This window comes from Pseudoduganella sp. GW821-FHT11H04 (assembly GCF_058807935.1).
On the sequence record NZ_JBXARE010000002.1, the window covers coordinates 613,213 to 669,283 of the forward strand.

General features: G+C 57.6%; 55 protein-coding genes (2 of these 55 running past the window's edge). 32 read left to right on the forward strand and 23 right to left on the reverse strand.

Annotated features, from left to right (window positions below):
• From guaA to AC1RTP_RS06595, 4 genes are all read left to right on the forward strand, one after another.
• Positions 1–130, forward strand: partial view of a glutamine-hydrolyzing GMP synthase gene (gene guaA / locus AC1RTP_RS06580; protein ID WP_498605758.1) — the 3' end only. It extends 1,472 nt beyond the left edge of the window; 130 of the gene's 1,602 nt are visible here — the last part of the coding sequence; the start codon falls outside the window, past its left edge; its stop codon occupies positions 128–130.
• Positions 131–213: 83 nt separating this feature from the next.
• A complete protein-coding gene (locus AC1RTP_RS06585) occupies positions 214–543 on the forward strand; it encodes a hypothetical protein (RefSeq protein ID WP_498605759.1) in 330 nt (109 codons plus the stop codon).
• The gene (locus AC1RTP_RS06590) at positions 540–1,157 is read left to right on the forward strand and encodes an IncC plasmid conjugative DNA transfer DtrJ family protein (protein WP_498605760.1); all 618 of its coding nucleotides are present in this window, start codon (positions 540–542) and stop codon (positions 1,155–1,157) included. The genes AC1RTP_RS06585 and AC1RTP_RS06590 overlap by 4 nt, the downstream gene beginning before the upstream one ends.
• A 49-nt stretch (positions 1,158–1,206) precedes the next feature.
• Entirely contained in the window at positions 1,207–1,449 is a 243-nt protein-coding gene (locus tag AC1RTP_RS06595; protein ID WP_498605761.1) for a hypothetical protein, read from the forward strand.
• Between the two features lie 378 nt (positions 1,450–1,827).
• Here the strand turns inward: AC1RTP_RS06595 and AC1RTP_RS06600 are convergent, their stop codons facing one another.
• The 3 genes from AC1RTP_RS06600 to AC1RTP_RS06610 all read right to left on the reverse strand — a co-directional run bounded on the left by AC1RTP_RS06600 (position 1,828) and on the right by AC1RTP_RS06610 (position 6,545).
• Positions 1,828–2,370: a hypothetical protein gene (locus AC1RTP_RS06600; RefSeq protein WP_498605762.1), complete on the reverse strand. Its 543-nt coding sequence runs from the start codon at positions 2,368–2,370 to the stop codon at positions 1,828–1,830.
• A gap of 479 nt (positions 2,371–2,849) precedes the next feature.
• Positions 2,850–4,754 carry a hybrid sensor histidine kinase/response regulator gene (locus tag AC1RTP_RS06605; RefSeq protein WP_498605763.1) on the reverse strand — a complete coding sequence of 635 codons (1,905 nt, stop codon included), beginning with the start codon at positions 4,752–4,754 and terminating at the stop codon, positions 2,850–2,852.
• Positions 4,755–5,396: 642 nt separating this feature from the next.
• Complete coding sequence (locus AC1RTP_RS06610) at positions 5,397–6,545, reverse strand: extracellular catalytic domain type 1 short-chain-length polyhydroxyalkanoate depolymerase (RefSeq protein WP_498605764.1); 1,149 nt, start codon at positions 6,543–6,545, stop codon at positions 5,397–5,399.
• A gap of 501 nt (positions 6,546–7,046) precedes the next feature.
• Here AC1RTP_RS06610 and AC1RTP_RS06615 point away from each other — a divergent pair.
• From AC1RTP_RS06615 to AC1RTP_RS06635, 5 genes are all read left to right on the forward strand, one after another.
• Complete coding sequence (locus AC1RTP_RS06615) at positions 7,047–7,367, forward strand: hypothetical protein (protein ID WP_498605765.1); 321 nt, start codon at positions 7,047–7,049, stop codon at positions 7,365–7,367.
• Between the two features lie 186 nt (positions 7,368–7,553).
• Positions 7,554–7,832, forward strand: a complete 279-nt coding sequence (locus AC1RTP_RS06620; protein ID WP_498605766.1) for a hypothetical protein — start codon at positions 7,554–7,556, stop codon at positions 7,830–7,832.
• Entirely contained in the window at positions 7,820–8,668 is an 849-nt protein-coding gene (locus AC1RTP_RS06625) for a sensor histidine kinase (protein WP_498605767.1), read from the forward strand. Before AC1RTP_RS06620 ends, AC1RTP_RS06625 begins: the two co-directional genes overlap by 13 nt.
• Positions 8,669–9,632: 964 nt before the next feature.
• Complete coding sequence (locus AC1RTP_RS06630; protein WP_498605768.1) at positions 9,633–9,920, forward strand: hypothetical protein; 288 nt, start codon at positions 9,633–9,635, stop codon at positions 9,918–9,920.
• A gap of 412 nt (positions 9,921–10,332) precedes the next feature.
• A complete protein-coding gene (locus tag AC1RTP_RS06635; protein ID WP_498605769.1) occupies positions 10,333–12,477 on the forward strand; it encodes an acyl-CoA dehydrogenase in 2,145 nt (714 codons plus the stop codon).
• 873 nt (positions 12,478–13,350) lie between these two features.
• Here the strand turns inward: AC1RTP_RS06635 and AC1RTP_RS06640 are convergent.
• From AC1RTP_RS06640 to AC1RTP_RS06650, 3 genes are all read right to left on the reverse strand, one after another.
• The gene (locus AC1RTP_RS06640; protein WP_498605770.1) at positions 13,351–13,662 is read right to left on the reverse strand and encodes a hypothetical protein; all 312 of its coding nucleotides are present in this window, start codon (positions 13,660–13,662) and stop codon (positions 13,351–13,353) included.
• Between the two features lie 270 nt (positions 13,663–13,932).
• Positions 13,933–14,139 carry a hypothetical protein gene (locus AC1RTP_RS06645; protein WP_155453065.1) on the reverse strand — a complete coding sequence of 69 codons (207 nt, stop codon included), beginning with the start codon at positions 14,137–14,139 and terminating at the stop codon, positions 13,933–13,935.
• 688 nt (positions 14,140–14,827) lie between these two features.
• The gene (locus AC1RTP_RS06650; protein ID WP_498605771.1) at positions 14,828–15,334 is read right to left on the reverse strand and encodes a hypothetical protein; all 507 of its coding nucleotides are present in this window, start codon (positions 15,332–15,334) and stop codon (positions 14,828–14,830) included.
• A gap of 213 nt (positions 15,335–15,547) precedes the next feature.
• Between AC1RTP_RS06650 and AC1RTP_RS06655 the strand changes: the two genes are divergently transcribed.
• The 4 genes from AC1RTP_RS06655 (at position 15,548) to AC1RTP_RS06670 (ending at position 19,638) form a co-directional block, all read left to right on the forward strand.
• The gene (locus AC1RTP_RS06655; RefSeq protein WP_498605772.1) at positions 15,548–15,859 is read left to right on the forward strand and encodes a hypothetical protein; all 312 of its coding nucleotides are present in this window, start codon (positions 15,548–15,550) and stop codon (positions 15,857–15,859) included.
• A gap of 280 nt (positions 15,860–16,139) precedes the next feature.
• Positions 16,140–17,417, forward strand: a complete 1,278-nt coding sequence (locus tag AC1RTP_RS06660) for an acetamidase/formamidase family protein (protein ID WP_498605773.1) — start codon at positions 16,140–16,142, stop codon at positions 17,415–17,417.
• A gap of 326 nt (positions 17,418–17,743) precedes the next feature.
• On the forward strand, positions 17,744–18,880 hold the full coding sequence (locus AC1RTP_RS06665; RefSeq protein ID WP_498605774.1) for a sensor histidine kinase: 1,137 nt from the start codon (positions 17,744–17,746) through the stop codon (positions 18,878–18,880).
• A 332-nt stretch (positions 18,881–19,212) separates the two neighbouring features.
• Positions 19,213–19,638 carry an SET domain-containing protein-lysine N-methyltransferase gene (locus AC1RTP_RS06670; RefSeq protein WP_498605775.1) on the forward strand — a complete coding sequence of 142 codons (426 nt, stop codon included), beginning with the start codon at positions 19,213–19,215 and terminating at the stop codon, positions 19,636–19,638.
• A 163-nt stretch (positions 19,639–19,801) separates the two neighbouring features.
• Here the strand turns inward: AC1RTP_RS06670 and AC1RTP_RS06675 are convergent, their stop codons facing one another.
• The 3 genes from AC1RTP_RS06675 to AC1RTP_RS06685 form a co-directional block, all read right to left on the reverse strand.
• Positions 19,802–19,966, reverse strand: coding sequence for a hypothetical protein (locus tag AC1RTP_RS06675; RefSeq protein WP_498605776.1), 165 nt, complete (start codon positions 19,964–19,966; stop codon positions 19,802–19,804).
• Between the two features lie 201 nt (positions 19,967–20,167).
• Positions 20,168–20,323, reverse strand: coding sequence for a hypothetical protein (locus tag AC1RTP_RS06680; protein WP_498605777.1), 156 nt, complete (start codon positions 20,321–20,323; stop codon positions 20,168–20,170).
• Between the two features lie 705 nt (positions 20,324–21,028).
• On the reverse strand, positions 21,029–21,865 hold the full coding sequence (locus AC1RTP_RS06685) for a universal stress protein (RefSeq protein ID WP_498605778.1): 837 nt from the start codon (positions 21,863–21,865) through the stop codon (positions 21,029–21,031).
• Positions 21,866–22,038: 173 nt separating this feature from the next.
• Here AC1RTP_RS06685 and AC1RTP_RS06690 point away from each other — a divergent pair, with 173 nt between their 5' ends.
• A complete protein-coding gene (locus AC1RTP_RS06690; RefSeq protein WP_498605779.1) occupies positions 22,039–23,517 on the forward strand; it encodes an RNB domain-containing ribonuclease in 1,479 nt (492 codons plus the stop codon).
• A 348-nt stretch (positions 23,518–23,865) separates the two neighbouring features.
• Here the strand turns inward: AC1RTP_RS06690 and AC1RTP_RS06695 are convergent, their stop codons facing one another.
• The 4 genes from AC1RTP_RS06695 to AC1RTP_RS06710 all read right to left on the reverse strand — a co-directional run bounded on the left by AC1RTP_RS06695 (position 23,866) and on the right by AC1RTP_RS06710 (position 29,669).
• The gene (locus AC1RTP_RS06695) at positions 23,866–24,744 is read right to left on the reverse strand and encodes a slipin family protein (RefSeq protein WP_498605780.1); all 879 of its coding nucleotides are present in this window, start codon (positions 24,742–24,744) and stop codon (positions 23,866–23,868) included.
• A gap of 1,755 nt (positions 24,745–26,499) precedes the next feature.
• Positions 26,500–28,428, reverse strand: coding sequence for a TonB-dependent receptor plug domain-containing protein (locus AC1RTP_RS06700; RefSeq protein ID WP_498605781.1), 1,929 nt, complete (start codon positions 28,426–28,428; stop codon positions 26,500–26,502).
• Between the two features lie 616 nt (positions 28,429–29,044).
• Positions 29,045–29,242, reverse strand: a complete 198-nt coding sequence (locus AC1RTP_RS06705; protein ID WP_498605782.1) for a hypothetical protein — start codon at positions 29,240–29,242, stop codon at positions 29,045–29,047.
• A gap of 223 nt (positions 29,243–29,465) precedes the next feature.
• Positions 29,466–29,669 (reverse strand): cold-shock protein, encoded by a 204-nt coding sequence (locus tag AC1RTP_RS06710; protein ID WP_498605843.1) that lies wholly within the window; start codon positions 29,667–29,669, stop codon positions 29,466–29,468.
• Between the two features lie 485 nt (positions 29,670–30,154).
• Between AC1RTP_RS06710 and AC1RTP_RS06715 the strand changes: the two genes are divergently transcribed.
• A complete protein-coding gene (locus AC1RTP_RS06715) occupies positions 30,155–31,294 on the forward strand; it encodes a GGDEF domain-containing protein (protein WP_498605783.1) in 1,140 nt (379 codons plus the stop codon).
• Positions 31,295–31,360: 66 nt separating this feature from the next.
• On the opposite strand, the gene AC1RTP_RS06720 is transcribed toward AC1RTP_RS06715, so the two are convergent.
• The 3 genes from AC1RTP_RS06720 to AC1RTP_RS06730 form a co-directional block, all read right to left on the reverse strand.
• On the reverse strand, positions 31,361–31,573 hold the full coding sequence (locus tag AC1RTP_RS06720) for a hypothetical protein (protein WP_498605784.1): 213 nt from the start codon (positions 31,571–31,573) through the stop codon (positions 31,361–31,363).
• A gap of 156 nt (positions 31,574–31,729) precedes the next feature.
• Positions 31,730–32,038, reverse strand: a complete 309-nt coding sequence (locus AC1RTP_RS06725) for a transcriptional regulator (RefSeq protein WP_498605785.1) — start codon at positions 32,036–32,038, stop codon at positions 31,730–31,732.
• Between the two features lie 507 nt (positions 32,039–32,545).
• A complete protein-coding gene (locus AC1RTP_RS06730) occupies positions 32,546–32,815 on the reverse strand; it encodes a hypothetical protein (RefSeq protein ID WP_498605786.1) in 270 nt (89 codons plus the stop codon).
• A gap of 540 nt (positions 32,816–33,355) precedes the next feature.
• On the opposite strand from AC1RTP_RS06730, the gene AC1RTP_RS06735 reads away from it, so the two are divergent.
• The 6 genes from AC1RTP_RS06735 to AC1RTP_RS06760 all read left to right on the forward strand — a co-directional run bounded on the left by AC1RTP_RS06735 (position 33,356) and on the right by AC1RTP_RS06760 (position 39,077).
• Positions 33,356–34,657 carry a cation:proton antiporter gene (locus AC1RTP_RS06735; RefSeq protein ID WP_498605787.1) on the forward strand — a complete coding sequence of 434 codons (1,302 nt, stop codon included), beginning with the start codon at positions 33,356–33,358 and terminating at the stop codon, positions 34,655–34,657.
• 1,325 nt (positions 34,658–35,982) lie between these two features.
• Positions 35,983–36,249, forward strand: a complete 267-nt coding sequence (locus AC1RTP_RS06740) for a hypothetical protein (protein ID WP_498605788.1) — start codon at positions 35,983–35,985, stop codon at positions 36,247–36,249.
• A gap of 22 nt (positions 36,250–36,271) precedes the next feature.
• Positions 36,272–36,589, forward strand: coding sequence for a hypothetical protein (locus tag AC1RTP_RS06745; RefSeq protein ID WP_498605789.1), 318 nt, complete (start codon positions 36,272–36,274; stop codon positions 36,587–36,589).
• 340 nt (positions 36,590–36,929) lie between these two features.
• Positions 36,930–37,568 (forward strand): hypothetical protein, encoded by a 639-nt coding sequence (locus tag AC1RTP_RS06750; protein ID WP_498605790.1) that lies wholly within the window; start codon positions 36,930–36,932, stop codon positions 37,566–37,568.
• A 26-nt stretch (positions 37,569–37,594) separates the two neighbouring features.
• On the forward strand, positions 37,595–38,779 hold the full coding sequence (locus AC1RTP_RS06755; protein WP_498605791.1) for a DesA family fatty acid desaturase: 1,185 nt from the start codon (positions 37,595–37,597) through the stop codon (positions 38,777–38,779).
• Positions 38,780–38,783: 4 nt separating this feature from the next.
• Complete coding sequence (locus AC1RTP_RS06760; protein ID WP_498605792.1) at positions 38,784–39,077, forward strand: hypothetical protein; 294 nt, start codon at positions 38,784–38,786, stop codon at positions 39,075–39,077.
• 639 nt (positions 39,078–39,716) lie between these two features.
• Here AC1RTP_RS06760 and AC1RTP_RS06765 read toward each other — a convergent pair.
• On the reverse strand, positions 39,717–40,106 hold the full coding sequence (locus AC1RTP_RS06765) for a response regulator (RefSeq protein ID WP_498605793.1): 390 nt from the start codon (positions 40,104–40,106) through the stop codon (positions 39,717–39,719).
• Between the two features lie 209 nt (positions 40,107–40,315).
• Positions 40,316–40,846 carry a hypothetical protein gene (locus tag AC1RTP_RS06770; protein WP_498605794.1) on the reverse strand — a complete coding sequence of 177 codons (531 nt, stop codon included), beginning with the start codon at positions 40,844–40,846 and terminating at the stop codon, positions 40,316–40,318.
• Positions 40,847–41,590: 744 nt separating this feature from the next.
• Here AC1RTP_RS06770 and AC1RTP_RS06775 point away from each other — a divergent pair.
• Both AC1RTP_RS06775 and AC1RTP_RS06780 read left to right on the forward strand, forming a co-directional pair.
• Positions 41,591–41,818: a hypothetical protein gene (locus AC1RTP_RS06775; RefSeq protein WP_498605795.1), complete on the forward strand. Its 228-nt coding sequence runs from the start codon at positions 41,591–41,593 to the stop codon at positions 41,816–41,818.
• 186 nt (positions 41,819–42,004) lie between these two features.
• Positions 42,005–42,355: a hypothetical protein gene (locus AC1RTP_RS06780; RefSeq protein ID WP_498605796.1), complete on the forward strand. Its 351-nt coding sequence runs from the start codon at positions 42,005–42,007 to the stop codon at positions 42,353–42,355.
• 438 nt (positions 42,356–42,793) lie between these two features.
• On the opposite strand, the gene AC1RTP_RS06785 is transcribed toward AC1RTP_RS06780, so the two are convergent.
• Positions 42,794–43,996 carry a TonB C-terminal domain-containing protein gene (locus AC1RTP_RS06785; protein ID WP_498605797.1) on the reverse strand — a complete coding sequence of 401 codons (1,203 nt, stop codon included), beginning with the start codon at positions 43,994–43,996 and terminating at the stop codon, positions 42,794–42,796.
• 1,035 nt (positions 43,997–45,031) lie between these two features.
• On the opposite strand from AC1RTP_RS06785, the gene AC1RTP_RS06790 reads away from it, so the two are divergent.
• Both AC1RTP_RS06790 and AC1RTP_RS06795 read left to right on the forward strand, forming a co-directional pair.
• Positions 45,032–45,388 carry a hypothetical protein gene (locus AC1RTP_RS06790; RefSeq protein ID WP_498605798.1) on the forward strand — a complete coding sequence of 119 codons (357 nt, stop codon included), beginning with the start codon at positions 45,032–45,034 and terminating at the stop codon, positions 45,386–45,388.
• A 50-nt stretch (positions 45,389–45,438) separates the two neighbouring features.
• Positions 45,439–45,630 carry a hypothetical protein gene (locus AC1RTP_RS06795; protein ID WP_498605799.1) on the forward strand — a complete coding sequence of 64 codons (192 nt, stop codon included), beginning with the start codon at positions 45,439–45,441 and terminating at the stop codon, positions 45,628–45,630.
• Positions 45,631–45,823: 193 nt separating this feature from the next.
• Here the strand turns inward: AC1RTP_RS06795 and infA are convergent, their stop codons facing one another.
• The gene (gene infA / locus AC1RTP_RS06800; protein WP_498605800.1) at positions 45,824–46,084 is read right to left on the reverse strand and encodes a translation initiation factor IF-1; all 261 of its coding nucleotides are present in this window, start codon (positions 46,082–46,084) and stop codon (positions 45,824–45,826) included.
• Between the two features lie 798 nt (positions 46,085–46,882).
• Between infA and AC1RTP_RS06805 the strand changes: the two genes are divergently transcribed.
• The 6 genes from AC1RTP_RS06805 to AC1RTP_RS06830 all read left to right on the forward strand — a co-directional run bounded on the left by AC1RTP_RS06805 (position 46,883) and on the right by AC1RTP_RS06830 (position 52,267).
• On the forward strand, positions 46,883–48,214 hold the full coding sequence (locus AC1RTP_RS06805) for a S41 family peptidase (RefSeq protein ID WP_498605801.1): 1,332 nt from the start codon (positions 46,883–46,885) through the stop codon (positions 48,212–48,214).
• On the forward strand, positions 48,207–48,779 hold the full coding sequence (locus AC1RTP_RS06810; RefSeq protein ID WP_498605802.1) for a MarR family winged helix-turn-helix transcriptional regulator: 573 nt from the start codon (positions 48,207–48,209) through the stop codon (positions 48,777–48,779). Before AC1RTP_RS06805 ends, AC1RTP_RS06810 begins: the two co-directional genes overlap by 8 nt.
• A 289-nt stretch (positions 48,780–49,068) precedes the next feature.
• Complete coding sequence (locus tag AC1RTP_RS06815) at positions 49,069–49,911, forward strand: IS110 family RNA-guided transposase (protein WP_498605844.1); 843 nt, start codon at positions 49,069–49,071, stop codon at positions 49,909–49,911.
• A 377-nt stretch (positions 49,912–50,288) separates the two neighbouring features.
• Complete coding sequence (locus tag AC1RTP_RS06820) at positions 50,289–50,606, forward strand: hypothetical protein (protein ID WP_498605803.1); 318 nt, start codon at positions 50,289–50,291, stop codon at positions 50,604–50,606.
• A gap of 102 nt (positions 50,607–50,708) precedes the next feature.
• Positions 50,709–51,056, forward strand: coding sequence for a hypothetical protein (locus tag AC1RTP_RS06825; RefSeq protein ID WP_498605804.1), 348 nt, complete (start codon positions 50,709–50,711; stop codon positions 51,054–51,056).
• Between the two features lie 26 nt (positions 51,057–51,082).
• Positions 51,083–52,267, forward strand: a complete 1,185-nt coding sequence (locus tag AC1RTP_RS06830; protein WP_498605805.1) for a DesA family fatty acid desaturase — start codon at positions 51,083–51,085, stop codon at positions 52,265–52,267.
• A gap of 368 nt (positions 52,268–52,635) precedes the next feature.
• On the opposite strand, the gene AC1RTP_RS06835 is transcribed toward AC1RTP_RS06830, so the two are convergent.
• The 3 genes from AC1RTP_RS06835 to AC1RTP_RS06845 form a co-directional block, all read right to left on the reverse strand.
• On the reverse strand, positions 52,636–53,532 hold the full coding sequence (locus tag AC1RTP_RS06835) for a hypothetical protein (protein WP_498605806.1): 897 nt from the start codon (positions 53,530–53,532) through the stop codon (positions 52,636–52,638).
• Between the two features lie 126 nt (positions 53,533–53,658).
• Positions 53,659–54,009 carry a hypothetical protein gene (locus AC1RTP_RS06840; protein ID WP_498605807.1) on the reverse strand — a complete coding sequence of 117 codons (351 nt, stop codon included), beginning with the start codon at positions 54,007–54,009 and terminating at the stop codon, positions 53,659–53,661.
• A 66-nt stretch (positions 54,010–54,075) separates the two neighbouring features.
• The gene (locus AC1RTP_RS06845; RefSeq protein ID WP_498605808.1) at positions 54,076–55,491 is read right to left on the reverse strand and encodes a hypothetical protein; all 1,416 of its coding nucleotides are present in this window, start codon (positions 55,489–55,491) and stop codon (positions 54,076–54,078) included.
• 227 nt (positions 55,492–55,718) lie between these two features.
• Here AC1RTP_RS06845 and AC1RTP_RS06850 point away from each other — a divergent pair, with 227 nt between their 5' ends.
• On the forward strand, positions 55,719–56,071 hold the 5' end (the start) of the coding sequence (locus AC1RTP_RS06850; RefSeq protein WP_498605809.1) for a 3-methyl-2-oxobutanoate dehydrogenase (2-methylpropanoyl-transferring) subunit alpha. It continues 880 nt past the right edge of the window; 353 of the gene's 1,233 nt are visible here — the first part of the coding sequence; its start codon is at positions 55,719–55,721; the stop codon falls past the right edge of the window.

A 56,071-nucleotide genomic window follows, 5' to 3' on the forward strand; every position in this document is an offset into this window, starting at 1 on the left:
GCACTGGGCGCACCTGCCGCACTCGCTGCTGGGCAAGGTCTCCAACCGCATCATCAACGAGGTGCGTGGCTTGAACCGCGTCGTCTACGACATCAGCGGCAAACCGCCTGCAACGATCGAGTGGGAGTGATTCCCGGTCTGGCTGCACCCCGCAGCACTCGGCACTAAACCAAGACTAAGCCCCTGATTTTTCAGGGGCTTTTTCTTTTTCTGGTGGCGAAATCTGGCAACGATTGGCATGGGCAAGCGCGCCGGATTGCTGGCATTGGCGATGGTATTGCGCGAGCGGTGATCCACAACATGAAGGTTGGCCGTAACACGGCCTCGGATGGCCATCTCGGTGACTTTACGATGGTCGAATCCGCCCAGATTACGGAAGAGATGAGTGAATTGATCCCAACTTCGCTGCTGGGGAAACTGCCTAACCTGCAGTTCTTTGCCTCCGTGTCAGGTGGCCGGTTGTGCAAAGGGCGCTTCACATTGCTCGATCCCGGTCTGGACGCAGGTGGGGAGACGCAGGACGACACGGGAGAATCGGCATGATCCGGCTCGTCACCATTTGCTCCTTGGTTTCGCTGCTCATGCTTGTACTTTACTTGCCCGCAGCGAAACCAGCCGGCGTGTTCATTTCTCATGTGCGCATTGAGCATGCTTTGCTGTCCGAATTCTGGGGCCAAGAGCACGCCATGGCGATGTTGGCCAAGATGCTCGACCTGCAACCGGACTCCACGTCGAGTCCTCCTTTGATTCCGATCGAGCAAGGCCCGGCAGGAAAGGGCGCCAAGGTACTTCCGGAAGTGGCAGCCGTTGGGAACCGTCTTCTGAATAACGAGTACTTCCGGTCCTTGAATGCTTTGCTCGTTCTGGCTACCTACCGCGCCGCCGTGGTGCTGTATCTGCTTCCAGGACTGCTTCCTTTTCTAGTCGCATCTGTAGTGGACGGGGTTGTGCGGAGATCCGTTAAAGGAAAGGACTTCTCCGGCCATAACCCTGAAGTGTTCGCCGTGTGCGTGTCCGGGGCGATTGTGGCCTGCTGCTTTCTCTTGATCGGCTGTGTCCTGCCGATCCAACTGCCCGCCACGCTGATGCCAATCTTGTTGTTCTGTTGCGGTGCGCTCGCCAACATCGGCCTGGCCAACTACCAAAAACGGCTGTAAGTGCTCTGCGGACGGGGTATGGGGGGAGCAAGCTCGGAAAGGAAAGAAAATGCAGCGCGAACAGCTGGACTATTTGGATGAAGTGATCTCTGATGTCTTGGATGGAGATTATTTCCGAACGGCAGGACTGTCCACGGGCGAGCGTCTATATGTTGCTCTCGGGGCCAGTGATATCGGTTGGCTGCGTGAAATGGGATTTGCCGTTGCTCAGGCCCTCAGTCGACTGGACTATGGAGATGCTACGGAACTAGTTAAGCGCTGGCGGCATGTACACCGCTGGTCGAAGCGGTAGTAGCGTGTCTATTTCTTCTTGTCGTTGGCTTACCCCCTCGCTTCTATCGGTTGTGAGACCTTTTCGTTGGGGTGACGAATGCCTGGCACTCCTCGAAGGAGTGGAAGACAATTTCAGGGATCGAATGCGATGACGCGGCTGGCGGCAGTGGTTCGTCGCCCGGTAGCTTCACAGCGACCAGCCTGGCGCGCGGAAGCAGGGCGCGGAGGACATCGCAGCTCTGCTGCCATTTTGCCACGTGGTCTGCCAGCGGGTATGAGAGGAAAACCGTCGATACCAAATTCGCCTTGTCGCCATCGTGTTCAGTGTAGGGCAAGGGTAAAGCGATGCTGCGTGCATCGACACCTTCAGTGCGTAAGGCTCTGGCCAGCAGTTCGCCTACCAGCTCATCCCGCTCGGTGGCCAAGCCGGCACACAGTACGATCGAGCCAAGTGGTACATCAAGCGAACCCTGCCACTGGCCGAGTCGAGCTTCACGCAAGTGACGGAGGTGGGCGCCAACATTTGCGTCCAGCAGCGATACCCTGCGCCGGCGCTGCAGAGCGGTGTTGCCACTGGGAGCGAGGCTTTCCGCCACATCCGCAACGGTGCAGCGCAATAGCGCGCACCGCTAGGTACACGTGCCGCCATTCGTCTCTTTTCGAGCCAAGCGCCGGCTAATCCACCTGCCAAACCATGGCTGTCCAGTTGGCCCAGGAGCGGATGCACGGTGCAGGCGTGGCCGGCCGCGTTGTCGGCCAGCAAACTGACCAGCGCAGCTTCGTCTTCCCAATTGGCAAAGTTCAACGTCGCGGCGAAATGGCGTGGCAGTGCGCGCAGCGGGGTCGTACGTCGGTCCAGCACGACCTCGGCGCCTGCCAGACGGCAAAGATGGCGACGAGCGCCAGCGATGGCGGTGACGTGCGCCCCCATTGAGTTCAATATCGAACGCCTTCATGCCTGACTTGATTCACCCAAACGAGCTCGGTTACAAGATTTGGGCAAACGCGATGGCGCCTACACTGAACCGTCTGCTGCTGGCCCCGGCGTTGGCAAAATAGCCAGTTGTCCGGTGCTCGCCCGGAAACGTCTCTGTAAATGACGACGCCTTCGCCGTTTGAATATGCCAGCGCGGTGCACAAGATTTCTTGGCTAAACGGATCGGTTGGATTAGGAACTCGAAATTGTGCCGTCACTCTTATTTTGCAGAAGTTGAGAATGACGGTTCTTGGTCACGTTTCAAGTCACGTTTGAAGGTCTGCTTGCAGCGGTTTTCGTCTTGCAAATCTGCTGGATAATCAAGTTGCGATTTTGGACCGTGTGAATGGCTGTCGCTGAACCGAAGGCAGAGAACAAAATGTCAGAAGTCGACGGAAAAGCGCTGTGCCAGCAACGTCGGTGTGCTAAATCTTGCCAGCATCTCAGGAGTTGCAATGCACGCCTTTGTCCAGGAGCCGGGCGATGTCCTCCAACGTATAGGGTTTAGCGAGCAAGCGGAACTGTTCTAATCCAGGATATTCTTGGCGCATCATGGAGGTAGGATGGCCAGTGGCAAGGATAATCTCTGTATCAGGGTGCGCCTGGCGGGTGGCATACGCCAGTTCGAGTCCGGTCATGTTGGGCATGACGAGGTCACTGAAAAGGACATCGATGTCCGGGTGTCTACGCAAAGCGTCGAGGGCATCGGCACCACTATTGGCTGAAAGGACGTCATAGCCGAGCAGCTTGAACAGTTGCGCGGTGATGTCAAGCACATCCGACTGATCATCGACCACCAATACTTTACCGATCGCATGCGTGCTGCCTACAGCAGTACGCGGTTGATCGATCGCCGGGAAACTGAGTGTAATGGAAGTTCCGTGGCCGAGGCTGGACGCAATATCCAGCTTACCGCCCGCATCACTGGTCATGCCGAAGACCTGGCTCAATCCAAGTCCTGAGCCTTTGCCGACTGGCTTGGTGGTGAAGAACGGTTCGATGGCACGGGATTTTGTTTCTTCGGACATTCCCGTGCCGGTGTCGTGAACGCGCACTTGGACCTGCGTTTTCGGTTTCATGAAGTCTGATGATAATGTGGCTTCGGCTAATTCGGTGGAGATGGTGATGGTCCCAGTCTCTGCAATCGCATGGGTGGCGTTGACAACAAGATTCAACACTGCCGCTTCCAGTTGCGGGAGATCGGCCATGGTGTCGGGTAGGGCTGGAGCGAGTTGAATCTTGAGTTTGATCGAAGCTGGAACGGCGCGACGCAGAACGGCCTCAAACGCACTCAGCACCTTGTTGATGTTGACGGGCGCGAGTTTGATCGGTTGCTGTCTCGCAAAAGCTAGAAGTTGCTGCGTGAGTGCCGTCCCGCGCTTCGTTGCCCGTTCCATCGCTTCTATGGTTTTGAACCGCGCATTTCGGTCACTTTCCATTCTCAAGACATGCAGGCCGTTGCTGATGATGTTGAGCAGGTTATTGAAGTCATGTGAAATGCCGCCGGTCAGCTTGCCGATGGCGTCCATTTTCTGTGACTGGAACAATGCTTCTTTGGCTTGTCCCAACGCTTCTTCGGCTGCCTTGCGTTCGGTGACGTCGCGGGTTACTTTCGCGTATCCCACTAGATCGCCCATCTGGTTGCGCACGGGGTCGATGATGACGTGGGCCCAGAACCGCGTGCCGTCTTTTCGCACACGCCAACCCTCACGTTCGAACCTGCCGTTGGTCGCTGCGGTCCGCAGCGCAAAGTCAGGCAATCCGGCGGAGCGATCCTCGGGTGTGTAGAAGCGGGAGAAATGCGTCCCGACGACTTCATCACTTCGGTACCCCTTGATGCGCTCAGCGCCCGCATTCCAGTTGGTGACAATACCTTCTGGTGACAGAAAGTAGATGGCATAGTCCGTTACGCCCTGGACCAGTAAGCGAAATTGCTCCTCCGTGGCGTGCACGGCTTCCTGGCTTCGTCGTTGTTCAGTGATGTCGCGCATGATGCCGGCATAGCCTTGGAGCATGCCGTCGGTGCCCAAGATGGGATTGAGTACCACGCTGGCCCAAAATCGGGAGCCATCTTTCCTGGTAAGCCAGCCATCTTCCTCGAAACGGCCCTGGGCCGCGATCTGCAAAATCTGGTCAGGATGACCGGTGGCGCGTTCTTTTTCTGGGTAGAGCAGCGCGAAGTGCTTTCCCAGAAGTTCATCTTCAACGTAGCCCTGACATCGCTCGGCGCCTGCATTCCAATGCATGAAGCGTCCTTCGGGCGACAATGTGTAGACTGCGTAGTCCGTGACGTTGTAAACAAAATGCATGAAGCGTTCTGCTTCACGGTGGCTCGCCAAGTCATTCATGCAAGGTTCGCCTCTCATTGACGGAGTTCCGGTTGGTGATTACGCTAGAGTTAGGGCGCAGAAAGATTCAAATCAACAGAATAGATCGGGCGTAGATGCAGCGCAACAGATAGTCAATCGTGCGGGCTACCATCTCGTCCCCGTACGTGCTGGGCCAGTGACGTATCTGCGAGCATGTAGCCCATCGACAGTGAGCGCCTGTTGGTGGGGGAGGGCAGTGGACGACCAGTGTATGCCTGTGCAGCGAAGGGGGCGCGGGAAGTGTTGATGCGGACACGACCGGTGCGCAACGAATCAGGTGCGACGAGGAAATGCGCGCGGAACACCAAGATATAACCGCGATCAAAAGCGTCGCTCAGGCGATGTCTTGGATTTCCCGCCCGACGGCGGCGAGGGCTCCAAGCACCATCAGGCGCGATGGGTGGTCGGTTGCGGTGGAGCGCATGAGCGCGAGCAAGAGTGTGGCAATGCGGGATCTTTCATCTTCGCTCATGGTCCTGTTGAAGATGACTGAGATCTCCCTTCCCGTGCGTTGCATGCCTGTTAGCGTTGATATGTCAGACATCATCGTCCTTCGTGATCTGTGTTCTTGCGCGCCATGGCGTCGCCCTTGTGCGCACGAGCTGGTTTCTGATGCGCGTTTCAGCGGCGGTGCCTTCCGAAGAAATCCAGCACCATCCTGCTCGCATCGGGGCCTCGTTGTGCGTTGAACCGCAATGCTGGATCACCGCCGCTCCAGGCGTGGCCCAGGTCCGCGATACGAGCGGCGCGCAGGAGGACCTTGCGTCCGACCAAATAGTCGTGGATTTCAAGCGCGTTGCGTAGTCCCTTCCTATCGGCAGGTTTGGTCGTCACGCGGGCCTCGACATCCGGTGCCAAGCCGTTGACCAGCAACCACTGGCGTACCAATTGTCGCTGATTCACAGGGTGCACTACTCTGTCATCTTCGCCCTGAATCATGAGCGCTGGCATGAAATGCCTCTTTGCTGTCGCCGAATGCAAAGGCTGGTGTGAGCGGCGCTGCAACAAGTCGTGGATCGCTCCATCAGCCTGGCCGGCGGCGCCATGGCGCATCACGCGTAGCGCCGCTACGGCACTATGCCCAACCCCGAACACAGGTGCCGAGTGAAGGGCGACAGCGGCAATTAGTTCCGGATGGTTTAATGCGAGCACCGCCGCCATGCCGGCGCCGGCGGAGATGCCACACGCATAGACTCGGTGGAGATCGATCGCATACTGTCTACATATAGTCCCGATCAATGCCGCCAGCATCGCAGTTTCGCCACCGCCCTGTTGAACGGATTGTTCATACCAACGCCAGCAACGCTGCGCCTGTACCCTGACCAACTGTTGTGGATACAGCAGCACGTAACCTTGGTCTTCCGCGAGTCGATTCATGCGCGTGCCCTGGGCAAGCTGAGTGGCGCTCTGATGGCAACCATGCAGCATGACGATCAGCGGCCAGCCATCACGCGCAACCGCTTCGGGGACGCGTCCCGGTAGGTATAGCCAGTATTGCATTCGTTGGCCGGTGCCGGTGTCGAGTTGACCGGGAAGCGGAAACTGCGCGGCCAACCACCTGCCGGGCGCCGGCTGAATAACAGGGCGAGTAGGCTTGCGAATTGCAAATGGTGGAATGGGTGTGGCCACCCGCTTGGGCGCCGGCTTACGCCGAGATGTCGACGGTGAGGGCGCTGCCGCGGCCAGGAGCTTGGTAAGGATCGAGCGTTGCGACTTGCCGGCACGGACCAAGCTGCGCAGCAATTTTACGCCTGGGGCAAGTTTGGCCATGACATCCTCCGCATCTGATGGCGCCAGTGTAGCGGTGCTGGTGAAGCGGATCGGTGCGTTGGCAGACGTGCGCAGGATGGAATGGACATGAGTGGCGTAAATGCTATGTACTGAAGCTTGTCGGCCCATGAAGCCGCGGCTGCCACGCGCGTTGCGAAACGGTCGAACCCACGTTCAGCCGGGAAAGCGGCCCGCAAGTGCGGGCCAAACCCGGTAGATGGGCAACGTATTAAAGAATCCCAAAGGGATTATCAAATGCTTGAGATGCGGAGGTAAGACTCCTTCTGAACCAGACAATAGTCGGTCATCTTTGCATTGAGCTTACACTAAATGTGTGAGGCGTACCGTGCTGAATTTCACATTCTGGCCAAATAGTTTGTCAGCCGCTGTTGTCGGATCGTAGGAGGCCATTCACTTGTGGTGCCACTTGACCGGTCCGGGGATGACCCGACAGGATGAAATCGAGGCGCCTGTCTATGCGCTCGCTGCAAACGCGCTACGATGAAGATATCGGCTGTTACCTTCAATCTTGGGGTTCAGATGCAAGACCAACCATCACTTGCGGCGACAGATGAAACAAGCACGTCCGATGGCTATGTCTACCAAGTGTCGCTCAAGGAAGTACCTGACGGATTCCAAGCGCAATTGGTCTGGATCAGCACGCCCGCGGATCGGTTAGAACACCTGGACGACGCCATCACGACCACGACCTTTCCTCATGCGCGCGCAGCAATCATTGAGGCGCATGCACTGGCGCAAGAGCGCATCGTTGCATGGCGGGCGCTTTCTGGATCGTCGCCCCTGCATGACACGCTAGGGTGAGGTGACGGCTTACTGAACGTTCGCAGAAACACTGAAGCGACGTTGCTTGTTGACTTTGGAGGTGCGGCCTCCACAAGGCTGTCGCTCCTACTCTGAATGAGCCTGTGCGCCTACACGGCGTGGCTAGCTTTCCTGTAGTCTGAACGAGTTGGCGGCAAATGTGTTCGTGCGTTGCAGGGGGAAGCCATGGAACTCTATCGAAGCCATGAGATTTGTTGCGTGGTGGATCGGACAAAGCGGGGCAAGTCCAGCGCGAGGCGGCATTGCTGGTTGACGATTCAGCACATTGGCGAGCCATTGCCCAAGTTCTACCGCGTGGACGTGATTGCCTGGTCAGTGCAGGCGGCCCGACTACTCGGCATGCAGTATGCCAAGGAATACCTTGATGTAACACTCGCGCTGCCGCCGCCAGCTCGCTCGTCTGACGTGGTCTGTGCCGATCGGAGGCTTGCATGGAAACGCTAGATGGTGGGTCCGGAAGTGGGCTATCCAGCGACCGCGCATTGATCTCGAGTTTGCGCGAGGCAAACATGCACCTTTTGTGTGCCGCGTTGCATGCGCGCGATTCGCAGGCAGAGGCAGAAGTTGCCCTGACGAATCAGGATCATTTCTTTGCGGTGCTTGCCCATGAACTGCGTGCCCCGCTGGCCCCGATCAAGCTGGTCGCCACGGCGCTCGATGCGCTGGTGGTCAGCGACGACAGCTTACCAAGGCTACGCCGTACACTGACCCGGCAGCTTGACTATCTGGTACACATGGTCAATGGACTGGATGACGTCACGCGTATCAGAAACGGAAAGCTGGCGCTTGAGATGCGTGATGTACGTGTGTCCGACGCGATGGTGACTGCCTTGGAGATGGTGCGACCGCTGGCCGAGGCTCGTCAGCAAGAACTCACCGCGCAGGTATCGCAGGAACCCTTACTGATACGCGGCGACCATGAACGGCTGGTCCAAGTATTCTTTAATCTATTATCGAACGCCGTCAAATTCACACCTTCGCAGGGACTGATATCGGTGGTAGTCAGGCGTAGTGGCGCCTGCGCCAGTATTGCGATCCAGGATAGCGGACCCGGCATCGAACCGGCGTTTATTCCCTTCATGTTCGACATGTTTGCGCAGAACGGCGCACCGCAGAATCATTCACGGGCAGGGTCGGGCATTGGCCTTTCATTGGTCCGTTCGCTGGTGCAGCTGCATGGTGGCACGGTGACCATCCACAGTGCGTCACCGGGCGCCGGATGTACTGCCACCGTCTCGTTGCCGCTCACATCAGGTCAAACATCAGACGGTGAAATATGAGTCACGAGCTGCATAGCGATTTCCGCCTTAATCAACAAAGCGTCCTTCATCGGTCGGGTCACATGAACGTTGAGCGGCGGTTTGACTGTCATCTCGCCGCGGCCGTGAAAAAGGGCTTTGAAATCAATTTCAGCCAAGGCTTTCGGGTCGCTGGGGAGTTCTTGCGAAATTATGGCGTACCACCCAAGGTGGTTGGGCGGGTGATTAACTACGGGGCGCGGAGAACGTCGGATTGCGAGCCATAGCAACGCGCATGGCGTTCACCATCAATGACGTCTCAAGGCGGCAACATGTGACGTCGGGGCTGCAGGCACGCGGGAGGGCCGTCAATAGACTGCGTGTCAGCCTGATTGCATCCGGGCCCACCTCAGAAGCGGGCTGCTCGTTTCGTCAGGCGTAAGGCATGTCGTCGCAGCAGCCGGTCGCAAAGCAGGACACGTGACACGCTTGCGCTGACGACCCTTCGTGAAACTGCAGTCGAATTCGCTTAACGCGATGCGGTTGGCGGCCTCCTGTTCTCCCCAGCGCAATGACTGGACGTCCCGTCGGGTCTTGTGCACGATGCACTGATGCCGCGAGATGGCGACTGCTTGGTCAGACGACCCGAACGGGGGCCGTGAGGGTTCGCGTCAGTTGCCATGAAGGCACCGGCAAACGCAGGACTGTTGGTTCTTCGCAACCGCAGCCATACAGGCGACAGCAATGCCGATGGTGCCGTCTGGTGAACGAAAATCGGATGGTTTGCGTCACAGGTAAAACGTTATTCCGCTCATACCCGCGGGCCATTTGCTGAATTTGCGCGCTGCGATTGAGCGCCTGAATGTTGGCGGTGGAGTCTTCGTCCACCCGGGCGGAGCAGCGCTGGTGTCTTTGCATTTCTGCCTGGAAGTGGAATAATTCTTCTTAGTGATGATCGATTGATCATACAGTTGTCGAAGTGGAAATTAATGCATTGGAGGATGCGATGACGATCTCGTCGGTGCATGGTGAAAATGGCGGCCGTAGCGGTGGTACTGCGTACACCGTGGTCTGTAAGAGCGGTCAGCGCGGTACGGAGTATAGCGATCCAGACCTCGCAGCACAGGCTTTTTTTCGTGCACAGGAGCAGGACCGGCCATTCGTGTTGCGTCATCGAGGCAATGCGACCTCGGTGATCGCTTCGGCGAGAGCAGGTGCCAAGCAGATCGCAGCGAATTGGGCTGGCGACGACCAGTTCCGATCGGCTTACGAATCGTTACTGCGGCGCGAGTGAGCGCATTGGGTCCGAGCCCAATCAACGCCTGGCGGATAGCGTCATGCGCGACATCATATTGGACCAGTTGCTGATATGTCCAGCCTGCGGTTAAATGCGCCATATTGACAACCAGCAAAACCAGGCACGTGAGAATACCTGCGCATCTTTCAATGGACAGAATGAAGAAGCGATTCATTGCTGTCTTTGATGCATTCAGCCATTGTCATACGCCTGAGCCGCTGCAAAGGCACCCCAGCTATGTTCCTTCCTGCGATGTCCGCGAGTCTGACGTAGACTGAAGTTGACTGTCTGTTGGATGAGCGTTTGCTTCGGTACCGTTACTTGCCGTTAACGACTTGGCGTCACCTCGATCGGAACGAGATATGCCCGCGCCAGCGCTCGTCTAGCGACGCGCAGCGAGGGAGATAGTATGTTATCGACTCTGCTCGGACGGCTGGCGTTGCCGTCACTCAGAAAGGTCTTGCCCAAAATCGGCGACACCGAGCGCGCCGCGCTGGAGTCCGGTACGGTTGGGTTTGAGGGCAGCTTCTTCGAGGGCAAAGTCGATTTCTCACGACTTGCCGCCATTCCAGTGCGGCGCCCGAATGCCCAGGAGCTGGAGTTTCTCGATCGGCGCGTGCCGGAACTGTGCCGCATGTTGGACGACTATGCGATCGACGAAGCGCACGATCTGCCGCCGGAAGTCTGGCAATACCTGCGTGAACATGGTTTCTTCGGCATGATCATCCCGCGCGCCTACAGTGGCCTCGAATTCGCTCACGCGATTCACGCCGAAGTGGTGACGCGGATCGCTAGTGTCAACATCGCCGCTGCAGTGACGGTGATGGTCCCAAATTCACTCGGTCCGGCCGAACTGCTCCTGCGCTATGGCACCGATGCGCAGAAAAATCATTATCTGCCGCGTCTGGCGCGTGGCGTGGATTTACCGTGCTTTGCGTTGACCTCGCCCTATGCCGGTTCGGATGCTGCCGCCATGCCCGATGTCGGCGTGCTGACGGCGCGTCTATGGAACGGCGTCATGACCAAGGGATTCGCCCTGACATTTTCTAAGCGCTATATTACGTTGGCGCCGGTGGCGTCTGTCGTCGGCATTTCCTTCAACGCGATCGACCCGACCCGTCCCGACGGGAAACAAGAACTGGGCATCACCTGTGCACTGATTCCGGTACCGCATCCTGGCTTGCGGATTGGTGCGCGCCACAAGCCGATGTGCAGCGCCTTCATGAATGGTCCGGTGCAGGCGGAAGATATGTTCATTCCGCTTGACTGGGTCATCGGCGGCGAGGCGAACGTCGGCGTCGGCTGGCGCATGCTGATGGAATGCCTCGCAGCGGGACGCTCGATTTCCTTGCCCGCGCTGGGCGTCGCGCTTCAACAAACGAGTCTCTATGTCGCCAACGGTTATGCAGGGCTACGCAACCAGTTTGGCCTGCCAATTCGGCGCTTCCACAATGTGGCGGAGCCGCTCGCACAAATGGCTGCCGATTTATATGCCACGGACGCCGCGCGGCAACTGACCGCCTGCATTCTCGATCAAGGGGAGCGTCCCAGTGTCGCCGGCGCGATTCTTAAGTACCACGTGACGGAAGCTGGGCGCACCGCCATCAACTGCGGCATGGATATCCTGGGTGGAAAAGCGATCTGCGCGGGACCTTCCAACTTGCTGTCGAACGCCTACCGGCATACGCCGATTGCCATCACGGTTGAGGGGGCGAACATCCTGACCCGCGCGCTGATCATTTTCGGTCAGGGCGCGGTACGTTGCCATCCGTTCGTGCTGAAGGAGATCGATGCAGTCGCGCAAGGCGAACCGGCCGCACTAGGTCAGGCCTTGTTCGGTCACGGTCGGCATCTCGTACGCAACTTCTGGCGCAGCCTGGTCCATGCGCCGTTGGTGGGGGAGGTGCCAGTAGGCTTCGAGCGCGAAGCGCGGAAGATTGCTCGGCTCGCCGCCAAGTTTGCCTTCACCAGCGACATGTGCATGGGCGTTCTCGGCGGACGCCTGAAACGGCTGGAGCTGCTGTCGTCACGACTGGGCGACGTGCTGTCGCATCTGTACATGGCCTGCGCCTGTATATGGCGCTATGCCTGGCAATCCGATGTGCGTATGGAACCGGTGGCGCGTGGCGCGGTGCGAAGGCAGATTTGGCTCGCCAGCCAGGCCTTGCGCGAGCTCTTCGATAATTTGCCGAACCCGTTATTGCGCGTCGCGGGACTGATCGCACTGCGTGGGCTCAGTCCTATTCGCCGATTGCACGACATGGAAACGTTGGCGATCGCAGATACGCTGCGTGATCCGCAGGTGGTCCGTTTGCTTTGTCCGGATGTGGAAATGCCAAAGAGCGGCGGATTGTGCGATCTGCATGATGCGCTGCGGCTGGCGAGCGAACTGGGGGAGGTGGAAGTGCTGCGCCTTGGTAGCGCCATTCGCCAGCACAAACCCCTCGATGAGATCGCGGCGGCCTCGGCGTCGCCACGTGCCTTGGATTTTTTGCGTGCGCTTGACAAGGTGATTCAGGTGGACAGTTTTGGCCCCGATGGCGCGGACAGCTGAACAGCAGAACCGACGATCCGTCCATATTGCGCTTGCGGCCACATTCTTCGCTAACGCAGGGTGGAAGCGATGTGCACCAACGGCTGCCAGACGATCCTGGTGCAGCCCAGTCTAATGCTGAATTTCTCTCCTGTGCAGTCGGCGGTCCGGAAGGACATTGACGCCTCGTACGTCCTTTCGGATCTGATCCCGCCCCCGCGCAAATACTGCGGACAGCAACGCTTCGTCCAGGCCATAGAAGAGTGCGTACCGCTTTCCTGCATCGCTTCCAAATGCCGCTCGGGTCAGGAGCGCAATGGAGATCTTTTCGGCGGTGGCGTAATCAAGTCTGCGGGTCATGCCTTAGCGTACGCGCCGATTGATGCGTGCTTGGTGAAGTACCGCACGGATAGCGTGAGTTTTCTTGTGTTATTTGCGCGGGCACCTGGCAACCGTGACGTGTGAAGCAATCTGTCCGCATGCGAACTCTCGTCTATCTGCAAGGGGGGGAGTTGTGCTGTGTAGCACCGGCTCAATGGCAAGCGATCTGGCGATGCAAGGTGCTTCTCTGCAGCAAGGCCCCTACGCGGAGACTTGTCACCCCATCAGTCAAGGCTTCTCGGGCGATGAGACGAACGAGACTTGGGAGAACGAAATGTGTGATTTGTTGCGAAACCGAATGCGCGAAGAACTCTGTCAGGGTTGAACAGACCAACATCCGCCATGGGGCAGTCGCCCATCGGTCTTGCATCCGTTGCTTACGCGCGGCACGATGCTCCTGTTCGCCTATAGTGCGCTGTCTCGGCCGCGTCCGATAAGCTGGGTGCCGGAACATGCATCCATCGCCATGCTGGCATCATGATGCGGTGAGTGCAATATCAGTGTAGAAGTGCTCTAGAACGGCGTCATCAGGAGCCCAAGAGAAGTGCCGACAACCACCGTACCTATTGCCCCCTCGCCGCCCGAAACGTAGTCGCTGGCAAACGGGTCCTGGAACTCATTGCCGTGTCGTTGTCGAATTGCCGCGACGTAGACCTGAGGCTCTTCAAAGCCGCCAGCAGCAGCCTCCACCAGCACCAGGTCGTTGTCGTCAAATGTGCTCAGAATCCTTTTTAGTTCACCTATGGTCATTTCGCGCCCCTGTCCAAGAATGGAAAGGATACCTGATGTCACAAGAGAGCTATGCGGCGCATCAACATTTTTCAATCGGCAGCAGCGCTCTTTTTCTGTTCAAGCGTGGGACTGGACCAGCGTGGCGGCGTCACAGGGCTTAATCTTCAGGGTGCTTGGAATCGACGCTTTTCGTCACCAGCCGAAGGCCGGCTGGCGGGCGAACAAGCGGGTTTGGCGATGAGCCGGTTGTAAGGTGTGCGACCGGTGTTGGCATCGGTGGAACGTGGTGTCAACGACTTCGCTATCGCTCACAGTATCGAGCCGCGTCGACACAGCATCAGTGATGCGAAAAATCGGCACAACTCATTGCTTGAAGCACTCGATGGTTTTGTAGGCGGCCAGCATCTTCTCATGGGCGATGGCTACCCTTTCAAAGAGATCGCTGGCGACCAGGCCGTAGAACTCTATCTTGGCGCACTGAGCCAGCTCGTGTACTACCGCGTGTTCTTCGGCAAGCGCCGCTTCGAACTCGGTATATGCACGTAGACCTTCGGAACGATAAATCGGCATACTGTCTCCACCGAAATCCATGTAGTGTTAGGGGCGACGCGGCCCGCCCAGGTAGGAAAGTACACGGTCAACGACATGCTGCGGTGCGCACCGAGAAAGCAGGTAGCGATGGGCCTCCGCGCGACCAATAATGGTACGTAAAGTAACACCGTAATGTACGAGCTCAGTCATCCATATGTCACGACGGCGTGTCCCCACAGGTGCGTTATTCATTGAACACTTCCTCCCTACTAAGAGTATTGCACATTGAAGGGCCATTACTATATATATAAATAGCCGAATCGACGCTAGCAAAATCGTTACGTCAACGAAGCCGCCTTGCCGAACATGAATGTCTCCAATCGCCATCAGCGCGCCACGATGCCCTAATTTCCGATATTCTTTTGACGGCCTGCGACAGAATTTTGCTTGCACAAATGCGCCAGCTGGCGCGGGACAAGGCGCATGCCGAAGTCGATGCCAAGTACCGGGAAGCAAACGCCGTTGCATCGAGCATGCACTCCACACAAACGTTGGAGCCGCTCCGTCAGGACACTGAGCTGGAAGAGTTCAGAAGGACGATGGCGGAACGAATCGAAACGTTGACGGCAGAAATCCACCGTCACCCTGCGCAGGATACGACGCGAAGAAGCTGAGATGCACGAATGACGTCTTCACCACTCCACGTCCGGTTGTGTGGGGGGCTGTTTCAGACCGAATGCAACCGACGAATGCCCCGTGCCGGTGCTAGAGGGATGGTTGGAAAGCCAATGCTCCTTCGACGTGCCGCGTCGAATAGAACCCGCATGATAACCGGCGTTTTGACGGCATGGATTCGCAGAAGGGCTTCGGAGTAGTACCGATTGTGGATTCCCATCATCTCGATGGCCTGATCGATCGTTTCGGAGAGAGTGATGTTTGTCCTCGGTATGCGAAACTTGAGGACGGCTCCCAATCCTGCTGCAGCGACTTCGGTCGAATGTTCTGCAACTTGCTCGCGGTGAGCTGCGGGGCGTTCCAATAATGTGGCCTGGCCATTGGAATGCGAAGCGCGCCGTGGGCCATTTTGGGAGAGCACCCTCATCGCGACACCTTGTGGAACGGCATGCATTTGCAGGTATTGCCACGCGAGCACGCACCCGGAAAATGCCTCCATGTCGATTGCTGCATCGACGACCAAGGCCATGCCTTCGTCGGGTCGGGTGAAATCTTTCATATAGCCTCCGCTTCAGTGATTGCACTGCTGCGGACTGGGATAGAAAAAGTCAGGGCAGCCACTGACCATAGCATGCGGAGAAGCAATCTCCTAAGCATATATATGGATCGATTCGGTCAGGTGATAGTCATGGTGATAGGTGAACGAACGTGGTGCGCGTATCCGGGCACTGCAAATGCGGACATTAAGCGATTACTTCCAATGATCGTCGACATGCGCAGAATCGTCATCTGGGTTTTATTAACAAGGAATTTGATGGAATTGAAGTGCTTTCTGTGCAATACGGCCGGCGCCGTGTGCGAATCGGCCGATCATGAGAACCGGCAGCGCATTACCTGCGTAGCGCCAGGCTGCGGAAATTATGTGATCACTTCTGTCGCCATCCAGAGATTGGAAGAGGGCGGTCCCAATAAAGAGGTCCTGGTCGAATTGGTTCGCCTTGCCAACGAAAGAATGGGGGTATTGGATATTTCCGTTGCAAGCGACGGCCTTCTCCAGACGACCGAAATCTTGCCGACGGCATGAGGGTGCAGAAGGCCGCGGCAGTCACCCATTACAACTGCGACCAAGTTTATTTGCTCAGACATTCCTAAGCGGCACACCGCAATTTAAGCCAGGATAGCCGTTCGCGTGTCAAACCTTCGCTGCCGATCTATGGAAACCGAATGTACGTTGTGAGCGTGTTTCCGCCGATTGGAACCCGGCGATCAATTTCACAGGTAGATGAAGTAGAAAAAAATTTCTACTTTGCTTCAGTTGTTGCTAGAATGGCCTCCCCCCCCCAACTGCGAGGCTGATGAAATCCATGCGCAAAGCACTATTCCTGATGTTTCTGGGCGCCGCTACCTCGGCGCAGGCTGCCGAAAGCTGGCTGCTCCAACTCGATCGATGGGCGAATCCTTCCTTCATGACCCTGCATTTGCAGGATGATGGCGGAAAGCTGTCCGGTACGCTCGACGGCGATCGCCTGCACGGCACGCGTAAGAATGGCCAGATTCTACTCAGCGTGGTCGACAAGGACGGCAATCGCTACGAATACAAAGGTAGTGCCAGTGCCAACCGCTTGCAGGGCAGCGCGGATTTTCCTGATACGAATGACGCGAAAGCGCGCGCCAGCCATACCTTCAGCGCCCGCCGCTTACCGGATCGCTCATCCAACACGGCCCAGCGGCATGAGTTCAAGCCGAAGGATTATGCGAACGAGTTTTCCGCCACCCGCATGCCGGTGTTGACTGTCTGGCCTGGCGATACCGTCCATACCACCACCATCGACTCCGGCGGCGTCGATGAACGCGGCGTGACGCGCGCGCTCTATGGCAATCCTCAGACCGGTCCTTTCTTCGTCATGGGGGCCGAAGCAGGCGATACGCTGGTCGTTCACCTGCGCAAACTGAAGTTGAACCGCGCTTATGCGGACAGCCTGGATACGATCGTCGGACGCGCGCAGACGCTTGGCCTTGCGGCGCATAGCGCTGCACTGGGCAAGCCGGTACGCTGGAAGCTGGACCTCGAACGCGGCCTGGCAAGCCCTGAACGCTCGTCGGGCGATGCGTTGCGCGACTTTGCCGTTCCGGTGCGCCCCATGCTGGGCGGTCTGGCGGTAGCTCCGCCCGATGGTCCTGCCGTCTCCACTGGTGATACAGGACGCTTCGGCGGCAATATGGATTTCAACGAAGTCGTCGAAGGCAACACGGTCTACCTTCCGGTGCAACAGCCCGGCGCCTTGCTTTACTTGGGTGATGCGCATGCGCTCCAGGGCGATGGCGAGACCTCGCAGTACGCGCTTGAAACTTCAATGGAGGTGGAGTTCAGCGTGGAAATCATCAAAGGCAGGGCGGTTGGCATGCCGCGTGTGGAATCGCCAACGCATATCATGACGTTGGGCCAAGCGGGTTCACTCGATGATGCCCTGCGTGCGGCCACTGCCGGCATGACGCAATGGCTAGAGCAGGACTACGGCCTCAGCTTGTCGGACAGTGCCGTCGTGCTGGGCAGCGCGGTCGAGTACAGCGTCGCCAACCTGGCAGGCCGTAGCGTCGGTGTCGCGGCAAAACTGAGGAAAGAGCTGCTGCCGCGTCGTTGAAAACCTGGCAGGGATTCAGCGGGCTCCTTTGGTCGACCCTTATTTTAGGAATTCCTGTGTCAAGCGGGGGGATTCGACCCGGGGGCTATTACAATTTGAAAAACAACTGTCTTCGATTGTTTGTTTCTTTGCCGTTGGCAATCCGGAACTTCAGGACAGTTCGCGGACCTCGGCCAAGGCGTCACGATCCCGCCAAGTTCCCCATCTATAATGAATGTACGAAGGCAAGGTTTTCTTCCAGGCGAATGATTCGGCTCAGATAGGTGCCTACGGGTCGGACGTCGAATTTGCATGAAGGCGCTGCTGGTTCCGATCGGAGAGTTGCCGTGTTGCATGAATTTCTTACCCAAAATCACAGTGAGCTGATAGCGCGTTGTCGGGCAAAAGTTGCCACACGCGAGCACTTCGCGACTGCTGAGCAATTGCAGAATGGCGTGCCGATGTTGCTCGAGCAGCTGATTCGCATTCTGCGGTCGGAACAATTGAATTACGCCCTTGAAGGTCGATTTATTTCGATTATCCAGGATGGGGGGCGTGGCCGCGGCGAGGTAGGGGTATCCGCAACACTTCACGGTGAAGACATGCTTGCCCTGGGATTTACGGTGGATGAAGTCGTCCACAACTACGGCGATTTGTGCCAGGCGATTACCGACCTGGCGGTCGAGCGTGATGCGCCTTTTTCCGTCGATGAGTTCCGGACCTTGAACCGCTGTCTCGACAACGCCATTGCCTATGCGGTGACCGCGTTTAGTCTTAAACACGATTTCATTGAGTCAGACCGGCACGATGCTGAGGAGAACAAGCGGATGGGTTTCTTTGCCCATGAGTTACGCAACTTGCTTGGTACTGCCAAGTTGGCGTATTCAGCCTGCAAGACCGGCAACCTCAGCCTGGGAGGTGCCACAGGGGCCATATTGGAGCGAAGCTTAGATGGCTTAGGCAGCATGATTAATGGCACCGTATCGCTGGTACGTCATGAACACCAACTGGGCATAGGGAATCTCATTTCACTTGCAGAGTTTGCCGCTGAGGTCGAAGCAACGTCCGCACTGGCGGCCGTTGCGAAAGAGTGCCGACTGAACATTTTGCCAGTCGATCCACAGTTGGCCATCCAGGGGAATCGACCGATGCTCCTGGCTGCAGTGGTCAACTTACTGCAGAATGCCTTCAAATTCACGCACTTGCACACTGAGGTAACGATGGTATGTCACGCCGTCGATGACAGTGTGCTGATCGAGGTTGCGGACCACTGCGGCGGACTTGGCGCCGACTTAGCCAATCGGATGTTCCAACCATTTGTGCAAGGCGGCACGGACCGCTCGGGTCTGGGTTTGGGGCTGACCATCGCTCAACAGTTTGTCGTGGAAAATGGGGGGCGCCTCAGCGTTCGTGATGTGCCTGATGTTGGCTGTGTCTTTACCATTACCCTTCCGCGCCATGCAATGCCAGCCAGTTCGACATAGCCGCCGAGGCATTGTTTGCTCCGGACCGCTATCGAGCGGCTTCGACGCCGCCGCCGCGATTCCTGCGCGTTGTTCTACTCAGTCATAGCGCGTACGATATCAACGTCAATGCCCGGATACCCTACGGTGCTTCGGAGCCGGGTATGGCGCCTTTCATGGTTGCATGCTTCGCAGATAGTTCGCGCAGCGGTGAGCCCATAATAAGGTTGAATTTATTGATGGTTGCGTGTCTGGCGCACTGCTTCGGGATTGCCGCCCAAACCGTGCGACGATCTACCATGGAGTCTTGTCCGTGCACGCGTCGAAGGCGTAGACGGCGGGAGGCAATGCATATGATGAACATTCAAGCGTGTCTCGGATACATTAAGGATACAGATTCCTTGAAAGGTAGGGGCGTGTTCGCTTGTCGCAAGATCTATGCGAACGAGCTTGTGGAAGCTTGCCCCGTTGTGCTGCTTACCCAGCACTGTGATCGACTTCCGACAGAGGTCAAGCGTTTACTGTTCAATTGGGGCCATTTGACCACGGAGCAATCTGCCGGGTGCTTGGCGCTTGGTTGGGGAAGCATGTACAACCACGCCAATCCCGCAAATCTGAGATACGTCGCGTTTGCTGACGAGCTGCAGTTGCATTTCATTTCTGACCGAGACATCGAGATCGACGAAGAGCTCACCATCAATTACAACCATACCGGCGGCAATGTCAGCTCGACGGACGATAGTTGGTTCCGCAAGAATGGCGTTACGTTGATTTTGTAGTCAGCCACGTGTTCGCAGCAAGAGCCCAAATGGCCAGGTCTTGGGCGGGACTCATCATTCAGCACTAACTTGTCGGCATCGACAAAACTCTCATCGGCGTAACCGCGGAACAGGTTTTTGCGCCCATGGAACCTGACGGCACGTGGTCCAGAGCCAAACATACCTACAGCCCGTCGATCAGGGTGATACATCGCCATTCCTGCCCCTGGCGTTGGGTCGCTGCTTGTGATGCGGCGTAGGGATCGCTTCGGCGCTTTGGAGAGTACACAACCAGGGCAGGCTTCACCTTGCGTTCGCGCTGGAAGGCGCGGCCCCATGCTGCTGGCACCGCCTATTGCCGGACCAACATTCGCAAGTCGCTGGCGCCAGTTGCGCCAATGTTCATCGCGCGCGAGTGGCTTGCGCGGAGAACGATCTGCAGCAGTGATCGTTCTGCAGTTACCGCGTAGTGGGCGCGCAAGCGCTGTCAGGCTTCAACGGAGGGGCATTGGTATTAACCCCCCGCCGAATGTCGCGCCATCGGAGTAACTTAGCGTGCGCCCCGATGTCCTTGCTGTCCGGCATCCCGATGGCGCCCGACAACTTCATTGCGAGCGGCCTTCTGTTGCTGCTTGTTGAGGTCACCTGCTTTCCCATGGGCCGATTTATGCGGCGTGGAATCCTGGCTCTTCGTGGTGCGGTTCATGATCTTCTCCGGTGAATATAAAAACTTGATGTACGCCCCGATGGGCAGGTACTGCTAAGCCCCGGGCATTGTCATCCATGGGCCTCGGTCACCGCCATTGGCTGCCATGGTGCAGTTGCGTAATTTCGGGAGGGACCGTTGACGCACCTGCGCTAGTCCGGTGCGTTCTGGTAAGGAAGCCCTACATCAGGCTGTGCTGCCGTCGTGTCAATGTCGGACAGGACAATTTCAGTAAGACACTGCCCCACCTGATTGCAGACCCACTTGAATCCAGCAGCTTCGTTCTTCCCATGTGATATCCATTTCTGGCCCTCCGGTCTTCCCGTCTGCACTAGCAAAGCGGCAGGGGTGGGGCGAAAGGAAAGGCACTATTCCTTCCCTGCACGCTGCCAAAGAGTTGGGCCGCGCGCATTGAAGGCATGGACCAATCGCAGAGAGCGTGTGAGGCTGATCGGATCAAGCGGCGTTGACCACGCTCTTCCAAACGCGAAGTACTCTTTAAGTGTACGCGCTAATTCAATGGCTCACAGGGGCGATGTCGATGCGCATGAATTCGAAAGCGATGGAGGTGGAAACCGGTCGGATATGCTCTTGTTGTCCAGCCCCGCGATCATCAAGATCTTGGAGCAGGTGACCTTCGAAAGGTGGCTTGAGGTCAGCGCGCTCCAGTGCAGGGCGGGGGCGCAATGCCGTGCGCAGTCGGGCCTAATGCGTCAGCATGACCGGCACCTTCATTTCGCAAAGGAGGCTACGCGTTGCTCCACCAAGGATAAGTCCATGGAGGCGGCTGTGTCCATATGCGCCGGCCACGATCATGTCAGACCGGGTATCATGAGCCTTCTTATGTAGTGCCACACCGACATCGTCCTCACTCTGGATGCATTTGACGGTGACGTCAATGTCCTGCCGTGCCAGATACTGTGCGAGGTCAGCGCCGGGTTCCTGGCCATGCATGGCGGGAGACTCATCCGGATTGCACACGAGCACTTGGACCGAGTCGGCGCGCCTTAGGATCGGCATTGCCGCAGCGACGGCCTTGCTGGCCTCGGCGCTACCGTTCCAGGCGATGACGATCCGCTTTCCGATCGGGAGGGGGGCGCCGTTGCGTGGCACGACGATGACTGGTCTGGCGCAATGGAGTGCCAGGTAACCCGCCAGGTCGCCTGCCGTGAGGACATAGGTGGGTGGTGGGATGGTTTCGCTGGCAATGACCAGGTCGCAGTAGCGCGACTGCAGCACGAGCGCCGTTTCCAGGCTGCTTTCTGCCAGGCGTTGTTCGCGCGATCCAATCCCCATACGGGCGGCCTCGGCATCGAAGTCGGAAAGTGCGATGCGTGCAGCCTCTCGTACCGGCTCGTAGTTGAGTCCCGGCAGGATGGACATTGCAGCCGAGCCCAAGATCAGCATGTCCATTTCCGGTCCGCCGCAGGCGGCGGTACCGATCAAGTGCGCCCCGAACGACGTGGCAAGCTGCGCTGCCACCTGTAATCGTTCAGTCTGACCGGCCGTCGCGTCGGCATAAGTGAGTAGGCTCCTATACATGATCGTTCCTTTACTTTGGTGAAGGCGAAGTCGTGAAGCCAGGGCCTCGCTTCGCCATGGACGCTGGCCATGGTCTTCGGTGTATCCTTGCCGCTGCTGTAGGCGCCCGCACCAGGCTGAGCCTTTTACCGTATGATGCAATCAGGCTTGCGAATTGTCGCGGAGGGACGTGAATGCGCCACGCCATCAAGAACCACCGGGCCAGCCTGGCAACTATTGCAGCGCTGGCGATGTTCAGCAGAGGGTTGGAACCCGAGTTTTCCCTTGCTGTGCATCAACAACTTGGCCGGTTGAAAGCGCCCGCGCTGGACACTGATCGAGGGGGGCAAGATCTCACAAACCTCCTGTGGTGTTCGATTGACAACGACGACTCGCACGATCTGGATCAACTCACCGTGTGCGAAGCGCATGCAGTTGGTTGCCTGCGTCTACTGGTGGCGATCGCCGACGTCGACGCGCTGGTGAAGAAAGACTCGCCGATCGACGTGCACGCGCGGCAGAATACCACTTCAGTGTATACGTCAGCCCGCGTATTCTCCATGCTGCCTGAGATTCTGTGTACGAATCTTACGTCGCTGGCGCCTCATGTCGACCGCTTGGCGATTATCGTTCAGATGGATTTTTCCGCGGACGGCGAATTGTTGGCGTCGACGATCTACCGGGCGCAAGTTCGCAACCAGGCGCAATTGGCTTACGACGCGGTGTCAGAATGGCTGGACGGGCATGCTTCGCTGCCCGACGTGGTGCAGGCGGTAGCCGGCTTGGAGGCCCAATTGCGCAGGCAGGACCAGTTGGCGCAGTTACTCAGGTCGCGACGCCAGTCGCAAGGCGCGCTCGAATTTGACAGTTTTCAACCACGCGCTATTTTCGACGGGAACCGCATTGCGGACATTCGTCTGCAGGAACACAATCGCGCGCGCCAGCTCATCGAAGAATTCATGATCGCCGCCAATGGCTGCACAGCGCGCTTTCTGATGGCGCATGGCGGCATCTCCCTTCTGCGGGTGGTGCGTTCACCGGAACGCTGGGCGCGCATTGTCCAAGTGGCAGATGGTTATAGCGTCAAGCTGCCGGCCCAACCCGACAGCGCGGCGCTGGAACGTTTCCTTGCTCGCCAACGTCGATTGGCACCAGCGAGCTTTCCAGACCTATCGCTCGAAATCATCAAGCTGATGGGGGCCGGGGAATATGTTGTCGAGCGTGCGGGGGAGCAGGCAATTGGTCACTTTGGACTTGCCGTCCAGGACTATGCGCATTCGACGGCACCTAACCGGCGTTACCCTGACCTGGTAACGCAGCGCTTGATCAAGGCAGCGTTGGTGGGAGGTCCTCCGCCTTATTCGCTTGCCGAGTTGTCAGAGCTGGCAGTGCACTGTACCGGTCAGGAGGACGCCGTGCGGAAGGTCGAGCGGCAAATGCGTAAGTCTGAGGCAGCCTTGCTATTGCATGATTCAATTGGCCAGCAATTCCGGGCCATTGTATCGGGCGTGAATGCGCAGGGCATCTGGGTCAGGATCTTTACACCGCCGGCAGAGGGGCGCCTCATTGGCGAACTGCCGGAATTGCGACTGGGGCAGATGTTGCAAGTACAGTTGGTGTCCACGTCGGTGGAGCGTGGATTCATCGACTTTGCGCTGCAAGGGGCGCACTGAGCGCGTCGCGCGCGGTACGCGCATGAAGGGGGCGCAGCCATCCGGGTGACAACGGCACCACTGCTTGCAACGGCATGCTGCGAACGGGACAAAGCTCAGCGTTACAGTGTTGCCAGGCAACTTTGGTCTGGCTTCAGATGGATGCGCCATTTGTCAGCGACGTCGGCTTCGCGCATCAAGGCGCTCAATCACCACACGTTTTTCCTTGCCACACACGCGAAGATCCCCGGCCGAGCTGGGCTTGCGCGCTGCAGTTTAGTAAGATCTTCCCCCAGTTAGGACTGCCTGACCTTGATCAGGTGTGGTGGCGAAGAGTGCAAAATGCGCGGAGCGAAGGACTGGAAACCATCAGGCCGCGACTTTGCTCATTGTGCCCCCTGGGCCGGAGGCTCTTCTATCAATTCTCGCGGGCATTGCGATGGCCGAGGACGGGTTCAAGCTATCGACCATCGAACTTGGAATCAGAACGGTGGCGCCGCGCTCTTTTGTTGTCTCATAAATGATATTCATCGCACGTAACTGCAATGCAGCAGGATGCCCTGCATACGTGTCGGCCGCCTCGACAAACTGGCCGGCAATCGCTACTTCGGCAGAGCCGAGGATGACACGAGCTTGCTTTTCGCGCTCTGCCTGCGCCTGACGAGACATCGCGTCCTGTAATGCGACGGGAATTGCGACGTCTCGGATCTCGACGGAACTGACCGATATGCCCCATGCCGCCGTCTTCCGCGCAATGACATCCTTCAGTAGCTCATCAGCCTCTTTGCGTTCAGATAGTAGTGACGCCAGCATCGATGCGCCGATCATTTCGCGCAGCGACGTTTGCGCAACGCGATCGATCGCTTCCCGGTAATGCGTGATCGCCAACGCTGCTTTTTCAGCGTCGTGCACATGCCAGAAAATGATCGCGTCAACATTGACCGGAACGGTGTCCCGGGTAAGTGCTTCCGCGGCATTAAAGGCAGTGGTCTGAATACGCACGTCGATGATCGCAGCCACGCTATCGATAATCGGAATGATGGCAAACAGGCCCGCCCCTTTGACGCTTTGTAGCTTTCCCAGCCGCAAAACGACATACTTTTCCCATGCATTCGCCATCTTCAGCGACAGTGCGATAAGGATCCCGAGGCCGAAGCAAAGCAAGGCAAAGTAGGGAGCCCCCCAATAGAGGACGCCCACACTCGCGAGCAGGCAGACGCCAACGAGAAATGATGTGACGGGGTTCATGATGACTTCCTTGGAAATGCTCGCCTGATGAGTTCAGTTCGCATCGAGGCGAGCGAAGTAAAAGCGAAGTTAAGGGCAACAGGATCGCTCGCTGGAAACGTGCAACGTAATGCTTCGTCCAGGGCCGCATCACGATGGACCTCTTCGAACGTGTCCATTTCATTGCCTTGCAACGCGGCATCCTCAGAAGGGGACGCTGATAGATATCCGTCCATTTGAAACTCCCTTCAAAGAACATGCGGAGTTATATTCGCCATGGCTGTTCATTCATCGACTGGGCGAAAACTGCGGTCGGACGAATCAAATTGACGATGAACCGAATTGGCGATCTCGTCGGTACGCAAGCGCACCCATGACCCCAAATATAATCGCGGTGCAGTTTCACTGCGAAATGAACGAGAACACCTATTTGTCGAACATGCAGCGAGGGCTGTCCGAGTCAAAGTCGAATGCAGCTTTTTGCGATGTACCGCGGCTTCTACTGTCGTACTTTGTCACCGTCCTGTTTCCTTGCCGGCGCGAGCCAGGCCGCGCACCAATCGTCCGCGGGGATCAGCCCTGGCCATGAGACTCTCCGCATCGGATGGTGCAACGTCATCGATCAATGCCTGCGAAATCAGTCGACACGATGCTGCAGCCGCAGGCGATGCGAAGGACATCAGTCGGGCAAACGCCGCGTGCTGAACGGGGGGGGCGACGCAACCGCGGCGACTTCGCATCCTGCGAAACGGCTAGGATCAAGCTCGGCCGACGGAAAGCGGCCCACAAATGCAGGCCGAACCAGAAAGGTGTCGGTCAAGGAAGTCCCCGATGGATGTCGAGCGCGATTGGTTTGGATTGAAGACCCACCGCTTTGGGAGAATGCCTTCGAGCTAATAGGTGTGAATGTCAGAGCGTGGGTCTGCGGGTGCAGTTTTACGCCGTTAATAATTCCAAGATCTCTCAGTCTTGCGGCGTCGTAGAGCAAGGCTCTAAAGTATGTGACCTGGTCGTCGGAAAGAGGTGTGGCGCCCGGGCTTACAGTAATAGTCTGCCCAAGGACTGATCGTTCTACCTGCGCTTGAATCTGGTTGACTAGCCTTTACACTCTAGCAGTGAATCGAAATCACGTCAGCTCTGTGAAGATTCGAAGCATGACGTCGATCAATCAACTAGGACTGTCAACGCGGAAGAATGGCATTGCTGCATTCGGTTATTTCTCGGGTTGGTTCTGGGGATTGCATGGCGATCTCACTTTCTGTGCCATGTCAAAATGGCCTGCTTAACTCGTTACCTTTGAGGGAGACGTGAAGTGTAAGCATTTAGCGATAAGTGCTAGTCTCGAACTAGCCCAGCAAATCGTGAACTGGGCGACTAGCTCCCAGCCTAAACCGATGCCTTGAGCCTTGTCGTTTCGCGACGGCGGCCTGGGCTACTTGTGCGAAACTGAAAAGGTCGTCGTATCGCGCACCTACCAGGCAAGAATCGGCCAAATCATTCGACCGTCGTCGGGTTCATGATGGGCGGCCTGCATACCGTTTGATCCCAATTGCTCGCATATCCGGGCTCCGGCGCTGGACTGTCGGTATGCAACGACCGTCGCGAGGCCGGCATCTTGATGCAGACGGGCATGGCCGGGAAATTGACGCGCGTCGGCTTAGCCTACGTGACGTTAGGGGACAGGCGGGCCGGCGACGGTTTTCCCCTAGCCCGGGACTGGGTTACACGCAGGCAGGATCGAAGATCGATCTGGTTTCCTTGAAATGGCCTGCCATGCTAAAAACTCCAGGCCGCTCGTACTGTGGCGTTGATGCGGTCATCTGGAATGCCACCGACCGATCCGAGTGGCGACGGGTAGCGACTATCGCGGTCCAGCAGGTTTCGCACCACCGCGGTCAGCGTTAGTGCCTTCGAGACAGCATGACGGTACGACAGATCCGTGCGTGCGTACGTCGGGAGACGTCCTGGTGCAAAAACGTCACCGCCGGGAATATCATTGAATCCGTTCATCCATCGCTGTGAAATGCTGATACGAGCCGCGCCGTCAAGCAGGCTTCTCGCGACAGAAAGATTCACGGAGCGTTGGGGATAAATACTGTAGGGTGCGCCAGTGCTGACATTCCGGCTTGCCACCCATGCGCCGCCGGCTTCGCACTGCCAGTCGTTGTAGCGCCATGTAACGCTGGCTGTCACGCCATGAGCACGATTGCGCTCGACGTTCTGGAATTGATTGATGCGGATCTCCGGACGGAAAACGATCGCGATGCCATCGTGCCAGGAGGATTTGAACAAACTTGCCTGCCATTGCAATGTGGACAGCTGTTGGATTGCCACCAACTCCACGCTGTCGATCACTTCCGGCTTCAGGGCAGGATTTCCCAGCACCGTATTGGCCGTGCCATTGCGCTCCGCAGCCGAAGGTGCGCGAAACGCTTGGCCATACAACAGCTTCAGTGCTGCGTCATTATTGGGTCGGTAGATCAGTCCAAGCCGCGGTGATGAATGACGACCGAAGTCAGAATAGTCGTCGACTCTAGCGCCGTACACTGCGCTCCAGTGTTGTCCAAGGCGAGAGTTCAGTTCCAAGGTTGCACTGTGCACGTTGCGGTGCGCATCCGACGCGGCATTGGGCTTGTCACTCAGCAGAGTCCCAATCAATGTATGCATCACTACATGGACATCGCGCACATTTAATCGCTCAGTTGCCAATGCTAAGGCCCAATCGGTGTGCCATCTCGGGGACGAGTCGCGATAGATTGCTTGCAGGCCAAAGCGGTCCTGTCGGCTGTACAGGTCCCGCTGCACGGGGCCTGTTGGCAGTTGCAGTCGGCCGGCGAGGTCGTTGTCCACCCACCAACCATAAGCTTTCAGTTCGAGCGAGCCCTGGTCGCCGTATTGCTTCTTTAAGCCAGTCTGCAACATGGCAAAGCGGGTGTCGAGGCCCCCGAGGTCTTGAGCGCCAGCCAGGCGCGACCCCAGGCCCTGGAAATTGTCCGCGCTGTAGCGATGGAGGTAGAGCCCGCCATGGAACCTCCACCCCGAACCGGCATCCTTGGACAACTTTAGTACCGCCGTCTGGGCGAGGAAACGGTTTTCGCGCGTTACCGAGATCGGTGCGCCACTCGTGGGGTCAGGACGGCTTGCGGTACGCGCCTGATCGCCCTGGCCATTCGCCGAGAATGCCAGGCCCCAGTGACTGTCTGCGCCAAACGCTGCTACGTAGCGTGCGGCCGCCTCAAAATAGCCTTTGCTTCCCGCCGCCATGGATGTCTGCTGCCCAGGCACGTCGCTTTCGACAGTGCGAAGTGCCAATACGCCATGGAAAGCATCACTGCCGTAGAGCGCGGAACCTGGTCCCTGAATCAACTGCATCTGCGACATGACGCCAAGATTGATGCCCGGGAAGTTGTATTGAGGGGATGACCGATACAGGTCAGTGAGCGGCACGTCATCGAGCGTCACCGCGACCCCGGTAAAGGACGTCAGGCGTGCATAGCCGCGAATGGCGAGCACTTGATTGCCATTGGAATGCGGCATGATAAAAACACCAGGCATGCCATCAAATACCTCCAATGGTCGTCTGGCGCCATTGCGCTCCCATTCGACTCTGGAAACAGTATTGATTGACGAAGCGGTGGACAACAAGGTCGAAGGGAGCAATGAACTGGCGCTGACGTCGATGTTGCCCAGGTCCTCGAGCGACATTGATAGCAAGTCTCCCGGCAATGTACCAGCCGAAGCCGGCCTGCCAGTGGCGAAGGCAGCTAGAACAGCGATAGCAATCGGCAACGCGCGCATTATCGCCATGGTGGCTGAAAATCTTGACAGAATGGGCTTGGACTACGATATCTCAAATTGGTAAGGGAGATTCTATCCAATTCTTGGGTCAATTCAGTATATGAATGGCGAATCTGACACAAACTATCTGAGCATGGTCGGCTTTCGCACCTCTCCCGAGCGCGCCGATCTTGATCTATTAGATCGTCATCCATCAATCTTGCCGGGCGCCGTTCTACAGTTCGCGCGCGAGTTGTCGTATAGAAGGCCGCATTCGGACGCCGCGTTCGGAAGATGGTGCTGGCAGCGCTACGCTGTGCGCTGGCCTTTGAAATGAGCCTGGGTCAGGATCATGGAAACGGTCGTGGGGCAACATCAAGGCGAATAGGCAGTATCGTGGGCAACGTCTGCCGCAGGACCGGACCGACGGCGTCGGCCAAACGCGCAAAGCTTGTTGAGCGCGACCTTGTCCTCAAGATTGGTGGTGCGCTTTGGCCGATTGGTGGAACAATGCGCCCGCGCTAAATGCGGTGGCGGGTAAGGATCATTCAACACTGTGTTGCTGACTAAAAAGTTCGGCTTCGCGAATTCTGAAGTCGGTTCTTGCCTCGACTTCGGTGGCGAACGTCTTGTTCGACTCGACCCGGTGAATTTCGTGTCCGCTGGCGTTCTTCCATGTTAAGCACCAATGCCATCCATGGGGATCGTTCAGAAAAATGGGCCTGGGGTTCGTCAGTTCCATGCGTCATCCCTTCAAAGAACCCACCATAGCACCTTTCCCACCAGGACCGCCTGGAATCAATTTAAATAGACCGCAAAGCGCACTGGCGCTCAGCGGTCCAGTTTCATCTGTTCCTGCAACGCTGCTCGGGGCCGCTTGCCGAACATGCCGCGCGCGCACGCGCAGCATCGTGGGATGCGCTCACGTGCGAGTGCTTCTTAGCGGCTGCGGCCAACCTACTCGTTCAGGCAGGCGTGACGTTGGTCGCTTTTTCCCCTTTGGGGCTGGGGGCGCGTTCAAACGTCACGCGCTGATTTTCTGCCAGTGATTTGAATCCCGTCGCCTTGATGTCCTGGAAATGGACAAACAGGTCAGGACCGCCCGTGTCGGGGCTGATAAAGCCAAAACCTTTGGCTTCGTTGAACCATTTAACGATACCGGTTTGCATAGTCATGATAAACCTCTTAGTAGATGGATAGAGTCGGGCCTTGCCCGGCGAAGCGCGCCAACAAGCAGGGTCAACAAGCGAGGGAATCAGACAGGAGTTGCCAGGTACGGCAAGACAGGACAGAGACCGGCAATTAATTGCGGTGCTTCATTTGCGGTAGCTTCAATATACAGGGCATTACAGCTCACACCTAGCGCTATTTATACCAATTTGGAAATCAGGATGAAATCCTACCAACATGAAAGATCTGATAGGAAGCGAGATCGGTGCATGGGCTCGGCGCGTGTTACTGTGGAAGCCCGCACAGCGGAAACGCATGCGGTGGCTTGCATCCAGATACGAGGCGAAGGCGTGATTCTGCGATCGCTTCGAGCGGCAACCAATAGTATTAGGGCCGTCTTGTGACCTCAGCATTGGTTGATCTGAAGCCAGTCAGCTGGCGGCTTTATGCTGCGAGGGATGTTGAACGTTTGAATGCATGAGCAATGGAAAAGATTGAAATCATGTCTGATGCGTACGCGGCAGTGCTGCCAAGGCGAAAGGGTGTTCGGACGGCCGCGAAAACGAACACTGGCACGTCCCGCCCGCCAAGGAAGAGTGAGCTGTTGGCGTTGCTGCGGATTGCCAAAGCTCTGCTATGCGCGAACAGTGTGGAAGAGGCGCTGCGTGTTGTGGCCGAGGGCTTACCCGGGCTGAGACCGGATGCGATCCTGCTCATTAGTAGCTATGATAGCGGTGACAGTTGCTTCTACCTCGATACACCGGACGGAGCCAGTTGTCTTGAACTGAATCATCGCATGTGTAGTGAAGTGCGCAAGCTGGTGCGAAGCGGCACACTTCCAACGCCTTTGCAAGCATTTACGCTGGATAACGGATGTCACGTGGCGGCCCCGTGCTCCCATGACGTGAACGGAGGCTACATTGCACTGAGTTGGCAGGTCCCGCCGGAGCCGTCGGTGCAGCAGCATGCGCTCGCGTTTCTGCCTCACGTAGCAGAATTGGCCGGTGTTCGTCTCAACAACCTCCTGGACCATTTGCACCGGGAAGAAGAGGTGAAGGAGTACTTCCATGCCTTTGCTGTGACGCAATCGCGTCATATGGAAGAGCTTCGTGTCAGCGAGCATGAAAAAGTCGAAGCGCGTGAACTGGCAGCCCAAGATGAGTTGACCGGCCTACAGAATCGGCGGGGATTCCTCACCAAATCGGAGCAATGCCTGTTGATCGCCCGCCGCCAGGAACTGGCGTGCGCAGTGATCTTTGCCGATGTGGATGGATTAAAGCTGATCAATGACCAACAGGGGCATGCTGCCGGCGATGCACTGATTCGCGATGCAGCCCAGATCTTCAACAGCGTGTTCCGGCACGCGGACGTGGTGGGGCGGGTTGGCGGCGACGAATTTGCGGCATTTACGTTTGACAACGCGACGCCGCGTGCCATCGTCGAGCGTATCAGGGACAAGATCGCCCAGTTCAATGCGGGCAGGAACGGGGGCATCACGATGTCGCTGAGCATTGGCGTGATCAATTGTGATATTCACAGCGAGGAAACGCTCGCAGAATACCTGGTACGTGCGGATGAAGAAATGTATCGCCATAAGCGGCAACGGGGCAGGGCGCCACACTAGTCCAGCCATCTGTCGAAGAGGCGTTGCCGTCTGGGCGGCAAGACAAGATGGTCCCGACGTGGCGCGCTACTCGGAATGGGCCTTGGCGCGTGTCGGTGTGCGGCGCACATCGATGGGTGCGCAGAGAACGCGCTCGATGACGCGCAGGGGAATGGAGCGCGACACTAAATAGCGCTGAGCGCCGGCTATCCCTACGATCGAGCTCAGGGCGATCCCGTATTGCACAATCGCGGCGCTCCAGACGTCCTCACGCCGCGTGATCTCAGGTTTCTCGTTCATTGTGCGCTCCCCCTTACCAGTGAAGTATCGCACAACGACCGGCTATTACTATGCGATTATGCATGACGAAGACGCGGAGCGTACTTGCCACCGAGGTGTTGAAAGGGCGCGCTGCACGGGCACAGTCGATGGCCGCTGTTCGGGGACAGCGTGCGATCAATGGCCGGTGTTCGGCGCCTTGCTAATCGGATGACGCACTTGCAGGCGGTCTTGGCCAACAAAGGCACCACCCTGGATATCATTGCGGAACAGGTCGAGCCATGACGTGCTGTCACTGATCAGATATTGTTTGGTCTGCCCCGTCGATTTGCGTCGCACAGTCAATTCGCCCTGCAATCCCGCTACTTCATCGGTCTTGGGATCGGTCGTGTCCGTCGCGCTGAGAGAAAAGTCTGCACGGATCAGGCGATGGTGGCGCAAAATCCTCCGAAACTCGGCAAGGTCTTCCGCTTCGATTAATTCCATACCGCCTCCTAATGTGATCGGGTAAGTTCAGTATAGGCCTAAATGCCGTTGCGCCGATGGGAGGCCGCACCAGCCAGCTATCGCTGCGAAGTGCGCGAGGCGGTCAAGTCGACGTGGCGTGACGCGGAAGGATTGCTGCGGCGATGCAGTCTATGGCCGGGACATCCTGGACGCTATGGCAGCCTTGATTTTTCGTAACGAACTGGCTGGCAAGTGAGAGAGCAAACGCCGGGCTGGAACGGTGTCCACGGCCTTGCTCATGCGGTTGGATCATATGCTGCAGCGGTGCAGCGTCGATGCCGCCACAATGTGCCGACCTATGGCAACCGTCGTCCGGCAGCGCGCAATGCGTTCCGTGCAATGGCTTTTGAGGAGAGTATGCGGCACGCCAGTGTCCTGCTTTGTGCCGAGTCCCGACGGGATGGAATGAGCGACCAGACCGCTGAATCGTAGACCCTCATGGCGTATAGTGACGGCATATGGCTTGATGCCGCAGGGGACGGCGAACTAGGCGTCCGACGACGCATCGAGCTCATCATCAAGTGACTTCACATGCATGCTCGTGATTTGATTCAGGTCAATGAATGCCATCGCTTGTGCAGATCGATCGGCCACTGGATACGTATCCACCTGTAAGTATGCGTGATCAGTATCCCATTGAAGGATGGCGTCCACCAGGTCAGCGCACAGTGGTTCACTGGGCAATGCCATGTAGACTAAGCCGGTGCTGCCATCTGACCGACAATAGGAAGCCTTCCATTCCAGCATGCGTTCCATCGATTCCTCCCAACCCAAAGAGCAGCGGTCACAGCGTGCGAACAAAGTCTGGGGGCAGGGGGCTGTGTGCCATAGGGCACATCATCCACAAGATAGCAATGCCTGGCCCCTCAATTCATTATAGGTGAGGAGGGGCTTGCTTGCCGGGGCCTTGCCTGCCACGCATCAATTGGTTGTGAGCGTTGCCGCGATAGCGGGGTAAAGCGGGGCGCCAAGGGCAGATGCGCCTGTGGTCGTCGTTGCCTGGATCGGTGCGTGCGCTGCGCCGATAGGGCGCGCCATGCTTTGCTTCGCCAGAGCGTATAGTGGAGCAGGGTGCGGGACGACCGTCATGGGGCGTACCTCCTGTCGTTGGCTGGCGACGCGCGCGACTGGCGCCTTGCGTGTGGCGTCAAGTGGGCACCGTGAATATTGCGGACGCGCTCGCCGATCTGTTTGCTGGCACCCGGCTGCTGCACGCGAATGATGGCGTGTAACAATGGCGGCGAAAGGCAGACGGAAGAATCTTCGCGCAACGTGCGTGCCTGATGGAGGGCGTCGATGTCGATCGCATCGTGGGTGTTGGTGGGCGGACTGATCTTGATCGTGATGATGTTGATTGGAACGCTGGTGACGCGCTTGCCACTCAGTGGTGCGATGATCTACCTAGGGCTTGGCGTTGTGCTCAGCCCGTATGGCTTTGGCGTCTTGGACCTCGACCCCATTGCGCAAGCGTCCTCGCTGGAATTGGTCGCTGAGGCCGCGCTGCTAATCTCCTTGTTTTCGGTTGGCTTGAAGCTTGAAGTGCCGATGCTTGATCGGCGATGGATCGGGCCGTATCGCCTGGCCTTTCTGTCGATGGCGGTCACGGTGGGCGCGATCGCTGCCATTGGCGTAGTTGGTATCGGCTTGCCAATTGGCGTGGCAATCTTGCTTGGCGCGATTCTGGCACCCACCGACCCGGTATTGGCCTCGGCGATTCAGTCACGACCAGGGTCTGAACATGATGCCGTGCGTTTTAGCCTGGCCGGGGAAGGTGCGCTCAATGATGGCACGGCGTTTCCCATGGTATTGTTGGGGCTAGGGCTGATGCAACTACACGACCTGGGCGAGCGCGCATGGTCATGGTGGCTGGTGGATGTCGTGTGGTCGACGATCGGCGGCATGTTGATGGGGACGTTGATCGGTGCGCTCCTGGGGAAGCTGGTGATTCATTTGCGCACCAGGCATCACAGCGCCGTTGGAATGGATGAATTTCTCTCGCTTGGCGTGATCGCCGTCTCGTTTGGCGCGGCCCAAAGCTGCCTGGCGTCAGGCTTCTTATCGGTATTCTTCGCCGGCCTGGCACTGCGCCGCGCACGCAACTTTCCGTTGGCAGGAACGAAGCCGTTGCCCCGGGTTGCTGCTGCGCACGAGCATGAAGCTGAAGATCCCGCGACCCATTCTCATCACGCCAGTGGTGTCATGACACGGGCCGTCCTCGGATTCAATGAACAGCTTGAACGGATCGCCGAACTCGGCATGGTCATGATGATTGGTGCGATGTTGCCCGCAATAGGACGCCTCAGCAGCCTGTGGTGGTTTGTACCGCTGGTGTTCCTGGTGGTGCGCCCGGCGTCGGTCGTGCTCGGAATGGCAGGTGCTGGCGTACCTCTGTACAAGCAGGTACTGGTGGGGTGGTTCGGCATTCGAGGGATCGGTTCAATCTACTACCTGGTATTTGCCTTGAATCACGGCGTCGCCAATGGGTTCGCACCAGAGTTGGTGAGTTTGACATTAGGTACTGTGGCCGCCTCGATTCTCGCGCATGGGATCACGGTGCGGCCGTTAATGACCTGGTATGAGCGGCATTCAGAGAAATGAAGAGCTCGTCAGGACACGGCGCCATTGCCGGCTGCACACTGCAGCTCGGTGAGTGCGGACGGATCCTGCGCTTCAGTGTTGGCGAGCGCGCAATTGTTGGACGATGATCAGATGGTGGGCTGAGGCGCGACGGCTGCACCATTCGCCGAAAAGTACACGCTGTAACGTCGACTCGTCGACGCGTTGGTTCCGTAGGTATTCGACAGCATAGCGCCAGCCGTGGGTGCGTACCAGGTCGATCGCATGGTCCAAATCACGAAACTGCTGGACGTCGTACCTTCGATCAGAATAGATGGTCCTCATGATACCCCTCTCTGTGCATGGGAATGCAGCGCGGATCTGTACGGCGTCACCTTTGAGCCCAAATCGACCTGTCCAGCAAACGCCATCCGATGTACAACAGGGATCCGGACCGCGAACTTACCAGACTAGCACATTGTGAATGCTTGAGCGATTGGCATTCCATATTGCAGCCAGTCGCAAGCGGTCTGCGCTGCCGTCAGCGAGTGCCGGACTACGTGATGCTGCTCGCGGAGTGGCGTGCCCGACGTTTGCGCAGCCGTCAGAATGTCGATGTTCGCGTGGAGCGAGCATCGCCCGCGCCTGATTCGGTGAATGGCGGGCCCGGCGGCAAGACCTTCACGGACGGTGGATCAAGGAGCGGTGCCCTCCGCGCCGGGGAACCGTCTAGGCGCTATCCTCAAATGAGGCAATTCCACGCTGCCAGCTAGCTGACTGCGATGTTCGAGATGCGCGATGTGGAAGGCACCGGATCGAACAAGCCGCATTGGCCAGCGACAGGAGACGTGCGGACCTGGACATGTCGACGCATTGTGTCTCGGCACGGATCCCAGGCAACGTTGCTGTGCGTGACCGGAAATTGTCGGAGATGCGCGACTGCTGGGCGACTAGAACGGGTCGAAGGGTGTAGATTGCTAGGATGACACGCCGAATCGATCTCGCCACTGCGGCAAAAATGTCGGCAGCCTTAGCTGCCAGGGCTGCGTTTGGTGAGAGGTTTGCCCACAATTCGGCGCATCTGGCCGGGCTGCCGCTGCGTTTGGTCACCGAGGTTTTCGCCCGCCCGCTATGGCAAACGCGTGAGCGCCACGCTATTCCTAATCCACTGCCTGACCGGCGGATTGCCGGCAAACGTGCCTGATGAAACATCGTTTGCATCGTGGGGCGGTAGGAGCAGGAGGTGTGTATGCCGTAATGACGGGGGGGCGCTGTCGGACGAAGTCCTGTGCGATGGCGTGGCCCGGCATTTCCAGACGTTTGGGACTAACATAATTGCGATAGCAAGGTCGCTGCGCCGGAGATAGATGATGGCCATTACCAACGCGATTCGGTACAAGGGCTTCTTCCTGGACTGCGCACCCGTCAAACAGGGTAACGCGTGTTTCGTTGCGCAGGTCATCATCACGCACGAGTCTGGCGCGGCATTGGACGAGTACGCATTCCATGATCTTTGGGTAGCGAAGGCGGCGGCAGACGCGGTGTCGTTCGCCAAAGCATGGGGACGCGAGTGGATCGACGCGCATCTCCAAGAGGCCGACGCGTGCGCTGGTTTAGGCGTACACTCAGTGTGAGTCACCAATCAGGAGATCCGTCATGAAAGACTCTGGACCGGAATTCTCCTTCCGCGGCCTGCCTCTGAGTGCCGAACAGGAATCTGAAATTCAACACTACATTCTGCAACGGAAAAGGCGCGGTTTGCCGCCGGACGTGGAAGAACTGCGTGCCATGGTGCACGACATGCTGGAACCTCCCGCCAGCGAGAATCTAGCTGGGCGAGCCGAAGCCGAAGGCGCACATGCCGACGCAGAACGTGCTGCCGGCCTGGTCGACAACGGGGGCGATCCGATCACCGCACGCGAGGAACGCACTGCTGCCCGCGAGGCAGAAGCCATGAAGCACTGGACGTCGTAAGAGATCGGTCCGTGGCTGCTGCGCTGGTGCGAACCAGGGCGGCTGGCGGCTGGGATAGTGATCCATCTGCATGTGTGTACGGATAGGACCGAAATCATTAGGTGAATGCCGTTGGTGAGCGTATAGTGGGTTGCAGGTACCCAGCCAACACTACTAGTTTGTGCCGGTCTTCCTCTGCATTGCAGCGTGACAGCGCAATCGCGTCAAAGTCCCTCATCGTCGTGAAGTGGTCTTATACCTGTGACTGGCACGCGCTTATCGTGCCCCGCCGGAAAGGTGGGCCTGCTCGTTGTGACCGTCTTTCCGAGTCTGTTCCTGAACGCGAGCGAAGGAGTGCGCCATGCGCCAACATTCAATATCGTGGTTCCAGGGATGGAAGATCCTGCTGCGGTGCGCAGAATTCAGGTGCCAGGATGGCTCGCTGAAATTCGCGTCCACCGCCATCCTCAAACATATGCCACCCATCGCAGGTTGCAATAGCCTTCAGTGGCCAGACAAGATGACGCGATCGATTGTTTTTCCCGAGGACGCATTTGGGTCCCGAGAGGATGCAAACACCGATGCGATGTCCAAAGCTCACCGTCAGATCCTGGCGATGAATGGGAGTACGGATTGCAGTGGGAGGAAGATCATGAACACCTCACCGAATACCGGGAAATGCGAAGAATCCGATGAAGCTCTGGCTGCGCGATTTGAGATTTCCTTTGATGGGAAACGATACGCTTTTCGGCAGCACCGTTACGATCTGTTCTTGGATGCGCTACGTTACGCAATCGCCGAACATGGCAAGGCCGGCTTCCTGCGTGACGACATGTTTGTGCCGAACTGGATGTCCGCCTATCACCCGACGGATGGCGATGAAGGCGTGATGCGACTGCATGGGATCGCCTATGTCGAGGGCCATTTCCTCTATGGCGGCTATCGCTATGGCCAATTGTGTGACGCGGTCGCGTTTGCTGCCGACCACCCGAACTTGTAAGCGCATGGTCGACAAGGAGCGCCGGTATGGAGCCGTATCTGCAATGGATGGCCGAAGGACTGATCGCATTGAGCTGGTGGAAGCTCCTGCTGGTCGGGCTAGTGACGACGCACGTGACGATCGTCGCGGTGACGGTTTACTTGCACCGGTGCCAGACGCATCGCTCGCTGACATTGCGCCCGGTCGTGGCCCATTGCTTCCGCTTCTGGCTTTGGCTGACGACGGGGATGGTGACGAGGGAGTGGGTGGCGGTGCATCGCTGCCATCACGCCCATTGTGAAACCGAGAAGGACCCGCATAGCCCAGTGATGGTCGGGATCAACCAGGTCCTGTGGCGCGGCGCTGAACTGTACCGTGACGCGACCAGCGACCCGGCGCTGGTGGAGCGCTATGGGGGCGGAGGACCGGCCGACTGGCTGGAACGACGGATCTATGGCCGCTATACGTGGCAAGGGGTGGGCTTGCTCCTGCTGATCGAACTGGTCTTGTTTGGGACGCTGGGCCTGACGCTGTGGGCCTGCCAGATGATGTGGATTCCGTTCCTGGCTGCCGGGGTGGTCAATGGCTTGGGGCACTATGCCGGCTACCGCAATTATGACTGCAAGGAAGCAGCCACCAACATCGTTCCGTTTGGTTTGCTGATTGGTGGAGAGGAACTGCACAACAACCACCACACGTTTCCGACCTCTGCAAAATTCTCGGTGCGCTGGTTCGAACTGGATATCGGCTGGGCCTATATCAGCCTGTTGCGATGGTTGCGCCTGGCATCCCTCCGGCGGCCGCCAGAGCGCTTGATGCGATGCGCGGGGCAGTTCGTCCCGACGCTGGCGACCTTGAAGCTGGTCCTGGGCAATCGTGCAGTACTGATGCGCGAGCTCACGGTCTTGACCTTGGACGTGTTTCAGGCGGAGCGTACCGGATTGGCACAGGAAAGTCCCCACGCGGCGTTGCTCCAGACGAAGCGCCTGTTGCGACGCGCACCCAGCCGGCTCACGGGACTGCAAAGGGTGGAGCTGGAACAGGTGATCGTGCATAGCGCTCGGCTCAATGCCATGCATGCAGCGCGGCAGACGCTGGAAAAGTTATGGGAACGTACGCCAGCAACACAGGAGGAACTCCTGGCGGTGCTGCAGTCCTGGTGCGTGGATGCAGAACGTTCCGGTCCACGGCCCTTGCAGCGATTTGCCCGGCAATTGGCGAGTTACGGATAGGAATATGAATCTTGCATTGATTCACTCGACCGCGTGCAGGGAACTACTCAATGAGGGAGAACTGGAGGATGCAGTTCGCTATTGCATCGCCCAGGGCATTGAGCCTCCGGTCCCGCCGTGCTCCGAGCTCTCTTCCGATTACGAGCCCTGCGTGGAAGTGGCCAAGGAAACCTTGTCGGACTACGGTTGGTGGGAAAAGCGGTTAAAGGTCAGGAACACGCGTGAACGCAGGCTCGCTGAATTGCAGGAAGGCGCAGGTGAAAAGTCTCCGTCGCCCTCCAGGACGTCAACCAGTTGATTCGGTGGTTTTGTGTCGGCTGGCGACAACCTCGGGATGTCATGTTTTCCAGTGGCGACGTTTTGTGACGTACGAGCCTTGCGTTCAACGCAGGGCTTTGACTGATGCATTCATCCCTTGTGGCAGCCACGCGGCGGCGCTGTGCAGGAGGGTACAGGGGGCAACAGTGCGCGCGAGGCGTTCGATGTGCACGTGAAGTCCTGGAGCAAAAAAGGGTGATATTACGAAGGAGCCAGGCATGCTACGCTATCGTGGCTACGAAATTGACTGCGCGGCGGTCAGGGCAACCTTGGGAAAGCCTAGCGCAAAATGGTACTGCCATTTGAGCATCAGGAAAGTCGCTGAATCAATGCCGACGCGATACCAGGTCTCGGTGATCGCATGGACCATGTCCTCGGCGAAGCTGCTCGGCCTGCACCGGGCGAAAGAGCGCATCGATGACGCGCTCGGCATCGAACTGCCTGCGTGAGATCTTCCCCAAACCAAGCGACCGGGGTGCTCGGCGCAACCCTGAGCAATGCGCCGTGGGGTAACGCCGCGTTCTGCGCCAGTCGCTGTCATCGATCAATCGTGGATCGATGTGAGGTCACACTGCTTCTGCCCGAAGGGCGTTCGTTGAGATCTGCCGGCATGCGATTTTTAAAGTATCGATGTTCTGCTGCCAAAGCGGGACACCAGCGCCAGCAGGTCCTCCATCGCGACGGGCTTCGTCAGGCGGGACAGCATGTGTGCTTGTGCCATCGCTTCTCGACTGTCGGCATCGTCCCAGCCGGACCAAGCAATAATGGGAAGTTCGGCGCATTGAGGAAGGGCATGCATGGCAATTGCGGTTTCATAGCCATCCATGTCAGGCATTTGGATGTCGAGGAACACGATATCCGCAGGCCAGTTAGCCAGCAAGGCAACCGCTGAAGCGCCGTCGTAGGCGACCTTGTTGTCGATGTGCTGGATACTCAGAAATTCGGAAACCAAGTCAACGGCGTCCTTGTTGTCGTCGACCAGCAGCACACGGGCATTGATTTGATTCATGACGCTCTCCTGGTGTCATCGCGACTCCTTCGCGACGGGCTAGAGAGAGGAAATGGCTTGGTGGGCTGGAAATTCAGGGTACACCCATCGTGCAATGACCTCCGCACGTTACGCGGCGAACCATAATGAGAAGGCCGAGCACTGAAGTGGCAGAGAGCGGGGGGCGGCGATTTTGCCGCGGACTGGAGAAAATTCCGCCTGGTGAATGCTCATTTGCGTGGCCGACTGCGCTTGAACAGGAGGGACGTTGGGGCATTTTCGGGAAAGATGTCATAGTGCCCGATTCGGCCATTGGGTCGAATCTTCAAGGTTCTTCCTTTCCCGTCGACCATGTAGCGCTCCTGAAGCAGATTCAAGTGCTGCGCGGCATGTGCGATCTGCAGGTTCCGCTGGCAAACGTCGTGTCCAGGTGCAAGGCTGGCGAAGGCACAGGCATCGCCAAGGCAATCGTAGCGATAAGCGCCATAGAAGTAATGTCCCGCAACAAATTCGATGCCAAGCTGCTGCATCTGCCGGAGATCGACGGCGGAAGGGCGTAATATGCGCTTCGCGACGACGGGCGGCGTTGAAGGCGGCGCGCTGGAAGGGTGAAGTAGCATCAGCTGTGCGTAATTGTAGGCATCGATAAAGTTCTCGTAAGCGTAGCCGCGATACAGGTAATCGCGCCCGTTGAACCGGATGGAGCTTGGCCCAGAACCAAACGTGCCGACTGCACGTCGATAATAGTGATAAGTCGCCATGCCAACACACTTGATGCGTCATTGCCAATAGGGCAGCGCCCGCATCAGCCTCACTGCTAAGGAATCAGTGATTTCAGTGTACGCCGATTCGCCTGCACTCGCTTGATGGCGCCGGCAGACGTTTCCATGGCGGCGCGAGCTGGAATATATGGCACTTGGGCGCTGGCGCCACTGGCATTGCCATTGGCACTGGACCTGGGGCGTCGGGACGACGCAGTTGGGGGAGGTCGGCTCGTTGTCGCTGTTATCCTTGACTTGGAGGCGCGTCGTGTCTTCGACTGCTCGATGTGCCCGCATGCTGTCTCGGTAGCGGGCTTGAAGCAGTACGTGAGAGTCACATGGACGCCTACCCGCGCCATCGCGCTGGATCCTTTGCATCCATGAGGGCGGAGGTGAAAGAGGCGACCTGGAGCATTAACTTTCATGTTGTTAGAAAAGCGGCGGAATTCGACCATGATGGCTTGATACGCGCTCCTGCGAACGGGATGCCACTTGAACACGGGATGTCCGATTGCCGCATCGCTTGCGGACCTCCTGAGAATGACCATTGTACTGAACTTCCATCGCAGCTTCTGGACCACCAAAGTTGTTTTGGGACAGTTGATTCCCCGCGGTGAAAACAGGAGAATGGGGGTATTCCGACAGGCAAGGAGCATACCGTATGGCACGGAAGTTAGGTGGTGTTGGCATGGCTCCGGGCGGTCATTCCATTGATTCCATGCTGGTGCTCTACACGCGAAAAACATGAAAAAAAACGAACTGCTCTTGCAACTCGCAGCCTTTGCGGACGATGACAACATTGTTGTCGAAAGCCGACCGGGTGAATATGTAGAACCGGTCATCTATGTAACAGCGGTCCGGGCGCGCCGAAGTGACGAGCTAGATACCACGTTCAAGAGTGAGTACGTGGCTGACCGGGCCGGAACCGGCACAGTTGTCATTGGTACCCACCGAGGTTGTACGACGCTTTGAGGCATCTGTACGCTGCCTGATGAGGCAGCGTAGAGCATCCCTTAGGTGTCGGTGGGTAGCCCTCTATGTCGTTGCCAATGTCATTGAGATCCCCAATCGCTCGAGTGTTGTGGCCCGTGGTATGGTGTTTCAATCACCGGAATACGCTTTCGGCGGTTTGCCGCCGAGACGAGAACGGAGACCATCATGCCATTGGAGCTGCAAGAACGTCGCATGAGCAAGCGACAGGCCGGCGTCATTGATGACGCGCTTGGGTTGGCTGACGAATGTGGTTGGCGTTATGCCATCGCCTATTTGATCAGCGAACAGATCCCGTCGCCTATTATCCAGCGCTTGCTCTTCGGCGGAGGGGGCGTGCGCAGCCCTTTGGGTGTCCAGCATGCTCGGACGCCCGAATGGAGCTGGCAGGGGGAAGACGACATGAACAACCTGTTTGAGTCGCTGAGCGAGCGCAAATGGCGGCGAGTTCGTGGTCGCGACGATACTTCTGGGGCGCACGACTCTGAGGAGGATTACCTGGAAACGCAAAGGGATTAAGGCGGCCGGAGATTTCCCGGGCGACCCGCGCAGGAAATGAAGTGGCACTGCGCTGTTGCCTGAACGGTTCAACGGCACTTGCCTGCACCGCGGTCGTTACTTTTTTTCACCGTGCCGTACGTCCTTCCATGCTGGTCGGGGCACCCAACCTAATACGCCAGCTCTGGATGTGTGCTCTCGCTGTTCGTCCAGAGTGCGCGGCCAAGACCCGTCACGCTGCCCGGCAGACATTGGCATGCGGCCGCATCGCGGTTTTGGCTGGTGATGGCCAGATGGCGGCAATCACAGTGAAATCAGTGTGCCCCAGGCGCAGCAATTCGCCAGGGCGACAGCGCATGTACGCCATAGACGCGCGTGCATTCGCCAACGGGAAAATTGGCGGAGACAGCATATTCATTATTGGCCACCGTCGTGACTCGCACGACAGAACACGGCCGTTTATTGCAGGCGAATGGTGGTATCAAACACCCATGTGCGGCGAATTTCGATGACGTCGTATTGACGCGCCAAGGCGGGAGGAAACGCACCGTAGGGGGCTTGGCTGGCGATGACTTTGCGGATGGCGTCATCGATGGCGCTCACGCCGCTCGAGACGACAAAAGTCACTTTCTCCACCGAGCCACCGGCCCGGATGGCGATCGTCACCATGGGCGAAACGTGGCCCTGCTTGACCACGTCGCGCAGCATATCGAAAGCCATATTAAGCTCGAACTTCTTGCTCATGGCCTCGGCATATAGCACTAGCTCGCCATTAGGGTCGGCGCGACCGAAGAGCCAGCCGCGGCGAAGACCGCTTACCGTCGGCAATAGGGAGCGTGACGGATTCTTCAAGGCGGCATCGCGTTGCGCCGCCTCCTCGTTGAGCTGTCGACCAATCGCGCGCAGACGCTCTTCGTGCTCGGCTTCCTGGCGCGACTTCTCGCGCTGCGCCTGCTCTTTTCGCGCTTGTTCCAGTCGTGCAGCTTCTTGCTTCGCGGCGTCCTGGCGCGCAGCTTCTTGCTGTGCTTGCCGCGCCGTTTCTTGCCGTACTTGCTCCTGGCGGGCAGCCTCCCTGCGCTCGGCCTCCTGTCGCGCCTCCAGCACACGGCTCTGCTCCTGCAGTGCCGCTTCCTGGCGTGCCCGTTCTTCCTGCCTTGCCTGTTCCTGTCGCATCGCTTCACGGCGCAGCGTCTCCTGACGGACGAGCTCGTTGCGTTCAGCGTCCTTGCGCGCGGACTTTGCCTTGGCCAGCTGGGCAGCACGAAGGGCTTCTTGCTGGAGCAACTCCTGCCGGGCCGCCTCTTCTAAACGGGCCTGTTCCAAACGCTGCGCTTCGCGGCGCAGATCCTCTTGGCGCGTTAGCTCCTGACGCTCAGCGTCCAAACGCGTGGCTGCAAGCGTTGTCGCTTGTTCCGCGCGCGCCGCTTCAAGCTTCACCTGTTCCTGGCGTGTCGCTTCGCGTTGCGCTTCGGCAATCAATTCGGATTGGCGCAGTTTGTCGGCGACCAACTGTTCCTGCTTAAGCCTGGCGCGCTCGCGGATGGCGTCAGGATCTTCCTGTTCCAGCTGTTGTTGGATCGGAACGGTCTTCGGCGTCAGGGCAGTCGGCGGCGCGGCGGGCGCGGTCGGCAGGGGAATGTCGGGCATTTTCGTCGCGGGCATGTCCGTGTCAGCTAACGTAGCGGCGGACGTTGGCGACAGTGGTGCTGAAGCAGTGGAGAAAGCCGTTGCAGGGCGGGCCATTGCGGGCGGTAGGTCGCCATGTGCCGCGGCGGCGCTGCTAATGGGGGAAGTTGGAGCCGCGGATGCAATTGGTGGACCGCCTGGAAGTGATGGTGCCGCCGGTCCCGTTTTCGATGGCAATAGGAGAACCTGGAGGTCGTTCGCCTCGAGTCGACGTTCCTGCCAAGGGAACTTGAATGCGGGAATGCCAAACGTTTGCCCACCGAGAGCGATGCTTAGTAGCAACGCGTGAACGATGCCTGAAATGATGACGGCCACGCTCAACCGCTATGGCTCGTGTTGGAAGCGCTGATATCGATGGATGGCGATGGCTGCGGACATCGTTAAAGACTATCACAAAGGTTTGGGCTATTGATCGAACGGCAACGCTCAAGCGTGAAATGCAACACTGGGACACGGTAAAGCGTTGGTTTCTTTGGAATTTGGCGAAGCTGCTGGCCAGAACCGTTTGCCTGGCATGTCGCGCCGATAATGCGCAGGGGAGGCATGCGGGCGCTCTCGCGTAATCATCAATGCGTGGACACCGCGAACGCGGCTGTCCGCAGTGAACAGCCGCAATGTGAGATCAGAAATTGCAGGTCGGAAAACGCGTGCTATGCTGAATTGAATGGCCCCTTTTCAATGTCTGAGCGCTCAGTCGAAGTACTTTGCCCGCAGTTGCGGGCATCTTTTTTGTTGCCGGGATCCACGAAGGGACGCGATGACCGCCAGTCACGAAGCTTGCATCTTCTCAAGTGTCATGGAATGGGACCACATCAGTCGTCGCAATGTGCGACGTCTCATTGGCCTTTTCGGGTATGAAAGCTTGAACGGAGCGGGTGGTCCCGTGGATGGCGGAGCAATGGACGCCGCTGTGGAGATAAGCGAGCACGAGACTTGTCCTACTTACTCAACCCATTCGGTCGACAGGTACGAGAGCAAGCGACGCATCGCTTGCTTGTAAAGTTGACAGGCATGCTCCCGTTCTGGACCATTCGTCTTGAGCATCCGCGCTGCATGGACTTCTACTTTAAAGCGCAAATGTCGAAGATGGTCGTTCTGAACTTCAGCTCGACGAATGCATTCATCGACGTTTTGTCTACTGAGCAAGGTGCTGTTCATGTTGGCCCCATTCGGCATGCAACGCAGCTTGAGCGTACGCCGACTTCGACTCTGTGGCAAACAGAAAGTTACGCAGTTGGTACATATGTTGTATTGACGGATCGTACGCGAAAGGAAGACACTGAAGGGGCGCTGCCCGTGGCTTTTCTGACGCCTTTTGGCGCGCGTGAGCAGCGCGTTCGGCAACTTTTCATCAGCGCAACAGTCTGAATGCCGTGCCATGCTGAACTGAAGGCGCCGACTCGTCGCAGGTAGATGGTATGAACGCCGACCGACCAAACCATAACATGACACACCTGGCCGACGCCGCCATCGACATCGCTGCCAAACAGTCGCGACTGGACGCAGTCAAGTTCCTGTTCGACAGGGGCTGTGCACCGGAAACGATCGCGTTGATCCTTGCGTCATGCGCAACTGGCCTAGGTCCAGCCACCAAGCAGTCCACTCGCTGACACCGACCGTGTATCCAATACTGGCCATCACGCGTCATGAGTCGCCTCTAGAGCGAAGCGACTAGTGCACATCGTGCCTCGACCTGTCTCGGAAGCGTGAAAGCGTCCATGCGTCGGTCGGGCATAACGCGCGGAGTGGCCGTCTTTTTTGGGAGATCCGGCATGTGTGCCGAAACCGATATCGCCTTGCTGTCTAGCGACGACGAACTGGACGCGCGCCACCAACGCCGCGCTTTTCGATGTGCCGGAAGACGATGCGGCCTTTGGTCAGATCATAGGGAGACAGTTCGAGTGTGACCTTATCGCCGGCCAGGATGCGAATGAAGTTTTTCTTCAAGCGGCCTGCGCTGTAGGCGATCAGCTTGTGGCCGTTGTCGAGGTCGACGCGAAAGCGCTGATCGGGCAGGACTTCCATGACCGTGCCGTTCATTTCAATGAGTTCTTCTTTTGCCATAGCGTGGCTGTCCTTTGCGATTGGGGCGAGGTGCGAAAAAAAAGCCCGCTTTCTTGCGGGCTTCGTTTCAATGTAATGCCAATATTTCAATCGCTGCTACTGCCCACGCTATCTGCATGGTGCGAAGCGGTCAGCCCGTGCTATCTGCACGGTGCCAGCCTGTGACCAATGGTTGGTGCTACAGGGGGAAGTTCTCGAGGACTTCACCACGGGACGCAGTCTATCACAGTTTTGTGCGGTGCACAAAAAATGGTTTTGCACTGAGTTCTCGGCATGACGGTCGACATAGTTTGGCCTCGCAATACTGGCTGATCGGTTGTCAGCGAACCGATATCTGTAGCGCTTGAGAAGAGACAGGTCCGGCATTGCGCTGCGGGTACTGCAGAAAATTCGCTGGAAGGCAGGGACGCCATGACGCAGCGAGCCAAGGTTGCATGCAGATCGATTTGGTGTGCCCGGCAGTCCGGTGCGATGTGGAATATTCCACTGCTGCGGCCGATCAGGCGCTACAGTCCGACGACATACTGATCCATCGGAACCGCCAATGCTGAAAAATCTAAGAATTCGGACCAAGTTGACGCTTGGCTTTGGCGTCATTGTCGCCGTGCTGTTTCTCCAGGTCCTAGCCGTTTGCAGCACCACTATTCGATGCGCGTTGTGGGCCTGCACACCACCAGCCAACTGGCACTGTGCTCAGAAATTAGTAAGAGCCAGGGAGTTGCGGGTGTTGACTCCATTTTCTACAATATATTGCACAACATGTTGTATTATGGGGTCTCACTGAGAGGAATCCACAAAATGCGATATCACTTGCCACTGCTTCAAACGTTGTCGGCACTGTCAATAGTTTGCTCATCAGGCGCTTTCGCAGAAGCCCCGGGCATCTCGCGAGAGGAGAAGGGCGCGATCATCGCGTCCCTCGATAGCACATTGACGACGAACTACGCGTTTCCGGACATCGCCCGAGAAATCGCGCCGGTGCTCCGGGAACATCTGAAAAAGGGCGACTATGACTCGGCGACCACGAAAGAAGAGTTTGCGAGGAAGCTAACCGACGATCTCGTCAAAGTTAGCGGCGATCTGCATTTCTTCGTGGGTGCAGACCCAAAATGGATTGCGGACTTCAAGGCGAAGGCAAGCCCAGCGCTTAAGGCCAAGATACGAAAGGAAGAATTGACCAGGCTGGAGGAGACCAATTTTGGTTTCGACGAGGTCGCTCGCCTGAAGGGAAATATCGGTTATATACGGTTCAGCTATTTTGCCGATCCGGAACTTGCCTATGACACGGCCGCATCCGTGATGCGCTTCGTCGGCAATACGGACGCCCTTATTATTGATTTGCGATATAACAATGGGGGCTATCTGGAAATGGCGCAATTTCTAGCCAGCTATTTTTTCTCCAGCGAAAAAGATCAGCTGCTTTTCGGCTACTACTATAATGAGGATGGTAAGCGTATTGCGCGCGGGCAATGGGTGCTGCCCGGCCTGCCAGGGAAACGCATGGTGGACAAGCCGGTCTATATCCTCACCGGCTCCACGTCGTTTTCCTCCGCAGAATGGTTTTCCTATTCGATGAAAAAACTCGGGCGAGCGACCCTGATCGGGGAACGGACCGCCGGCGGGGCGCATCCGGTTGCACGTAAGCCGGTCGATGACGATTTCTTCGTGCAAGTTCCAATCGGCCAGATCCAGGATCCTGTGGAACATGGCGATTTCGAAGGCGCCGGGGTGCAACCCGATATCCCGAGCCCCTCCATTCGGGCGCTTCCGCTGGCGCATAAGCTGGCGCTTGAAAATTTGGCGAAGTCCGATGACGCAAAGCGTACCGAATTTGATTGGCTGCTTCCAAGCTTGCTGGCAGAGATCCAGCGCCCGCACGTCGATGCCAGCACGTTGCGGAACGCCGCTGGAAAATATGAAGGTCGGCAGCTCATTCTAGACAATGGCACGCTCTACTATGTCTGGCGTGATCGGTTTCGGGTCGCGTTGGAGCCGATCGGTTCCGAGCTGTTTGCGGTGGAAGGGGTGTCAGATTTTCGATATCGTCTGAATGCCTCGCGCGGAAAAGTGACGGCGCTGGAACGCGTGAACAAGGACGGCAGCGTCCAGAGGTACAAGCGCCTTGACTGAACGAAAACATAATCCACCAGCGATCGATGACGTGGTGTTTCTTGGCCGCGCTGTCGAACGACTGAGCGTCCTGATCGAAGAACAATCCCAAATTGTCTTCGATATGACGGGAATCGTCATCCCTGTTCGTTCGTGCTCGCTGATGACTGTGCTTGCCGCGCTTGGCACGGCTTCGGCCTCGGATCTGGCGCGCGAGCTCGGACATTCACATCAATTGGTCATGCAAAAGATACCAAAGTTGGTTCGTCTGAAACTCATACTGCAACGGAACGATGAAGATGATGCCCGGCGACGGATATTTATGCCCACTTATGAGGGATTGGCGCAGCTTGCGAAATTCGAGCAGTGCAAGTCGCTAATTCGTGAGGCCTATGCCGAGTTATTTGCCGAGATAGGGGACGTTAAGCAACTTGTGGATCGCGCCGCCGATGCACTCAACGAAAAGGCGTTGGACAAACGCATAGACAACAAGCGTATTAATTTAGATTTGACCTCGTATATTGAGAAGGCCGACCACGTAAAAAGTAGTTCCCATCATGGCACGGCTGGGCGAGGTGACACATGATTTGATCTTAGGGCATGACCCTGTTTGTCAGATTGGTGCCCTTGCCCATTCCATTTAAAAGTCCGGACGGTATCCGAGGCTACAGCAACGCGCTTAAGCCTGAATACGAGGAGGGAAGATCATGGACAGGGAATTTGTCGCCGTTGGGATCGATGTCAGCAAGCATAAGCTTGACGTTGCTTTACTGGTAGACGGGAAAATTCGTAGTAAGGCTGTAAGCAACTCAACTGCTGGTTACCACGAACTGAAGGCGTGGCTAACGAAGTAGAAGATTACGCTGGACGATTGCCTGGTCTGCATGGAATCGACTGGGGTTTATAGCGAGCCAGTCGCCACGGGCCTACATGCGCTTGGCTTAACGGTGAGTATTGTGAATCCGGCACGCATCAAAGGCTTTGGCCAAAGCGAGCTGGTGCGCAATAAGAACAATGGCATCGATGCTGCCTTGATTGCCAGATATTGCGCCATGATGCACCCCGATCCATGGGAGGCACCGCCCCCTGAACAGCGCCGGCTAAAGGCCTGGTGTGATCGTCTAAGGGCCTTGAAGGACATGCGTCTGCAAGAGGAGAATCGAATCGAAGCGTGCAACATTGCTGCGAATGCCGAATTGGTTGCTCATATCCAGCAGCATGTGATTTGGCTAAATTCTCAAATAAAACAGATAGAGCACGATATTGACGATCATATCGATCGGCATCCCAACCTGAAGCGCGATGCAGAACTAATGACCAGCATTCCGGGTATTGGCAAGACTACTGCCGCTGTAATGCTAGGCCATGTGGGTGACATGCATCGATTCACTAGCGCGAAGGCTTTAGCCGCCCATCTTGGAGTGAGCCCTCGGCAGCGAACTTCAGGCATAGCTGTGCGAGGTCGCACGACCATGAGTCGAACAGGAAATCGTGCGACTCGAAGCGCGCTCTACATGCCAGCTGTCGTGGCAAGCCATCCCGGCATGACTCAAACCAAGGCGCCTCTCATAATCCCGGTCCGGTTCACTCATCGGTGCAGGGTACCCGGCTGTCTGTTCGGGAAGGTACACAGTCGAAACAATGCGAACGATTTGGCAAGAGTTGCGGGCAATTCTCAAAAGGTGGGCGACTCGAACAAGCTTAAGGGTGTAGATTGAAGAAATGTCCAGGCGAATCGATCATGTCACGGCGGGGAAAATGTCGGCTGCGCTCGCCGCCCGGGCTGCATTCGGGGATCGGTTCGCCCTACATTCAGCGCACCTCTCTGGCCTGCTGTTTCCCCTGGTCGAGGCGGTATTTTTGCGGCCTGCCTGGAAAACACGCGAGCGGAATGCCTCTTCAGGAAGGGTACCTGATCGCCGCATCTCTGCTGACCGTGCATCGTTCGTCAGTGTTCCGCAGGCGAAAGCCATGGGGCGGGATGATCACCGGCCCGATGCAGAGGCGCTGTAGTACGACGAGCATAGCCATTGAGCCGACTGGCTTCGAAATTAGGGCGTACACTTGCACAGTATGATTAAACAGGAGAGCCGTCATGAACGACTCCGGACCGGAATCCTCCTTCCTTGGGCTTCCCCTGAGCGCGGAACAGGAATCTGAGATACAACACTATATTCACCGGCGACTGAGGCGCGGGCTGCAACCTGATGTGGAAGAACTGCGTGGCATGCTCCATGACATGCTGGAGCCTCCGATTGAGGAGCGCCGATATGGTGACATTGAGGCTGCGGGGCCACACTCTGATGCAGAGCGCGCTGCTGGCAGGGTCGATAATGATGGCGACCCGATCACCGCTCATGAAGAACGAACTGCTGCGCGTGAAGCGGAAGCGATGAAGCACTCAGCCACGTAATCCTGGTGGACCAACGAAGCAACGCCCGACGCGTCGCGTTTCCCAACTGTTGTCACGCCAAATTGCTGCGCTGAACCGAATGGGGCTGTGCAAGGAAAAAACATGGAGAGCACTGGTGACCCTGTCGTAAATGGAGAATCGGACGAGCGCTTGGCTGCGCAGTTCGAGGTTTCGTTCGATGGAAAACGCTACACATTCCGGCAGTATCACTACGACCAGTTTCGGGATGCGTTGCGCTATGCCATCGCAGAGCACGGGAAAGTTGGGTTTCTGAAAGATGAAACATTCCAGCCACGCTGGCTGGCCGCATACCAACCAAGCGACGAAGACCAAGAGATGATGAAGCTGCATGGTATCGCTTATGGCGAAGGCCATTACCTGTATGGCGGCCATCGCTACGGTCAATTGTGTGATGCGGTGGCCTTTGCTGCTCAACGTCTGAAATCGTAGGCCCATGGCCATAAAGGAGTGGCAGGATGACGACGAGCTTGCAGTGGATGGCGGAAGGGGTCTTGTCATGCACCTGGCGGCAATTGCTGCTCATTGGGCTGCTGACAACGCATGGCACCATCGTTGCTGTGACTGTGTATTTGCACCGGTGCCAAACGCATAGGTCGCTAACGCTGCACCCGGCAGTCGCACATTGCTTTCGCTTCTGGTTATGGCTGACGACTGGCATGGTGACCCGCGAATGGGTCGCTGTGCATCGCTGCCATCATGCTCACTGCGAGACCGAAAAAGATCCGCATAGTCCACTGGTGGCCGGCATCAACGAGGTCCTGTGGCGCGGAGCGGAAATGTACCAGAAGGCCGCAAGCGATCCGTCGCTGGTTGATCGCTACGGTGGCGGTGGGCCGGATGACTGGCTAGAGCGGCGAGTCTATGGTCGATTCACCTGGCAAGGCGTGGGCTTGCTGTTGCTCATTGAGCTGGTTTTGTTTGGCGCACCGGGACTAACGCTGTGGGCCTGCCAGATGATGTGGATTCCTTTTATGGCAGCCGGCGTCATCAACGGGCTCGGGCACTACGCGGGCTATCGCAATTTCGACTGCCGGGAGGCCGCGACCAATATCCTTCCTTTTGGCCTGCTGATTGGCGGCGAGGAGCTACACAACAACCATCACACGTTTCCGACTTCTGCAAAATTCTCAGTGCGCTGGTTTGAGTTAGACATAGGCTGGGTGTACATCAGCCTCTTGCGGAGCTTCCGTCTGGCATCGCCCCGGCCGCCCGCAGCACGATTGACGCGATGTGCAGGGCAGTTCGTGCCGACCTTGGCCACGTTGCGGCTGGTGCAGGGTAATCGTGCACTACTGACACGCGAGCTGACAGGCTTGACGCTCCAGGTGTTTCGGGCCGAGCGTAAGTCAATGGCGAAACTGATTCCGCAGGCGATCCTGGCGCAGGTAAAAGGATTGTTGGGGCGAGCACCATGCCGGCTTACTGGTGCGCAACGCATGGACCTGGAGCGGGTGGTGGTACACAGTGCACGGCTCAATGCCATCCATCTGGCGCGGCAAGCATTCGAGATACTGTGGGAGCCATCGCTGGCTACGCAAGAGCAGTTGTTGAGCGGGTTGCAGACCTGGTGTATCGAGGCGGAGCGTTCCGGCCCGCGTTCCCTGCAACGATTTGCCCGGCATCTGGCAAGTTATGGATAGTAGCCATGAATCTCGCACTTTTGCACTCGGCTGCGTGTCGGGACTTGCTCAATGAGGGAGAACTGGAGGACGCCGTGCGCTACTGCGTGGCGCAGGGGGTTGAACCACCCGTGCCGCCATGTTCCGAGTTCTCCCCTGATTATGACCGGTGCGTGGAGCTGGCGAAGGAGACATTGTCGGATTACGGTTGGTGGGAAAAACGGTTGAAGGTCCGCGGCGCGCGTTTCCGACGTCAGGCGGGAAAGCAATAGAGCGCGAAGCCGGATGCCGTGTCGTGAGATTGCCCACGCAAATGGTGGGGAAATCTGCGTGACCAATCAATGTCAGCTAATCCGTCGTCGCAGAGGGATTCGTAGCGCGCGCCTGTTCTAATGACGCTTGCCGGAATCGTGGCCTTCGTCTTTATCGGGCTTGTTAGGCTTGTCAGGACGTCCGCGTTCCTCGTTATGTCCGCGAGGCGGCGGCCCCTGATCATGGCGGAACTCTTCCCGCGCAGCCTGACGTTCATGCTGAACAGGCCGACTCTCGCGCGGTGGCGACTGCCGGTTCTCCTGCAAGCGTTCACGTTCCATTGGCCGCATGTTCTGCGGTTCGGGGGCGCGAGCTAATGGAGTTCGGTCCCGATCACGATCCCGCTCGCGGTCCCGGGACTGGTGCGATGGACTTGGCCGTGCCGGCGGCTGGTTGGCCGCATCGGCGGCATGCGCCTGCCATTTCTGGCGTACTTGCTGGTCACGCGGCGCGTACCTGTAGTGCTGTTGGGAGAGTTCTCGTCGCTGCACTTCATTTGGATAGTTGGCCCGTGTGTAGCGTTGCTGATAGCGTGGCAGCGGGGCCGGGGCAGGGGCTGCGGCGCGATTCCATCGCTGCCAGTTGGGGTGCCGGCGCGACCAGTCCGGGCCCCATACGCGGTCCCATCGAGGTGGTGCAGTCACGGCCCAACTACTGAATATTACGGGCGGATAGCGGTAATAACGCACGGGAACGCGCAGTATGAAGAGCGGCACGCTGTCATAGCCTACAAGATCCCAAGGGCCGTCGTACCAGCGGCTGGCATACCATTCGTCGTCCACGTAGACCCAATAAAGTCCATCGTAGAAGAAGTAGTTGGCGTGCAGGCGAGGCGCGTAATACACCGGATAGCCGGGAATTCGCTGCATGACGGGATATTGGACAACGTTTATGGATACGTTGACGCTTGCGTTCGCATGTAGCGGCATGAAGTTCAGTGCCGTCAATACGACGATGGTGAGTAGTTTGCGCATGACATTCCCCTTTCGAGCGGGGTTGTGGCGGGCCAGCTTGGCTGGCCGAGGCCACAATGATGCTAGTTTAGGTCGGGACTAATTGTTGTGTCCGTACGGTGGCGCACTGTTGCGTTACTGCTGGGGTTACTCGTCGTCAAATTCAGAAGCCAGATCCTTGAAGCCCTGCCGCACGGCGAAAGGCAGGAACTCGTCAGGTGTATCGAGCACGATCAGTCGCCGTTCCTGAATGACCGGATCGCCGGCAGACAGATCGGGTCCTGTATAGCCGAGTGAGCGCAAGCGTGCGCTGATTTCACTGATCAGTTTTTTGTCCCTGTGCAGGCCGTCGGTAGCCCCGGCGACAAGATCGACATAAACGTCAACTACCCCGTAACCTTCATCGAAGATACGGATGGATTTTATGTCGACATTGCGGCCGCTGCCGTCGCTTGCTTTGAATGGGCCGCTGAGTTGGATATCGGTGTCTTGGTTCATGCCCGAAGCATACACCATCTGCCTCGTGGGGCTTCGGCACGCGGGGCGCTTCGCGGCTCATTCAATTCAGAATTGCTGGTTGCGCGCCACGATTTCGCCCGGCGAGCTGAGTAGGAAGATATTGTCGTTCAGCGTGTCGTCCTCGCCTTTGAGATGATCAAATGATTTGAGCGTGGGGAGCAGGTCGCGTACGAGCGACTGCTGGATCGGCGTCTTCTTTTCCGACGTCAGCTTGCCCAGAGTGAAGGTGAACACGTGCTCCGACTGGCTCGCTGTCCGATCCAGACCGGCCATTGCCAGCTTGCCATACTTGTATTTCAGCGACACGTTACTGGAGGCGCTATCGTCGATGCGGTGGTAGTCATAGTTCTGGGTCGCCGGAGTCCCGTCGAAAAATGGTGGAGTGGATTTTCCAATGGCCGTGTGGTACTCGGCGCTCAGGTGCGATTGCTGGGTTTGTCCTACGCTGCGCTCGTCGTGGTTCTGGCCAGCGATTTTGGTCGTCTGCGAAACATCATAGGCGAAGGTGTCCTGCTGCTGCAGCCTGAGGGGATTGCTGGATTTTGGCGTCTGGGTAAGCGATGCACTGAAATCCGACAGGCCAGTCAGCGCAGCATGGTCGTCGGCGTTCAGCCGCCACTTGGATATTGCGCGCAGATACTCTTCGGGTTCTTCGGCAGTGGCGGTGCGATTCATGTCGGAGAATGCGTCCTTAAACATGGACATCAGTTTCTTGTCACCGTGTCCACGCGAGACTGCCTGGTCGAATTGGGCCAGGTAGTTGTTAATGGCTTTTGACTGCTGCTTTTTGGTGCCCAGGTGCTCGATATCGCTCGTGTCCACATTCACTTCAGCTTTTCCATCCGGGCCGCCGATGCTTACCTTGCGCGACATGTCGTCGATGTGGAAGTCCAGGGTCTGCGATGTGGAATCCGGGTCCGCAACTTCTGCATGGAAGTCGATGGCGTCCACGAATTTGTTATCGAACTGGGTCAGGGCGCTTAAGCGGACTTGCGGGTCCGTTCCCGTCATGCCGTCGATGGCCGCCTGGAAGCCCTGCGCGAGATCGGACAGCGCTTTGCGCTCATCTGGATTCAGTTCCGCGCTTGTGCTGATCTGGTAGATCATTTCGTCATTGACATTGGCCAGCGTCAGGTCGACCAGGACGCCGCTCTTTGTTGTGATGCTTAGTGTGAACTTGTTATCTACGTTCAGCGGCAATTTGCCATGTTCCAGGGGAATGACGGCGCCGGCGCCGAATTGCGCGAGCATTTCCGCGCCAAGGTCTTTGTAGCGCTGGCTGGTTGAAACGGGGGCAGATGCAGCAGCGATACCCTCTGGGCTCAGCGTGACGATGGACGAAGGCTGGAGCGACGCAGCCGCGTCGAGCTTGGCCACGACCGGGTTGATGTTCCGGCCAGAAGTCGGGGCGGCATAGCGGGTAGCTGGTTGCCAGTTTGAGAAACTTGATATTGAGTTCATGCCGGTTTAACGGCTCGCCATTAACGAAACTTTAATTAGTGAAAAATGTGTTCCCCTTCTTGGGAAAGGAAAAGCGTGCTACGCTAGCGTTGCTTTCGAGGAAATGTTTTTTCGTGCCCGTTTTGCCATCCGCAGCGGGCGGTTCCAAAGTCCTGGCATGCCGCAGCTACCCGCTTTAAGCTCGCCAGGATTGATCCTGCGTCACCATCGCAATTGAAGGAATCTGAATGAGCAAGGGCGAACCACTTCGCCTGCACGTGCCCGAACCTACGGGGCGTCCAGGTTGTGCAACTGATTTTTCCTATCTCCGCCTGTCACCGGCGGGCGCCGTGCGGCGGCCCGAGGTCGATGTGGCGCCAATGGATACGCGCGATCTCGCGTACTCCCTGATCAGCGTGATCGATGCCGAGGGTAATGCCGTCGGACCTTGGGTACCGCAAATTGATATCGAAACTGTGCGCAAAGGCCTGCGGGCCATGATGAAGACGCGCATCTTCGATAGCCGCATGCTGATGGCCCAGCGCCAAAAGAAAATGTCGTTCTACATGCAGAGCCTTGGCGAGGAGGCTATCGGCACCGC

What these genes read in the sequence shown, in the direction of transcription:
- AC1RTP_RS06630 (WP_498605768.1), top strand. Translation starts at nt 9,633, where the DNA reads ATGACGATCTCGTCGGTGCATGGTGAAAATGGCGGCCGTAGCGGTGGT.
- AC1RTP_RS06680 (WP_498605777.1), bottom strand. Translation starts at nt 20,323, where the DNA reads ATGAACCGCACCACGAAGAGCCAGGATTCCACGCCGCATAAATCGGCC.
- AC1RTP_RS06710 (WP_498605843.1), bottom strand. Translation starts at nt 29,669, where the DNA reads ATGCAAACCGGTATCGTTAAATGGTTCAACGAAGCCAAAGGTTTTGGC.
- AC1RTP_RS06835 (WP_498605806.1), bottom strand. Translation starts at nt 53,532, where the DNA reads ATGCGCAAACTACTCACCATCGTCGTATTGACGGCACTGAACTTCATG.
- AC1RTP_RS06780 (WP_498605796.1), top strand. Translation starts at nt 42,005, where the DNA reads ATGCCATTGGAGCTGCAAGAACGTCGCATGAGCAAGCGACAGGCCGGC.
- AC1RTP_RS06760 (WP_498605792.1), top strand. Translation starts at nt 38,784, where the DNA reads ATGAATCTTGCATTGATTCACTCGACCGCGTGCAGGGAACTACTCAAT.
- AC1RTP_RS06650 (WP_498605771.1), bottom strand. Translation starts at nt 15,334, where the DNA reads ATGAAAGATTTCACCCGACCCGACGAAGGCATGGCCTTGGTCGTCGAT.
- AC1RTP_RS06595 (WP_498605761.1), top strand. Translation starts at nt 1,207, where the DNA reads ATGCAGCGCGAACAGCTGGACTATTTGGATGAAGTGATCTCTGATGTC.
- AC1RTP_RS06670 (WP_498605775.1), top strand. Translation starts at nt 19,213, where the DNA reads ATGATGAACATTCAAGCGTGTCTCGGATACATTAAGGATACAGATTCC.
- AC1RTP_RS06820 (WP_498605803.1), top strand. Translation starts at nt 50,289, where the DNA reads ATGAACGACTCCGGACCGGAATCCTCCTTCCTTGGGCTTCCCCTGAGC.
- AC1RTP_RS06825 (WP_498605804.1), top strand. Translation starts at nt 50,709, where the DNA reads ATGGAGAGCACTGGTGACCCTGTCGTAAATGGAGAATCGGACGAGCGC.
- AC1RTP_RS06695 (WP_498605780.1), bottom strand. Translation starts at nt 24,744, where the DNA reads ATGAACCCCGTCACATCATTTCTCGTTGGCGTCTGCCTGCTCGCGAGT.
- infA (WP_498605800.1), bottom strand. Translation starts at nt 46,084, where the DNA reads ATGGCAAAAGAAGAACTCATTGAAATGAACGGCACGGTCATGGAAGTC.
- AC1RTP_RS06705 (WP_498605782.1), bottom strand. Translation starts at nt 29,242, where the DNA reads ATGGAACTGACGAACCCCAGGCCCATTTTTCTGAACGATCCCCATGGA.
- AC1RTP_RS06610 (WP_498605764.1), bottom strand. Translation starts at nt 6,545, where the DNA reads ATGGCCAAACTTGCCCCAGGCGTAAAATTGCTGCGCAGCTTGGTCCGT.
- AC1RTP_RS06785 (WP_498605797.1), bottom strand. Translation starts at nt 43,996, where the DNA reads ATGCCCGCGACGAAAATGCCCGACATTCCCCTGCCGACCGCGCCCGCC.
- AC1RTP_RS06840 (WP_498605807.1), bottom strand. Translation starts at nt 54,009, where the DNA reads ATGAACCAAGACACCGATATCCAACTCAGCGGCCCATTCAAAGCAAGC.
- AC1RTP_RS06660 (WP_498605773.1), top strand. Translation starts at nt 16,140, where the DNA reads ATGCGCAAAGCACTATTCCTGATGTTTCTGGGCGCCGCTACCTCGGCG.
- AC1RTP_RS06720 (WP_498605784.1), bottom strand. Translation starts at nt 31,573, where the DNA reads ATGAACGAGAAACCTGAGATCACGCGGCGTGAGGACGTCTGGAGCGCC.
- AC1RTP_RS06685 (WP_498605778.1), bottom strand. Translation starts at nt 21,865, where the DNA reads ATGTATAGGAGCCTACTCACTTATGCCGACGCGACGGCCGGTCAGACT.
- AC1RTP_RS06755 (WP_498605791.1), top strand. Translation starts at nt 37,595, where the DNA reads ATGGAGCCGTATCTGCAATGGATGGCCGAAGGACTGATCGCATTGAGC.
- AC1RTP_RS06590 (WP_498605760.1), top strand. Translation starts at nt 540, where the DNA reads ATGATCCGGCTCGTCACCATTTGCTCCTTGGTTTCGCTGCTCATGCTT.
- AC1RTP_RS06770 (WP_498605794.1), bottom strand. Translation starts at nt 40,846, where the DNA reads ATGGCGACTTATCACTATTATCGACGTGCAGTCGGCACGTTTGGTTCT.
- AC1RTP_RS06625 (WP_498605767.1), top strand. Translation starts at nt 7,820, where the DNA reads ATGGAAACGCTAGATGGTGGGTCCGGAAGTGGGCTATCCAGCGACCGC.
- AC1RTP_RS06700 (WP_498605781.1), bottom strand. Translation starts at nt 28,428, where the DNA reads ATGTCGCTCGAGGACCTGGGCAACATCGACGTCAGCGCCAGTTCATTG.
- AC1RTP_RS06775 (WP_498605795.1), top strand. Translation starts at nt 41,591, where the DNA reads ATGAAAAAAAACGAACTGCTCTTGCAACTCGCAGCCTTTGCGGACGAT.
- AC1RTP_RS06620 (WP_498605766.1), top strand. Translation starts at nt 7,554, where the DNA reads ATGGAACTCTATCGAAGCCATGAGATTTGTTGCGTGGTGGATCGGACA.
- AC1RTP_RS06635 (WP_498605769.1), top strand. Translation starts at nt 10,333, where the DNA reads ATGTTATCGACTCTGCTCGGACGGCTGGCGTTGCCGTCACTCAGAAAG.
- AC1RTP_RS06645 (WP_155453065.1), bottom strand. Translation starts at nt 14,139, where the DNA reads ATGCCGATTTATCGTTCCGAAGGTCTACGTGCATATACCGAGTTCGAA.
- AC1RTP_RS06735 (WP_498605787.1), top strand. Translation starts at nt 33,356, where the DNA reads ATGTCGATCGCATCGTGGGTGTTGGTGGGCGGACTGATCTTGATCGTG.
- AC1RTP_RS06830 (WP_498605805.1), top strand. Translation starts at nt 51,083, where the DNA reads ATGACGACGAGCTTGCAGTGGATGGCGGAAGGGGTCTTGTCATGCACC.
- AC1RTP_RS06745 (WP_498605789.1), top strand. Translation starts at nt 36,272, where the DNA reads ATGAAAGACTCTGGACCGGAATTCTCCTTCCGCGGCCTGCCTCTGAGT.
- AC1RTP_RS06805 (WP_498605801.1), top strand. Translation starts at nt 46,883, where the DNA reads ATGCGATATCACTTGCCACTGCTTCAAACGTTGTCGGCACTGTCAATA.
- AC1RTP_RS06730 (WP_498605786.1), bottom strand. Translation starts at nt 32,815, where the DNA reads ATGGAACGCATGCTGGAATGGAAGGCTTCCTATTGTCGGTCAGATGGC.
- AC1RTP_RS06750 (WP_498605790.1), top strand. Translation starts at nt 36,930, where the DNA reads ATGCGCCAACATTCAATATCGTGGTTCCAGGGATGGAAGATCCTGCTG.
- AC1RTP_RS06615 (WP_498605765.1), top strand. Translation starts at nt 7,047, where the DNA reads ATGAAGATATCGGCTGTTACCTTCAATCTTGGGGTTCAGATGCAAGAC.
- AC1RTP_RS06605 (WP_498605763.1), bottom strand. Translation starts at nt 4,754, where the DNA reads ATGAATGACTTGGCGAGCCACCGTGAAGCAGAACGCTTCATGCATTTT.
- AC1RTP_RS06655 (WP_498605772.1), top strand. Translation starts at nt 15,548, where the DNA reads ATGCGCAGAATCGTCATCTGGGTTTTATTAACAAGGAATTTGATGGAA.
- AC1RTP_RS06715 (WP_498605783.1), top strand. Translation starts at nt 30,155, where the DNA reads ATGGAAAAGATTGAAATCATGTCTGATGCGTACGCGGCAGTGCTGCCA.
- AC1RTP_RS06765 (WP_498605793.1), bottom strand. Translation starts at nt 40,106, where the DNA reads ATGAATCAAATCAATGCCCGTGTGCTGCTGGTCGACGACAACAAGGAC.
- AC1RTP_RS06690 (WP_498605779.1), top strand. Translation starts at nt 22,039, where the DNA reads ATGCGCCACGCCATCAAGAACCACCGGGCCAGCCTGGCAACTATTGCA.
- AC1RTP_RS06795 (WP_498605799.1), top strand. Translation starts at nt 45,439, where the DNA reads ATGAACGCCGACCGACCAAACCATAACATGACACACCTGGCCGACGCC.
- AC1RTP_RS06790 (WP_498605798.1), top strand. Translation starts at nt 45,032, where the DNA reads ATGCTCCCGTTCTGGACCATTCGTCTTGAGCATCCGCGCTGCATGGAC.
- AC1RTP_RS06740 (WP_498605788.1), top strand. Translation starts at nt 35,983, where the DNA reads ATGATGGCCATTACCAACGCGATTCGGTACAAGGGCTTCTTCCTGGAC.
- AC1RTP_RS06845 (WP_498605808.1), bottom strand. Translation starts at nt 55,491, where the DNA reads ATGAACTCAATATCAAGTTTCTCAAACTGGCAACCAGCTACCCGCTAT.
- AC1RTP_RS06725 (WP_498605785.1), bottom strand. Translation starts at nt 32,038, where the DNA reads ATGGAATTAATCGAAGCGGAAGACCTTGCCGAGTTTCGGAGGATTTTG.